The organism is Paenibacillus sp. FSL R5-0749 (genome assembly GCF_038595085.1).
GTDB lineage: Bacteria > Bacillota > Bacilli > Paenibacillales > Paenibacillaceae > Paenibacillus.
Map to the genome: position 1 here is coordinate 6,571,260 of NZ_CP152005.1, position 57,671 is coordinate 6,628,930.

Sequence of the window (57,671 nt, forward strand, 5' to 3'; positions counted from 1 at the left end):
TAGACGCACTTGCTGAATTGAAAGACTTGGGACGGCTGTATATCAGCAACAATTCCATTTCATCCATAGAGGTTGTACGTGGGTTCAACCGATTACATACGTTCCACGCCAGCGGTAACCAGATTGCCAGTCTTGCAGCCCTCTCCGATACGGATGCACTGAAATGGCTTGAGATTTCAAACAATTCCATTAGTGATCTGACGCCGCTCATGGGTAAGAAACGGCTCCAACAACTCAATGTTGCAAACAACCAGATTCAGACACTGGAACTACTGGCTGAATTGCCAAATACCCTGCGGAATCTGAATGTAGCAGGCAATCACATTACGGACCTGACACCACTGGAGCACCTGACACGTCTTCGGACACTTGATATCTCTGGTAACCAAGTACAACACCTCAAGGGGCTTGAGGGACTGACTGGTCTGAAGGAACTGAATGCAGAATCCAATCAGATCTATGATCTGGAACCTCTTCGGCAACTATCAAGTTTGGACGTATTAAAATTATCCAACAACCGGGTGTGGGATCTGACACCGATTGCAGGTTTTACGTTTACCCGTGATCAGTCTGCGACGAACGCCATTCAGGATATCTCAGCGTCGACCTTGTTATCCTCAGGTATTCAGACATCTGTCCCAGAGGTTGAGCCTGCGGGGCTTACCGTGCAGAACAATTATCTGGATGTCACAAGTGGCAGTCAGACAATGCAGATTCTGAACCGGATGAATGTGCGGGAGCAGAAACGGACGCCGCAAGGCGGCCTCCAGCGGCTGATGGAAGGGTCTACCACTGCCTATGTAGGAGATCGTGCTTATGCACTGGATGCTGCACCTTTTATCGATGAAGGGCGGACCTATGTACCTCTGCGCTTTGTCTCGGAGCAATTAAACGCCAGTGTGAACTGGAACAGCGGTACGCGCGAAGCCGTGATCACACAGAATGACAAAACGATACGCTGGAGCGTGGGCAACAAGCAGGTTATCGTGGACGATACACTTGCGATCAATGATGCTCCTCTAATGATGAGGAATGGCAAAGCTTTTGTTCCTGTTCGCTTTATTTCAGAGCAATTCAATGCCTCTGTTGGTTACATCGGTAGCAGTAAAACGATTCTGATTTTTGAAAATAAACAGCTCGGTGATCGTGTACAGCCTTAAGTCGTATCTCACGTTCAGTTTCAGCCATAAGAGAATATGAGAAACATAGCAAAGTCCCCGCCTTGAACGATCAGCGGGGATTTTTCATGTGTTATGACAATAGTGCTACGACATTGGATAGTGGTATATGGATAGAATCAATCATAAGTAAATGCACCCGTATCAACTGTCTGTACGAGCATGAACTTGTAACGCTCTATCTCGGATTAGGGCAAATTTTACACGGTTTAGCATATCTTCTTTTGCCGCGAGTGTTGTTATACTGAACGTAATATAGATGACAGCTGGAGTCCACGCGAGGAGGAAAATTATATGACATTTACGTTCACTGGTTATTCAACAACCCAAGATAGTCCATGGAAAGAGTTATCTTTTGCGTCGACAAATGAAAGCGCTAACTTAAAACTCACGGGTGAGCAGCATCAGCTTGTGGAAGGATTCGGCGGATGTTTCAACGAGCTTGGTTATATGGCTCTGTCTCACTTGAGCGAGGAGCAGCGCCATGAGGTATTTCATTCCCTCTTCCATCCGGAGGGTGAGCACAAGTTTAACATCTGCCGCCTGCCCATCGGCGCAAGTGATTATGCAGAGCAGTGGTATAGCCACAACGAGGTGGACGGTGACGTGGCCATGGAACATTTTTCGATCGAACGTGATTTCAAATATCTGATTCCCTACATCAAAGAAGCTCTGAGTTATAACCCGAACCTGCAATTCTTCGCCTCCCCTTGGAGCCCGCCAACATGGATGAAGTCGCCCAAAGCCTATAACTACGGCACACTTCGTTGGGAGAAAGATATTCTGGAGGCCTACGCCCTGTATTTCGTAAAATTCGTACAGGCTTATCGTGATGCAGGCATTACCATCCATCAGGTGCATGTGCAGAACGAAGTCATTGCAGATCAGAAATTCCCTTCTTGCATGTGGACAGGCGAGCAGCTTCGTGAGTTTATCGCCGATTATCTGGGGCCGGCTTTTGACAAACACGGTCTGGATACGGAGATCTGGCTGGGCACGATCAACGCCCCTGATCCATGGGAAGAATTGATCAAGAAAAAAACAAACGACTTCGACGAGTACGCCGGACTTGTCCTGAGTGATCCAAAGGCCTATTCCTATATCAAAGGTGTTGGGTATCAATGGGCTGGCAAAAATGCCATTCAACGTACCTCGGCAAGTTATCCGGAGCTACGTTATATGCAGACCGAGAACGAATGCGGCGATGGCAACAACTCTTGGAACTACGCCAAATACGTATATAACCTCTACCAGCATTACTTCAGCAACGGCGTGAACGCGTACATCTACTGGAACATGGTTCTGGAACCGAAAGGCCGCAGCACATGGGGCTGGGAGCAGAACTCCATGATGACCGTAGATCCGGACAATAAGGAGGTTACTCGAAACCCGGAGTATTATGTGATGAAACACTTCGCTCATCATGTGGTCCCTGGTGCTCGAAGAGTCGGCCTGTCTGGGGCCTGGAGCGGTAAATCTGTGGCTTTCCGCAACCCGGATAACAGTCTCGTCATTGTCATCAACAATCCATTCCAGGATCGTCGCGACTTGTATCTGGCATATGAAGGACACACCCTTCGTCTGGAGTTGGAAGCTGATTCCTTCAACAGCATGGTTATTCAACCGAAGTAACAAACCTCAGTTGAAACAAAGCATACTCACACCAATAGCGCCATATTCCCATGCTTAACATGTGGAACAGGCGCTATTTGGTGTTATATAATAACGAATTTCACAAGGGAAACTCAGACTCGTCAAAATGCACGCTTAAGGGTTGTTCGCCAGATAATTTCTCAACCATTGCAGCGCTGGACGTTCTGTACCGTTGCTATTAACCAGATGCGAACCGTTTACCCACGTTTGGTTCTGGTTGTAGCCCCACAGTGTTACGCCTTTAACAGCAGCATGCTTCCACAGTACAGGGAATTTCTGCTGATAGCGCTGCAACTGCGTATTATCATCGCCCGTCATATCCAGTTCGGATACATAGACCGGCAGACCTGTCGCAGCCAGCTTATTCAGTACTGTGTTCATCGTACTCACAGAGACGTTGTCCATATTAAAGTAATGTGCTTGGATACCAATACCATCCACTAGACCTCTGTTTTTCAGAAGGTTGATAATCTGGATATATTGGTCCGCTTTAGCCGGATCACCGATAATTCCGTATTCATTGATCAACAATTTGGCGTTAGGGAAGGCTTGTCTCGCCTGCTGGAATGACCAGATGACCCAATCCCAGCCAGTGGCCCCATCTCCACCAATCGCGTTGCGATATGAAGGCTTGGCATGAAGCGGCTCATTGACGACATCCACATATGCTGCCTTCGGATACCGCTGGCCTGCGGCGTTAATCCATTGTGTCACTTCAGCCTTCTGATCTGCGGCAGAGAGACTGTTAATCCAGTTTGGCTGCTGATTTCCCCATACGAGCGTATGGAATTTGAACGGAAAATTGTTGTTGACCGCATAGTTGTAGGCCATATCTGCCTGACCCCAGTTCATCACGTTGCGTGTACCTTCCACAGCATCCCACTTGGTGGAGTTCTCTGGAGTTACCTGGTTCCAATAAGGGCTAAAATTCGAAGGAACCTGGCTAGCGATAATATTGCCTAAAAATTTGCTACCTTTTGCCAAACCAGCGCTCACACTACCAGCTGCAACCGAAGCAGCGAGAACGCCTACCAATGCTAGTGAACCAACCGTCTTGAACCACTTGGACTTGAACAATGAAATTCCTCCTTAATCATTATTTAGAATTGTTAAGCGCTTACAAAAACCATTTTACTGGATAATTTTGGTCTTTAACACCTGCAAATTATACTATTTTCAAAAATCGTAAATTAATAGTTAGCTATATTTATAGATTTCTCTCTTAAATCCAACATAACGCTTACATTGGAGTTTACATTTACCACATGTTTATCTAGTATAAAATGACACATATCTTTACATACACTAGATAACAAGGGAGATTACAACATGCGCAAAATTTCAACAAAACGTTTCGCCGGATGGCCTTTATCGTTCCTTTTATGTGCCTCCATTTTGTTCGCCCCTTTTGCTTCTACTCCAGCTCAGGCTGCTGAGGCAGACAAGGAAACCAAGATCACGTTGCTGGGTACATCGGATATTCATGGCCGATTTATGCCATGGGACTATGCTCTGGACGGTCCAAACCCAACCGGCAGCATGACGCAGCTCTATACCATTGTGAAAAAAGTGCGTGCCGAGAATCCCAATACGATTCTGCTGGATGCAGGGGACATGATTCAGGATAACTCCGCTGAGTTATTCAATGATCAACCTCAATCTCCCATGATGGTTGCGATGAATGAAATGAAATATGACGCATGGGTTATGGGTAACCATGAGTTTAACTTTGGACTGGACGTACTGGAGAAGATCTCTTCCCAATTCAATGGACAGCCTCTCGTAGGTAACATTTTCAAAGAAAACGGCGACCGCTACATGCCTGCCTATACGATTATTGAGAAAGACGGCATCAAAGTGGGTGTCATCGGAATGAACACACCGATGATTACCGAGTTCGAGAAAGGTACAGATCACCTGGACGGTATCATCGTCAAAGATCCTGTAGAAGAGACCAAGAAGGCCATTGCCGAGCTGAAAGGCAAAGTCGATGTTATGGTTGGACTTATGCATATGGGATTGGATAACGAGAACGGAAATCCGGGAACCGGAGTGACGGATATCGCCAACGCCAACCCGGAGCTGGCTGCTATTTTTGCCGGACACATGCATACCCTGATTGAATCCCAAACGGTTAACGGTGTATTGATCTCCGAACCGAATAAATATGGCTCACATATTTCGCGAATTGACCTGACATTTGCCAAAGACGGCGACAAAGTTGTGCTGAAAAGCAAAGAAGCTCAAGCACTCGCTGTAAAAGCAGCCGACGGAACATACGAAGTCTCCGATCCTGCACTGGAAGAGACCTTGCACCCGTTCCACGAGTTCGCTCGTGCCGATGCCAACATTGAAGTGGCTGAACTGAAAGGTACGAACCTGGTGCCTGCCGATGAGATTAAGGGTATCCCTGCTGTGCAGATCCAGGAAACACCTTTGTCTGACTTCTTCACCGAAGTGATGTTGCATTACAGTGATGCCGATGTGGTCGCGCACCAGATTGATAACGACAAGGCCAAGCTGGATGTAGGCCCGATCAAGAAAAAGGATATTGCGTTCAACTACCAATATACCTTTGGTGAAGTAACTGTGTATGAAGTAACCGGACGGGATCTGATGGATTATATGGAGTGGTCTGCAGGGTACTTCAACTCTACACGCCCGGGTGACGTTACCGTTAGCTTTGATCCGAAACGGCGTGCTTCCAAATACAGCACCGATGATTTCTTCGGCGGCGTAACGTATGAGATAGACCTGACCAAGCCATACGGCAGTCGGATTACGAATCTTAAGTACAGCAACGGTGTAGCCGTCAAAGAAGACGATACGTTGAAGCTGGGCATGAATGCCTACCGAATGGAAGCCCTGATTGCCAAAGGCGGCGCCATGGAAGGACGTAAGTTCAAGCAGCTCTGGTCCTCCAAGGATGCTTCTGCATTTGGTGAGATCCAAGGCACGATTCGCAACCTGTCCATAGCTTATTTGAAAGATGTCATGAAAGGTGTCTACGAACCGAAGATTCAGCACAACTGGAAAATCACCGGCGTAGACCTGACTGCACCAGAACGTGCAGATGTGGTGGAGTTGATTAACGATGGCATCATGTCTGTGCCAACAACGGAAGATGGCAAGTACACCAACATTGCCTCCATTAACATTTTGGATGCGGTGACGCAAGAAGAGATTGATGCACTATCCGCCAAAGCCGATGTGAGTGCAGCACAATTCGCAGGTGTGAAAACCAAGGGAGCGTTCTATCAACAGCTGAACAAAGCTCGCAAGGCAGCAGGTGGCGATGGAGGTACGACCACACCTACACCTGAGAAACCGACAACACCAACCGTACCTAAACCAACACCGACTCCAGGCACGTCGAAACCTGGTAAACCCTCAACACCAAACACGGGTAAACCGGGTACCGTTACCAAAGGTAAACAAGCCAAGGTTACAGCGGCTTACCTGAACGTACGTGCTGGTGCTTCATCCAAAGCCAAGGTCATTGCTGCCGTACCGAAAGGCACCCTGCTTGAGGTGATTAGTACAGACAAGTATGGCTGGGTAAAAGTGAAAATCGATGGACGTGTAGCATTCGTATACGGGAAATATGTGAGCATTTTGAAATAGCAATCGTTACGCACCACGCTTAACGAAAAAAGGGCGATTCTCCCATGGAACTCATGGTCAGGATCGCCCTTTGCTATGTCAACCAATGTTTATGCGTATTGCCTCTCCTCTACTGCTCTGTGGGAATGAAGACATTTAGCCTGATGGCAAGTTCTTAATTTTATCCATGAAAGAGTCCAGCTGTATGCCATTTGTTTTTTCCGTAAAATCACGTAATTCCTCCGACTCCCCCTCGTAGGCGGCAAGTACGTAGTCACCATCGACAATATAATACGTGCCGTAGCGGGTGAACGAATATCCATCCACCTGTTTCCCGGTCGTCCCCTTTTTGACTACAGCGATAATCTCCATACCTGGTTTAAGTTCAGGCTCCACACCTGCGAAGTCAGCGTTGTAAAATAAAAAAGTATCCTTCGGTACATCAGCTCCTGTTACTACTTCATGTACCTTCACTTCATAGGAAATGAATTTAGGTTGGTATGGTGTCATTCCATTAGCTTTATCCTTATCAGCCATCATTCTTTCAGGTGTGCCCGGTTCAGTACTCAGCTCCACACTAAAGCTCGGCAAAATTTTCATTACCTCTGCCACAACAACGCTATCCCCATATGTCATGACCTCTCGAAAGCTTACTTCTCTCATGGATATCGTCGCGGGGGTGTTCGTAGATAGTGGATATTCCTCACGTAGTTCCTTCATTCGCTCTTGGGAGAGCACGTTCTCCGCACGATCACTTGAATTGACAAACAGTGTTGTACATCCCATTAGACTAACCAGCAATGCAATACTTGTTAGCCAACATATCATTCGGAATCGTGCCATACATCCACCCCTTACCTGATATGGTTGATATATACCTTCAAGCTCAGCCCCTCTTCACATCCCAGTTTGCGAGCATGCCTCTCGCCATCTCCATGTCCGACTCCTTGCCTGTAATTAGTGCAAACTTGGCAACAATCGCAGGATAGGCTGCCCATTGCTCTCGAATATGCTCCAGCATCCGGGGCCATGTTCTTCCTCCTGCCTTCTCATAACGTCTCAACAGGTCACGCAGTCCTTCCTCCTGAAAGAGTGCATAGTAAATGACGAAATCCTTACCCGGGTCAGCAATCTCCGCTTCCGTCCAGTCAATAATTCCAGTTACGCGTTGTTCCTTATCGACAATAATATGCGGCGGATGCAGATCACCATGGATGAACGCCGAGTGCTGCGGCCAATAGCTACTTACAGACAGCCATATCGTCCAACGTTCAACCAGTTCGGTTGGCACCGTAAAATTCTGCTTAACCTCTTCTATATTGGCTGCAAATTCCTTGCGAGCTTCCATAGGTGTTTTGATCCGTACTCCACCTTTCTTCGCCTCGTGTGGATCGATGTTATGCAGCGCGACGAGGTTCACAGCCAAGGAATCGAGAAACGTATCAGATAAACTTTCCTGGGGGAATTTCCAGACATAACCTCCCCCTGCAGGATCGACAACTGCAATCGGATCACCATCCAGTAAAGGATAAGCGATCAACTCTGGCGTACAGATCCGCCAATCGGGTACTTGTGCGGGTATACTGCCTCGGACCACATCCAGCACCCTGCGCTCATTCTCGGCTCGCTCCCATACGTCTTCACGTCGCGGCTGGCGCAAAACCCATCTGCGGTCTTCTTCGTCCGAGGCGAATGCTACACGAAAATCCATACCCGACTCGTTAATCTCCAAGGACTCCTTATCCATAATTAGTCCGTTCTGTTCGGCTAAAGATAATAGTTTATTTTGAATTGCCAAATGTTCATTCGAGTTCGATTTTGTCATATCAGGCACTCCCCTTTTCCTGGATAAACTAAAAAACACAGACATGTTCGCCTGTGCAGTTCATTTTGGATATTGGCATACCCGAATGCTCACAAAAAAATAGTAGTACATCAAAGAACCCCTTCACAGAGTGATTCTTTCATGACTAGCGGCATACGTGTACAATGGCAAACCAATCCCGATGAGCTGCACATAGGCAGAAAACAGCAAGCGAAACAAACATCTCGCCAAACTATCTCAATCGGGAAAAATTTAGCACACGTATCCCTCCGTTCAATAAGTTACCCATATGCTAACATATTCCATATCCCAGTTCCAGACCGAATGGAATATTTTTGGTTCTTTTTATTGATATACAGGAACTTGTGCGTCTCAGGTAACGTCCATAGTTTATAGGTCTAATCAGAAAGGATGAGAGGTGAACAACTCGATGTCCATTGTACGAAGGTTTTCCTTATTGCCAGTTATCTTACTTCTGCTAACGCTCGGATGCGCAGAGAAATCCGAGGAACAGGGGGAAGAGAAGCCACATGTGCGAGGAATGATTACGGATTTTGAGGAAGAAAGAGGTCAGGTACTCATCGAGAATAAAGAAGATGGAGGTGTTGAATCAGGACCGATTTGGATCTCGCTCAACACGGATGCTGAACTCATCATCGAAGGAGAGACTTTCACCGTCTCTTTGGATGAGACACTCGTTGGTCGAAGTGCAGACGTATGGATTGGTGGAATAATCGCTCAATCTTACCCTCCCCAAACCCAGGCTGTGAAAATGGTCATTCATTAACAAACAGCAAAATCCACCGATACATTTCGTTTCACGTGGAACGTTATGATACACCTACGAACAGCAACCCCTTTACTCCTCATATCGGAATGGATGAAAACAATTTAATCACTTGATGCATTTACTCCGTTAGCCTGCCTGCATATAGAGTATAATGAAAAGGTATACGATAAATGTACGGTGCAATAATTGTACAAAAACTAACGCAAAAGAGGTAAACGATGAGCGAGCAACAATTTAAAGATTATGGACTTGGTGAAGAGATCGTAAAAGCACTGGACAGTCTGGGCTATGAGACACCAACCGAGGTGCAAACTAAAGTTATACCGGTAGCACTGGAGAATCAGGATCTTGTGGTGAAATCACAGACGGGTAGCGGTAAAACAGCTGCTTACGGCATTCCGCTCTGCGAGCTGGTAGATTGGAATGAAAATAAGCCACAGGCTTTGATTCTTACGCCAACCCGGGAACTGGCTTTGCAGGTTAACGAAGATATTACAAATATCGGCCGCTTTAAGCGTATTAAAGCAACCGCACTATACGGACAGTCCCCTTTTCATATCCAAAAAGCCGAGTTAAAACAAAGAACACATGTCGCTGTAGGTACGCCAGGTCGGGTACTGGATCATATCGAACGCGGCACGCTGCCACTCGATCGGATCGCCTATCTCGTTATTGACGAGGCCGATGAGATGTTGAATATGGGCTTTATCGAGACGGTACAAGCGATCATTCAGAAACTGCCGCAGGAGCGAGTGACGATGTTGTTCTCCGCTACGTTCCCTGAAGATGTAGCCAAGCTGTCACGCAAATACATGAACAAGCCAGTGGAAATCGAGATCAAAGCAAGTGGACTGACAACAGCCACGATTGAACATGCTGTGATTAACGTGCCAGAGGTGAACAAAACCGCGCTGCTTCAGGACTTGTTCATTGTGGAAAATCCGGATAGCTGCATCGTGTTCTGCCGTACGCAGGAGAATGTAGATAAACTGTTCCGGGTCATGGCTGACTTGGATTATCCAGCAGATCGTATCCATGGTGGCATGGAGCAGGATGAGCGGATCGAAGTCATGAACGCCTTCAGACGGGGACAATTCCGTTATCTAATCGCGACGGACGTAGCCGCACGTGGTATTGATATCACGAATATTACTCATGTCATCAATTACGATATTCCTTTGGAAAAAGAGGGATATGTTCACCGCACAGGCCGTACGGGACGCGCAGGCAAAACAGGTAAAGCCATTACGTTGATTACACCGAAAGATGGCCGACGTCTGGCCGAGATTGAATCCTATATCGGTTTCGAAATTCCTGTTGTGAAAGCTCCTTCCGAGGAAGCTGTGGATCGCCGCAGAGAAGATTTTGAGAAGCGATTGAAGATCGTGCCTGAACGTAAAAAGGACAAGCGCGAACAGTTGAACCAACAGATCATGAAGCTGAACTTCAACGGAGGCAAGAAAAAGAAACTTCGTGCCGTAGACTTTGTAGGTACCATCGCCAAGCTTGAAGGCGTTGCTGCAGACGATATTGGGATCATTACCATTCAAGACAATGTAACAGATGTGGAGATTCTGAATGGCAAAGGACCACTCGTACTGGAGCTTATGCAGAATACAACGATCAAAAAGATGCAGCTCAAGGTTCGTAAAGGTCATAAATAGCAGAATTACATCGGAAATTCGATTCAAGGGTAGCGGACCGTGCAGCTACCATACAAAGAGAACTACGCAAATGCAACAAAAAGATAGAAAATCATACCAAGCAACAGATCTACCTCATCCGGTTACAAAACAAGGGATAACAGGCCTTTAGCAGGTCGTTATCCCTTGTTTGCTCTTTTGTTGAGAATCATTGCCTCCTTATCCTGTCAGTTCATGTGATACATGATATGGAGCAGCATTACGCGGAGCCCATCACACTGCAAGCAATGTTAGAGATGTGATCCCCCACTGGCATCGAGACATTGTCCGGTAACCCAGCGGCTGTCTGCTGACGCAAGAAATGCAGCTACATCTGCGACATCTTCAGGCTCTCCCCAGCGATTAAGAACAGACAAACCTGTTGCATATGCCTGTCCTTGCGGGTTCGTGAGTGTGGCTGCATTCATCTCGGTATTAATAATGCCTGGCTGGATCGCGTTGACCGTAATCTGGCGACTTCCCAGCTCTTTGGCCAGTAGCTTGGTGAGGATATCCACCGCCCCCTTCGTCATGCTATAGGCGAACACGCCCGGGGAAGCCACTCGTGTAACAAAAGAAGAAATATTAATGATTCGCCCGCCATCCCGCAGACGCGGAACGGCCTGCTGGCTGACAAACAGGGGGGCTTTGACATTTATGTTCATCACTTCGTCGAAGGAAGCTTCTGTCGTCTCCTCCAGACCAAGAATCTGCCCGATGCCTGCATTATTTACCAGAATATCCAGACTGCCATCTCGTCCATGCTTCCGAACAGCATCATCGACCTGCGCAAATAATGCATGAATTCCATCCAGCGTGCGCAAATCCGCTCCAATGGCTTGCGCCTGTCCACCATGTTCTGTAATATGCCGCACAACCTGCTCCGCTTCGTCTTGTCGTGTCCCGAAGTGCACAAGCACATGTGCACCCTCCTGTGCCAGACGCATTGCAATACTGCGACCGATGCCTCTGCTTGCTCCTGTTACCAAGGCCATCTGCCCTTCAAGTCTTCTGCATATCTCGTTCATAACGTCATCCCCCTACTTAATAAGTAGCACCCGTCACGGGCACAAGACAGTTATATCACGAGACGACATACAAAATGTTGCTCTCCTATTCGGTAAGGACACTCCGTTCAGCGATAGCCATCATATCCGTATATCCTCCGAGCGTAGCCGAAGCTCCAGCAGGTTCGCTGGCTAGCCCTCCTTATGACACCAGGCAGTTTCATTTTCATTCTGCATTCGTGCCCTCGCTCTTGCTGCTCTTGCCCTCTGCCTGCTGCTGAGTTCATCTCTCATTGAAATGTTCACTTGCCAAAGATTGTAAATCAACTACAATATAAATGAAAACGCTTTTATATTTCTATTATCTGTGGAGGTGTATGTAATGGGTAACAGGAAAGCGGTCTGGTTACTGGTCTTTGCACTCACGTTCACCCTGTTTGGACTTCATCCTGAACGAACAAGCGCAGCAAGTGTCACGATAACCAACGGTACCGATTGGCTCGACACCGCAGGCAATCCCATCCATGCGAACAGCGGCAACATTCTACAGGTAGGTTCGATGTATTATCTGTACGGTGAACATGCGGTGAGCGGCAGATTCGACAGCGTGAACGTCTACACCTCCACCGATCTGAAGAACTGGACTTTCAGCAACGCCATCCTGACGAAAGATTCCGCAACCGAGCTGGCCTCCAGCAAGATTGAACGCCCCAAAGTCATCTATAATGCATCAACCAACCAGTATGTGCTCTGGGCACACTATGAGAATGGCACAGACTACAACCTCGGGCGTGTAGCGGTGGCAACAAGTAATACCCCAAATGGCAAATTCACCTATGAGGGCAGCTTCCGCCCACTCAATTATGAATCCCGTGACATGACCGTCTTTGTTGATACAGATGGCACAGGTTATCTGGTTACTGCTTCACGCAAAAATGGCGGTGCCAATGATTCGATGGCTATTTTCAAAATGAATGCAAGTTACACCGGAATACAATCCTTCGAAGGCTGGCTGTTCGAGAATGCCTACCGCGAAGCGCCTGCCGTTGTGAAAAAAGGAAACCGTTACTACCTCTTCACCTCCCAAGCCGCTGGCTGGTATCCGAATCAGGGGGCATATGCTACAGCAACTTCCATGGCGGGCCCGTGGACTGCAATTACACCATATGGCAATCCATCTGCCTTCGGTTCGCAGATTCATGATATTGCCACGATTACAGGCAGCAGCACCACATCCTACATCTACATGGCAGACCGCTGGAACCCCATGAGTATTGGAGAGCACAAACATATCTGGCTACCGCTAACCTTGAATGATTCGAATGGAACAGCATCACTGGAGTGGTATACAACGTGGAATATCGACGCAGCGACAGGCATCGTAACCCCACCTGCGCTCGTCAACCATGCACAAGGCAAAACAGCTACCGCCATCTCCACAGCCTCCGGCTCATCCGCATCCAACGTCAATGACGGGAACTACCAGACGTCTTGGGTAGCTTCCTCCAATAGCTGGCCTGCATGGTGGCAGGTGGACTTCGGCGCACCGAAGACGATCACGGAGATCGATACGTCCTGGTTTATGTATAAAGGTTCCGAGGGGTACTACAAATATAAAATCGAAATTAGCAACGACGGTATCAATTACTCCACATTGGATCGCACCAACAATCTGACCTATGGTTTCACCACGGACGCTGTGCATTTCACCGCACGTTATGTCCGAATTAATATGGTGAACGCCGTCTTGTGGAATAATCCGGGGAACTGGTACACCCCAACCCTGCACGAGGTCAAAATGTTGGGTCCAGCCACACCGGAAGCTACAGGGTACAGCCGCTTCAGTTCACACAACGTTCCGGATCGATACATCCGTCATGCCAACTACATCGCACGGATTGACGCTAATGTCTCTCCTGCGCTGGATTCCCAGTTCCGCGTCGTACCGGGTCTAGCGAGTTCCACAGGAATATCACTGGAGTCCATTAACTTCCCAGGCTACTTTCTGAAGCGCAACACCAGCAACAAAATTGTACTTGAAGCCTACGCTGATACCGCTGCCTACAAGGGAGATGCCACGTTCTTGAGCAGCCCTGGTTGGGCTGACAGCACCAAAGTATCCCTTCAATCATACAGTCAGCCAGGATATTACATCCGGCATTATGATTATGTACTGCAGTTGGATGCTGTCAATGCAACTAGCAGCGCAACAGTGAAGGGTGATGCCACGTTTGGGCGGACTAATTACTAGGCCAAAAATGGAAGAGAGAATTTAGGTTTAGCCACCTTCATCTACAATTAAAATTTCGGGGAAAGGCCGTTTTTTCAGGAGTTAAAACTGAAGAAGCGGTACTTTCTGCTGCACCATTTCAGATAGAGATTACATCTATCTCAGACTGAGAACGCTGGTGCAAACCCAGCGTAATCTCCAGCCAAACTGGCTAGTGGCTGCTAGCTCTCGGTCGCTATTTTATAATGACCGGCATATGCCGCTGCATCGACCCATAGGGGTGTGCATAACGTACCGGATACACAACCACTTCATGAACTATAGAGAACTATTAATGATGTCTGCGAATGCATCCCTATTGTACGTATCATCCTGTATGCGCCATTCTCCCTTATCCTGCAAAAAGGTGATATCGCCCGATAGCGGAATAGAATTGATCTCCTTTCCGTTCTCGTCTGTGAATTTCAGATCGAGCGTGTACTCCACCAGAATCCAGTCGCTCTTGCTGTCTTTGATCTTGGTTTCAATATTTTCAGGATGCAAGTTCGCTTGTTCGATGTGTGCAACCTGAAGAGGTAAGACAATATATCGATTAGCCATGTAAGCCTCATAATTTCTGGAGGTTAGGAATGGCTTCATAGTCTCTCCTTTGGCCAATAACCCTTCCATCTCTAACGTATCCTCATAGTCCTTGCCATCCACGGTGAGTTCTGTTGTCTTATACTCCAGCGACATTTCGAGCGCTTGTTGCTGCTCCTCCGCCGTCGCCTTCTGATCACTCATATCACTCGGTTGTTCCGTTGTTGGTGGAGTGACAGGTTCAGTGGTTTCTGCTGGTTCAGATGGTGTACACCCCATTAACATGGCGGCGGAAAGAAATAATGTACCCATCACATAAACGAACTTACGCATGGTTAACCCCTCCCTTTCTCGTCTGTATTACTCTCAATTATCCCTTTAATAGGATATAATGTCCAGTTATTGGACACATCCGAACAAACACATGCCCCTTTCGTAATAGATTATGTTATAGTCATCGAGAAGTGATTTGGAGGCGATAATGATGATGATGATTAAAATTACAAATGGACCAACTCTCGAAGGATAGCGCCTGCGGGTCCAATAACTGCGTGTTTCCTTCAACAATGAAGGTGTGAAAGCTATGTCAATTTATCAAATCGTACCCATGGTCTATGACTCCAAGGAACAGATTGATGCTATTATTTTGCTCGAACAACAATGTAAACTGCTCGATTCCATTCATCTGAAAGCAGATCTTGACCATATCAGCCAAAAAGACGGAGACCACGCGCTCCTTTGTTATTGTGAAGATGAATTGGTAGGACTCCTCAGTTGGTATAATTCTGACAGCGTAACCGGGAATATTAATGCCATCGTACATCCGCATTATCGTCGCCAAGGTGTATTCAGCCGCCTACTGAAACAAGCCATCCTGGACATGAAACCACAGGGGATTAATCAACTCAGTTATCGCGTTCCTCAGGGCTTATCCTCGGGTGTTCTTACTGCCCAGTCCCTTGGAGCCATTTATGATCGTGCGGAGTATTCGATGCAACTTGTGAATCAAGTCGTTGGGGTTGTGGAATCGCCTGAACTAACGTTGTCCGTGGCAGAAGCCAAGGATATGGAGTTTATGGTCACTTGCACATCCCAGGCTTTTGGAGATTCGGAGGACTGGACACGCAATTACTTTATGCAAACGAATGAACCCACCCGAGTTACCTATATTGCATGGCAGGATCAACAGCCTGTTGGACTGGTACGGGTCAACTCCATTAATGCAACAACTGCATTTATTCATAACTTCTGTATTTTACCCGCTTATCAGGGTCGAAAAATAGGACGCACTGCGCTTCATATTCTGGTGAATCTCCTAAGGAAACAACACTATACAGATATTCGCCTATCCGTTGTTACCGAGAACGAACGCGCTTTGAATCTGTACCGTAGTGTAGGTTTTGAGGTGAATTCAGAGTATCACTATTTCAGCGGTAAACTATAGGAGGAAGTACAGAGAGGGAGAGACGTTCCCGCAAGGAGGACGTTCTCTCTCTTTTCTTTTATTAGACCAGTAAATTTAGTTCAGAGATGATTGGAGAATTGGAAAATTAATTTATAGCCGTCGAACGTTTGCCCATACATTTCCCGATAGTGACCTTCGGTATAATTAGCCACCGTTTTCCGCCAGAAAGACTGGCCGATCTTATTGTTCTCCGATGGATTGGTGAACAACTCCCATCTTCCTCTAAACATTCCGAAGATTGTCGACGCTGCGTGTTCAGCCACGCCTACCCCTCGAAACGGCTGCATCAGAAAGAAATCATGTACGAAGAAGTCTATTCCTTGTGAGCAATGAGGAGGCGTGGCTACGAATGCAAACCCTGCTGGAATGCCATCCACAATCATCAGAAACGGATAAAGACACTCCGGTTGTTCCCACCAGATGTTCTGTACATCATACTGATCCTGTAACGTTTTATACTCAGGACTTGGTTCGAAAATGCCGTGTTCATTCGGGGTATGCTCTCCACCTAGACCGTAATGACCGGATAGATCATGAAGATATAGCGGGTACATATTTTTAATCACATACGCCTCGTCCTTATTCGTTAATTTCACTTCTATATTCATATTCACCAACCCTGTCAGATAATTTGAATACGTATTTCAAGAACTCCCTCACGCATCCTTGCACCGTCATATGAATTGTACGCAATATCACCAGCCCCGAATATATAAAGAATCCTTCATAACCATTCTTTATTCTTCTTTACAAGAAAAAAGCCACATTCGATGGCTCGAACGTAGCTTCTATAGTTTCATGCCTTTTTGCAATATACAATTTTCTTGATGCTATCCACGGATAAACAGAATTGCTCTGCAAGCTGATCAATGGTCGCTCCCGCAGCAAAAAGCTGGCAGATTTCAACGTTCCGTTCCCGAATAACCCTTCGGCCACCCGAGTTCTCGCCCCACTTCTTGTGGGCATCCTTGGGCCTCGGAATATAGATCAGGCCTCCGGGGATATGACGCTGTATTTCTCGGAGCAATTCTTCCGGGAAGATGGTATCCGCATTAATATATTTCATGTTGCTCCACTCCTTAAAAGTTAAAATCTTTAAGGCAGCAGAGTCTTACGATGAACACATTGAAATGCACTACAATGGTATGGCGGAAATGAATTTCAGGCTCTATGCAAACAACCGCCGTTGTTCATCACATGGACTCTGCATAGAGCGGGTCGTGAAACTTCTTATGAATCGAATCATGGTAGCCCCCCCATTCATATTCGTGCTGAAGAACTTCAACTATCTATACCATAATAAGGAATAATTATCTTAATGGCAAAATCTACACGTCAAATCGGTAATAAACCCCTGTTAATTCTTCCGAAACGCTCCATAGCTTGTTTGAAATGTCGGCATTATATAATTTTTTGATAACCTTGGCGGTCTTGGGATAGCCCTTAGTACCACCAATACCGCCAGGAGCAATATACTCTCCTCCCGTAATCGTTGGATCTGTTGCAGCGTACAAGGTAGGTAATGCCCCCATGTGAGCAGGTTGACTAATGATTTTCAGAAGACTCCGCATGAATATATTCGCCGGTTTCCCCGAACCGAAGGAGAACAGATTGGTATTCGAAATTCCTGGATGAGCCGCGATACTCATAGAATCCATATGGGCGGAATTAAACTTATTCTGCAGTTCTCTTGCAAACATCAGATTGGCCAGCTTGCTTTGACTGTAGAACTTCATGGGAGCATATCCTTTGGAGCCATCCAAATTATTAAAATCAATTGCACCATTACCCGCTGCCAAACTGCTTAGAGTAACCACTCTCGATTTTGGAGTAGAAATCAATCGGGGCAATAGCAGGCCCGTAAGCGCAAAATGCCCTAGATGATTGCTACCAAACTGCAACTCAAAGCCATCCTTCGTCAACTGGAATGGAGGATTCATAATGCCTGCATTATTAACGAGAATGGACAAGGAATCGTATTGCTCAAGAAACGCGGCTGCGAACTTACGGATACTGGCTAAATCACTAAGGTCAAGGTGCATAACGATGACCTCTCCAGCTACACGTACAGACGACTTTATCTGGTTAGCTGCCTTTTCACCTTTTTCCACATTACGGACAGCAAGGATAACTTTCGCACCTTTTTCAGCTAACGCTAATGCCGTTTCATACCCCAACCCACCGTTCGAACCTGTCACAATCACCACTTTATTGGATACAGTCGGGATGATGTCTTTAGTCCACATTGTGCTCATATCTCTACACACCTCTCTTATCTTTTTCTTACTACCCAAATATCGAGCGTATATAGCTTTTTATCCCCTGCCATACTGACTTATGCTCCGTTCGAGTAACTCTCTAACCTGTTGTTTCAATTCAGGGGGCGAGATCACTTTCACTTCCGGGCCATAGGAGAGTAACTTTCGTGCTGTAAAAGAAAACTCCTCGGGCGGAACCATTCCACGCCACTCGTTGCCTTCAACCGACTTGAACAACACATCTGAAGCGGCCATCCTTGCTCCAAATTCCGTGAATTGCAGCACCGCTTCTACGCTTGCTCTGTCTTCTTTGGCATCTAGCCACGCCTTCAGGCTTGGAACAGATTCATCAACCGATTCCATTACAACCAACTGCTGCATGCGATCCACCCGATACAACAACACGCGATCCTTATTTCGTGCTGGCATGTACCAATACCCCTGCCCATAGTAGATGCCATAGGGAAAGACCCGGACTTTTTTATGACCATTGCGGGCATGATACATAAACTGGATTTCTCTCTTTTCCACCGCTGCACCCAATATCTCGGTTGTTAAAGGTTCGGCATGCTCACCGGGATACTGGACAAAAGTGATATGCTCTCTCATCCGCATAATGAGGTCCTGTACATCCTGAGGCAAAGTGGAGAAATACTGTTCAGCCAGATGTTCACGCATGGAACCGTACGGAAAATCCGGGACTTGCTGTAGATACTCCAGCATCATAAATAGTCCTAATGCCTCCTGCTGTGTCAGTTGAAGAGGTGGCAAGATCCGATTGGGCAACACCCGATATCCCCCGTTAACACCAACTTCGGTGTACAAAGGAAAACCCAGTGCCTGCAATGCATCCAGATCTCGCTGGATCGTACGTACAGATACGTCAAATCGCTCTGCCAGTTCCCGGGCTGTAAACTTCTGTCTGGAATCCATCAGTCGCATGATGGCCAGTTTCCGATTATTCATATATTCAACTTCCTAACTACGTCAACTTTTGTCATAGTTAAAGTGTAACATACATTGTAGAAGGGAGCGATTACTATGAACAACAACAAAACCATTTTGTACATTGCTATGAGTTTGGATGGATATATCGCAAGACCGGACGGTTCGGTAGATTGGTTATTTGATGTGGAGGGTGATGGTGGAGACAACGGGTATGCGGCGTTTTATCAAACGATCGGTAGCGTTGTTATGGGACGTTATACGTATGAAGAGGTGCTTACACTTTCTGAAGATTTTCTCTATGCGGATCGCCCAACGTATGTGCTTTCCCGCTCGGAACAACCTCCCGCTCCGCATGTACAGTTTACAACCGAGACGGTAGATACGCTCATTCCCCGATTAAAGCAGGATTCTGACGGAGACGTATGGATTGTGGGTGGCGGAATACTGGTTGAAGCTGTGTTAGCCCAAAAATTACTGGATGAGATTGAAGTCGCCATTATTCCCAAAGTTCTTGGTGATGGCATCCCTTTATTCCCGACAGGCACTGTGCCAAGTCAATTCAAAATGATCCGAACTCAGACGCTCGGACAGATCATCTCGATTCGTTATGAGGTACAGAACAGCGATGCAGTGGACACGCCCTCAAATGTCTAGATAAGAAGAAAAGAAAAAGACCATTCTTATGATGAAGGAACCCCATGAAGCGAGACACATCTAACCCTTGGGGTACAATTCATGAAAGAGTGGTCTTTTCATTCCCATGTTTCAAGCTATCCTAACATGCCTCGCACATATTCTGCTAATACCTCTGCCGTCCTACGATGAGATAACTCGCCTGGATGGGTGCGCGCGCCTACCGTCTCTTCGGTTGTATCGGGAAGCTGGATAATCGTAACCTTGCGATCTCCTGTCTTTTTCGTATACGCATTAACCGCACGGTAGATGGCAGGCATCATCGGGAAACCAAGCATGCCATAAGCCCATACGAGATGTGCCGCCGGATTGTTTTTCCGAAGCTTGAACAAGAACTGTTCTACCGCTTTCTCAAAAGCAGCCAGATCTTCTTCATGATACGTACCGTCTTCGTTTAGCCGCTGCTTGGACACCTTGCCGGTGTCAGGGTCTTTCCACTCAGGTGACTGAAACGCACCTCCATCATTGCTACCCAGGTTCACAACCACCACATCCGGCTGCCACGAACCAAAATCATGCGGATCTCCTGCGCCCAACGCTTCGTTACGTTCACCAGTAAGCAGGCCACAGACCTGATCGTAAACATCGGGGATGTTCCCCTTCGGATTGTTATCCCAACTTGTCAGCACACCCCAGCCACTTTGCGAGATGACCCGATATTCTGCATTCAATGCCTCTGCTGTCATATACGTATAGTTATGTATGGCACTAAACCACATCGGAATCCAATCTTCCTCCGCTTTAGCCCCAATCGCACCTTCGCCAGATGTAATGCTGTCACCGATAAATTCTATCTTGTATGGTTTTTCCTGCACAGGCAGGAACGCTCCATCGGATTTCACCGCATGAATCTGCAAGGAACACCCCGGATCACCACTCATCGCTTGAACATCTTTAACGATCCGAACATTCTTCACCACATTCGCGTTCATGCCCCGGAATACACAGACCCAGTACCTTCCCGCCGTTAACATCTGTCTGCTCACCGGAACACCGTTGATTACAATGCTGATCCATGATTCATACATGTCGTATTCGGACTCCACCTCAACCCATAGTTCGGAGCCCTGTACATTAAGTTCAACCGCACTTCCAGTCCAAAATAAAGTCAGCGGCGACAACTCACCAGTTGTTCTGCCATGCACCTTGAGATTTCCGATCTCAGGCAGAGCCGTTACCTTTACATTCTCATTAGATATCACTATGCAAACCTCCTACGTTTGACTCAGATTATAAGCAGGTTCTTGCTGTTATACCCTTCGAAATCTCCCACAATAGCAAGCTTAACATGATCGTTCACGTATTTCTGCACAATCTCGCAGTTCTATAATAAGCAAGAATTATAGACTGTAATTTCTATGATACAATGGGGTTATTTCCTAACCAAACTAACTCTCGTGACATGCGAAGAAAAGAGGAGTCCATGGACACAAAGTGGCTGGAATGGGCCAAACAGATTCAAGCTATCTCACAAACAGGTTTAACCTATGCCAAGAATGTTTATGATATTGAGCGTTATGAGGAATTGAAACGTATTAGTATGGATATCTTAAGCAACTATACCTCTGTTAGCAAAGAGAAAATCTCACTTACATTTGCTAGTGATTCAGGTTACGCAACCCCTAAAGTCGATATACGCGGTGTTGTTTTCAGGGAAGACAAAGTACTTTTGGTTCAAGAGAAAATAGATGGGGCCTGGGCATTACCCGGGGGATGGAGTGACATCGGCTTATCACCATCAGAAGTAGCTGTGAAAGAAATTAAGGAAGAAGCCGGTTTTGATGTTGTACCGATGCGGTTGTTAGCCGTATTGGACAAAAAATTCCACGGACACCCACCTGAGCCATATCACGTATATAAAATGTTTATCCGATGTGACATTATAGGAGGGCATGCGGAAACAGGGGTAGAAACCAGCGCAGTTGATTTTTTTGCTATCGACGCTTTACCTGAATTATCATTGGAACGAAATACGATGGAACAAATTAAAATCATGTTTGAATTTCTTGAACAACCAGATAAAGAAGTAATTCTGGATTAAAATAATAACCCCTTCAGCTTCCCGACCTTAGTCCATCAATTCCTGATGTCTATAGTACATGGTCTGCCATAAGGGGTTATCACTTTGACTTTGATAGACTATAAAACCTTGCCCAAAAACGCCTTGGTCCGCTCATGTTGGGTATTCTGAAAAAGCTCTACAGGCGTGCCTTCTTCTACAATATATCCGCCATCCATAAAGATCACTCGGTCCGCCACCTCGCGGGCGAAGCCCATCTCATGCGTAACAACAATCATCGTAATCCCCTCGTGAGCGAGGTCTTTCATCACTTGCAGTACTTCTCCAACCATCTCCGGGTCCAGTGCAGACGTAGGTTCATCGAACAGCATCACACTTGGGTTCATGGCGAGTGCACGCGCGATGGCTACACGCTGTTGTTGTCCACCAGACAACTGCTCGGGGTAAGCATCCCTCTTCTGAGATAGTCCGACCTTGCTGAGCAGTTCCATTGATTTTTTCTCATTCTCGGCCTTATTCAGTTTCTTGATATGCTTCGGCGCGAGCATGATATTCTCCAGTACGGTCAGATGTGGGAAGAGGTTGAACTGTTGAAACACCATGCCCACATTGGTTCGCAACTGATCGATATCCGTCTTGGGTGAAGTGACCTCGACACCGCCGATTGTCACTTTGCCAGACGTCACACCCTCCAGCAGATTGAGACAGCGTAAGAACGTACTTTTACCAGACCCGGAAGGCCCGATGACACATACGACTTCTTTCTCCTGAATCGTTGTCGAGATATCCTTCAATACCTCATTGGCACCAAACTGCTTTTTCAGATTCTCTACGGTGATCATCGGATTGCATACCTCCTCTCAATGAACCGGGAAGCCCGGGACAATAACACAATAATGATCAGATAGAATATGCCTACAACACCCCAAATTTCGAATGCCCGGAAGTTGGAGGAAATAATAATCTCCCCGCTCTGCGTTAATTCTGCGATACCGATCGCCGACAACAGCGATGTATCCTTAATCGTAATAATGAACTGGTTCACAAAGGTAGGAATCATGCGCCGGGTTGCTTGAGGCAACACGACCAGTCGCATCGTCTGAAAACGAGTTAAACCCAGGGATCGCGCTGCTTCATGCTGCCCATTGCTAATCGAATTGATCCCCGCTCGGAAAATCTCCGAGATGTACGCTCCGGCATTCAGACTAATCGCAATAATACCCGCGGTCATCGCCGGAATGCGCATATCCAGGAACACCGGCAGCCCGAAGTAGATGAAATATACTTGCACCAGAAGGGGTGTACCACGGATGATATCCACGTAAAGTGTAGCTACCAGCCGCAACAATCGATTCAAGGAAGTACTCATCAGACCTGAGATCAATCCAATTACCATCGCAATGATGAGCGAGATCACGACCAGTTTCAACGTAACAACTGTACCCTCTAACAGAAGAGGTAGAGCGTCTATGATGACTTGCAAGGAGGAGTCCATCCGTACCACATTCCCTTCTATTTAGCCGCTGTTCCTAGGTACTTGCCAACAATCTCGTCGTACTTTCCGTTTTCCTGCAATTTCTTCAATCCGTCATTAATCTTCTTCTGCAACTCTGTGTCACCTTTGGCAACAGCAATGCCGTAGAAGTCACCGTTCAATCGATCTCCAACGATTTTGAGCTTGGCGTTCGGGTCAATGGCAATCTTATAGGAGATGACCGGGAAATCCTCCAGCGTAGCATCTGCGTTTTTGTTCGCGACCTCCTGATACATCGATGGGCTGTCATCAAAATATTTCACGGTTGCCCCATAGGTTTTTGCATATTCATCTGCAAGATTGGCACCTGAGGTTCCTTTTTTAATTGCAATCGTTTTTCCTTTTAAACCTTCAGGACTTTGGATGTCCGCGTTATCTTCATTTACGATTAAGGACAGACCGGCCTGATAATACGGGTCCGAGAAGTCCACCACTTTTTTACGTTCGTCGGTAATGCTAATGCCTGCAATGGCTCCGTCCAGTTGATTCGCCGTAATGGCTGGAATAATGCCTTTGAAGTCCATCGGTTTGATCTCAACCTCAAAGCCCTCTTCTTCCGCAATCGCGTTCATGAGGTCAATATCGATTCCTACATATTTGCCATCCTTCTGGAACTCAAAGGGGGGATACGTTGCATCGGTACCAAATGTGTATTTCTCAACAGCTGAACCACTTGCCGACTGGGCACTATTCTCTTCACCTGATTTCGCTGCACCGCAGGCACTAAGTGTTAGAGCAAGAACGGACGCCATTACAATGGATGCTACCTTTTTCATAGAAAAACCCCTTTTCCGAATTAGATTGGGATCGACCGAATCGACCATTTGTATTTATGTACGTATTGTAGTTTGCTCCCTACGCGAACTTACATGATCCTACATAAAATAATTACAATTCATGAAATTTAAATTAACATAAAATGTTTTTTTGATAGTGAAACGCGAAAAAGTGCTAATAAAAGATCTTATTCCAGCATTCAATGTAAGGTTATATAACAATATTGAGCGTTAAAAACAAAAAACCGAACATCCGTGAAGTGTTACCTCCGGGAATTCGGCTTTTGGATATGAGATAAAATATCTCAATCAGTTATTCATCTTTTCAATCGTCTCCATATAGAACACATGCAGGAACTTTTTGATATTTACCTTACCTTTGTCGGCTGCCTGATCTTCTTCCATGGCTCTCATCTTCACTCGAACATCCTGGAAGTCAAAGTAGAGGGGCGCATAATGCTCAAACTTGTGGTTGCTATAGTCGGTGAGTCCAATCGAGGCCATATTCGTCAGTGCGGCAATCACCGTTCTGCGAATACGTTGTTCCATCGCCTTACTCTCTTTCTCCACATCTTTGGGCGTAGACTTGTACGTCTGGGCCACTGCTTCGTATGACTCCTTCAGCGGCGGCCACTCCCCGGCACGCTTCTGATCAATTGCATATTCCATAAGGGCCACTATATCCTTGCTGCCACTTTCTCCGATGATCCCCAGATCCATCAGAATGCTCCTAGCCGCATCTCGCACCGAACGACCTTGGGCAGGGGCTGGCACCTCCACCAGATTTAATCGGGCCATTGACTGCTTGATCTCCAGGACGTAGCGTTCATACTTCCACTGTTCATTCACTTTGCTGAGCACATGCTCCACTTCTACCCGATTAATCGGTTTATGAATGAAGAATTCAATTCCGTTCTGGTAGGCAGCCCCTACCATCTCCTTGTTCTCCACCTGAGAGATCATAATGAATTTGCCGGTATACCCGCTGTGCTTCAGTTTCGCAACCGTCTCAATTCCGTCCTGATCCGGCATCAGCAGATCAATCAGCACCACATCGGGACGCAGATCCATGATCATCCGCGCTCCTTCTATGCCGCCCTCTGCCATGCCTGCAAGCTCGCCGATTCCACAGGATTCAATGATATCATGCAGCATGCTTCGGCTGACCACATCATCATCCACGATCATGATAGAAAGTGTCATCGACATCGCCCCCCTTGATTAGATTCATTTTGGGAATAGCTATAGCAAATGTAGTCCCTTTCCCTTCCGGAAGTCCCGATTCTACCTTAATATGCCCCTCCAAAGACTGAACGATATCACGTACATGAGACAGACCAATGCCTGTTGCAGCAATGCCGACTTCATTGAACTTCGTTGTATAGCCCGGTTCGAAGATCACATCCCGTTTGGATTCAGGTACGCCTTTTCCAGTATCCATCACGACCAAGTGCACGTCATCTCCCTGCTCATACACACGAATTCGGATCGTCCCGTCATGCTCAATCGCCTCTACCGCATTGGCAATCAGGTTGTTCATTACCGTTAGAAGAGGAATGTAATACGGAGACTCACAATCATACTGTTGCTCGATGTCGATCTCCACCTGCTTATGCAGCATCTCACTATATTTTCGGTTTGCTTTGCTGGCAAAGTTCAGCACTTCGGACAAGCTCATGTTGACCGCTTTTTCGTTATCATACAATTTCAGCAGACCCGCAAGAATGCGTTGTGAGTCCTTCTTCACTTCATGAATCTGCTGAGCAATGCCCAGCGTACGCTGACTGTATTGGTTCATCTCCTGCTCTCGAAGATCTCGATATAGATCATAGCTGTCTGCCGTAATGCCTTCGATCGTATTCATTGCTTTTTTCAAGTAAAATACCTCGCCATACAGACCTGAGTTTACACTCAGCATCTGCTCCATCCGTTTCTCCTGCTCTGCATGCAAAAGCCGCATCTGTCTCACCGCAAAGCTGTTGTACAGCCCAATTATAAAATAACTTCGCAGACCGCCCACCACAAGCAGATACAACCATTCCTTCATATAAAAGATATTGGTCCCACTTAACATGCCGCGAAGCAGCAGCTCAACAAGGTTAGAGGAAAAGTCGATACAGGTAATCAGGCCGCCGAGCAGAAGAGGCTGCATTTCATGGAATCGATGCCTGAGCTTGCTAAGACCATAGGCAAAGACCACATAATACACGCCTGCCCCCAGATTGTCCCGCATGCTTTCCAGAATGGATACGGTCTGTACATGATTGATGAGATCTGCCGACTGAAACAGAAAACTTGCCATACCTGTCAGGATTCCTGTCTTCACATAAGACAAATGTGGCATAATCATCAGCAGAAATAAAAAGATGCTAACCCCCAGGCCGATTCGGAAGTAATCTTCCCGGAACGGATTTATCTTGAATTGCGCCCCTACCGCTGTGGCAAAGGCAATGGCCGTCATCTGCACATTCTCGTTTTTGACCCAATTGCGCATCGATCTCTTCACCCACTATAACAACGTTTAGCGCCCAATGCCGGATTCCGCGCTTCTAATGTTAAATATACTAACATATGAATGATGCATTAGAAATAATTAAAATTAGGGAATGAATAAGAGCGCAACACAAAAAGGCCGGAAGTTTTCACTTCTACGGCCTTTTCCTTATACTTCGTCCGGAATATCAAAGGATACCATCGTCCCCTCACCCGGCTCACTCACGATCGATAATCCCTGACCATACCGTTGCAACAATCTGCGGTTCGTATTCACAATGCCTATTCCGCCTTTTCCACCTGGCGTAGCATGTAGCAGCTCTGCAACCTTCTCCGGTTCCATGCCTTTGCCATTATCCTTCACCTCAATACGGGTATAACCCTCATGGCGAGTAATGGATAGGCATACTGTCCCACCCACATTTCGGCTTAATAACCCGTGTCTTACGGCATTTTCAATCAAGGGCTGAATCGACAGCGGCGGGAGAAGTAGAGGAAGATCCGACTCTACGTTTAGTACCACCGACAATCGATCTTCAAATCGCGTTTTCTCAATAAAAAGATAGGCTTCCACGAGTTCCAGCTCGTATGATAATTTCACCAGTTCCCCTGTATTGAGATAGTTGAAGCTAATTCGTAAATAGGATGAAAAAGCTTCACCAAGCTTCCGCATATGCTCTGTATCAATATCACTTAGGACCATAAGTGAATTCAGCGTATTGAACAGGAAATGGGGCTGGATCTGAGCCTGCAAATAAGCAGCCTCCATGCGTAAGCGCTCCTGGATGGACTGATTTAACATGGTCAATGCACGTATCCGATATTTTAGCTCCAGCGCATCTACAGGCTTCGTGACATAATCATTGGCTCCCGATGCAAAACCGGTATATATATCTGGTGGCTGGCTTCGTGCAGTTAACAATAACACCGGAAGTTCTGACATGGAGAATTGTTCACGCACCTTCTGGGTTAATTCATATCCGGACATATGGGGCATCATCACATCCGTTATGAGCAGATCCCACTGGCGTGTGCCCAGCAGTTCCATCGCTTCCTGGCCCGACCGGGCCGTAGTTATGGTGTAGGGTTCATTCGACAGAATGCTGACCAGCACATCCAGATTCACCGGATCATCATCTACAGCCAGAATGGTGGCTTTCCCCTCTTTTAACAACGGAGCCATTTCTGCTGTCGCCATGACTTCTTCGTCCCCCATACCTGAGCGGGGTAACAGGAATCCGCTAGGTGCATCTTGCATCATCTCCGCGGCCTGTTCCCATATCGGAGGAAGCTGTGACTGAGTCTGATAGGTGGTTTCATTCGCGAGCGACAGGTCAAAGCTGAATATTGAGCCCTTTCCGAGTTCCGAGTGAACCGTTAGTGCCCCGCCGTGCAATTCAACGAGCTCTTTACAAATGTTCAGTCCAAGCCCGATGCCTTGTCCATCGCTTATTCCATATGACCCTTGTTCATACGGAAGGAAAATGCGCATCCGCGTGTCCTCATCCATGCCAATGCCGGTATCCGTCACATGAATCAGAGCCTGTCCTTCACGAATTTCGGCACTCACCGATATCGTTCCTTCCTCGGTATGTTTAAGCGCGTTATGCAGCAGATTATACAAAATCTGAACGAGTCTTTCTTCATCAGCCATGACCGGCGGGAACGATTCCGGAATCTTCATATGAAGGTGGACCGGTTTGCGTTCTGCCATGAATTGAAGCATGGCGATAATACCTGGCACAACCGACTGTATGGAAAGAGGAGCCTGACGTAATACAATACGATGTTCCTTCAGCCGGACTACATCCAGTAGATCACCGAGGAGATGGGACATCCGCCGACCGATCGTAATCAGCAGTTCCATATCCTCCAGGCTCCGTCCATCCAACTTGTCCTTCTCTCGGGTGACTACATTGTGAGCGATGTTAATGATCCCGTGCAGCGGAGTCCTCAGTTCATGTGATGTATTCGCCAAGAACTGATCTTTAATTTTGTCACCCTTCTGCAGTTCTGTATTCAGCTTGATGTTCTCCTTGGCATTTCTGAAGTATTTCTTGAACCAATAGGCGGAGAAGCCGGTAATGGCAAAGATGATGTCAATGGGATAATAGACTGTTGTCACATCTTTCGATGTCTCACTTGTACTCCACAACATATTGGATATGATGCCTCCGGCTGTCAATAGTAGGAAAACCATATCTCGATCAGCCTGTTTCCTAAAGAGCATGACACCTACAATGTACAGGAACCAGAGAGAAGAGACGAGAAAGAATAAGTCGATGAAAGCGTAATGAACCATGGCATAGACAATTTGAATGGGCACAGCCAAAATAACAGCAATATAAGCCAATGTCGTGACAATGCCTAATTGAAGGATCTTTGTTGGGATATGTACCACGGTCAATCTCTGGAACAACAGCAGAATACAGGCATTTTGCAGCAGCAGACCAATCAGACGAAGCTTGATCCCCCACGTATAGTTAATAGGGAGCCATAACATCAGAATGTTATCATGACCAGCCATAACCACGATGCCCACAGCTAAGGTTAATATAGCTGCAACAAGTAAGGCCCGCTCCTGGGGGTTGAACACAAACAGAATACAGGCATACATGCCATGAAGGAGTAAAACGAGAAAAATGGCCAGTTGAAAACCGATGGAATACCAACGTGCGTAATCAACCGCCGCCTGGGAACCGAAGCGAACGGGTTTACCGATCCCTCCTATGTACGGGCTATCATAATTGGCTACACGAATGAGTAATTCGATCTCGGTGGTTCCATCATGTTCATAGGTCGCCGTATACGAGTTACTTCTCGGTACATATGTATCTGCATCCTCCGATATCCTCCCCATTCCACCTGTGATATCCCCATTGAGTTCAATCTCGGATGAACTTCGAATGTTTTTGAACCAGAAGGCCACAGGTGTTTGGAGGGGATCCGTCAAAATGCGTAATCGGTATGTGGCATAGCCAATTGCACTCTCCAGATCCCGATTCTTCTCGACATTTTCCCAATTGCCCGGAACTTGAACTACACCTGCCGCAGCTCCTCCCCTACCTGAAATATCCTTACTGGTCAGTAATTCATTCGAATATAGTTCCCATTCTCCATTCAGATACATGATCGGCGTTCGCTCCAGATCAACACCTCGTAAGTCAAGTACACCATTCACAGCGTGATGCTCATCCAACGCAGGGAAGAACTGCGACCAGACCCAACGCATGCCAACCAATGCCACTAACATAATCGACAGGATCAGAACATATTTGAAACGGCTTGCGGACTTTGGTTGTCGTAACCTCATTGGATACGCTGTCCTGACTTGATCAGTCCCAGCTTCCAGTCCCTGTACCATTCGCGGACCTCTTCACTAATCGGTATCTCCAAATCTTGCTCCATTCTGGTAGTTAAGAGACGATACTGCTCCTCCACACCGAGATCGTTGTGCATTTCATCATATAACTTCATTAGAATAAAATAACTTTCTTCTTCATCCGGAAGCATATGCTGGATGCGTCGTGTACTCTCAATCACTTTATCCGCCAGTCCATGCTGCTGGTAATACAGACTTAGTTGTCTCATATGATACAGCCACAGATAGCGTAATCTTTCCCGCTCAGGTTCAGCCCACATGTATTCATAATTACCAAGATAGGTACCCTTATATAGATGAAGCGCTTGCTCATAGGCATGAACGGTACTTGCGTCTACGGCCCTCCATTGCCTGATTTCCCGTTCCCACTGCTCACTATCCAACTGAGCCTCACCCAATTCAAGTCGATAACCTGCCTCCAGGTGTCCACTTTGAATCTTAATCATATCCATATTGCAAGTTTTCAGGGTTTGGCGGACATGATACATCGTAGTGTAGAGTTGGTGTGCCGTCTTCTCCTCTTCCATTCCCGGCCACAGAAGCTCCAGCAGAACACTGCGATGAATAACCTGGTTCCGATGGTGAAGCAGGTATGCAAACAGCTCCTGCGCCTTGCTTGTGCGCCATTTGGCAACCTGAATATCCTTGCCCGGAAGCTTAAACTGAATCTGATTAAAACAGCAAATCAAAGGTACGTTTGTATCCTTTGAACGTTGCTCGCGTTTTACACTCAGTTTCTCTCTTACACGACTCACCGTCTGCTTCAATCGATCTTTTTGGATAGGCTTCATGACATAGTCCAAGGCCTGAAGTTCGAAAGCATGTACCGCATATTGATCGTAACTGGTTACAAATATAATCTCGGTGCCGGATGATACCGCCTGAATCTGTCTTCCCAGATCCATCCCATCCATCTCTGGCATATGGATATCCAGAAATACAACATCAGGTCTGTGCTCCACAATGCCTGCGATAGCCTCTGTTGGATTCATATATGTAGCAATAATTTCGATGTCGCTTACTTCTTTTTCTAGTGATTTTTGAAGGCCTATCAACGCTAGACGTTCGTCGTCAACCAATATCACTTTCACAGGAGCTTCCTCCTCGACCCTGAGGTCTTGAGATTTATTTTCACTATTATATCATAGGCATTTTAAGTATTATGGTTCTCATTTCCCAATTTCAATTTCTAGCAATTTAATTGTATAATATTAAATAGAAGACAGGTTAACAATCCGGTCTGGAAGAAAGGAAGGTTTCATATGTCAGATGCGAATCAAAGCTTCGGGCAAGCCCTTGTTAAATCATTAGTGGGGGAACGCGGTCATATCCGCATCGCCCGTGCTCTACCCGATATCGATGTCACACTTGCTGCTCGAACGCACGAAGCCATGCCATACACGATCTATCAGTTGGTGAAGCATATGCATTATTGGCAGCAATTCATGCTCGAACACTTGGAAGGACGCAAGCCACAGCCCCCTGCTAACGCGAGTGAGAGCTGGCCTGAGGAGAAAGGCCCTCAGGACGAAGCAACCTGGAAGGCAGATATTCAGGCATTCCTGGCTGGGGTTGATCAAGCCGTAGCCATTGCAGAAACAGCGCAATTAGATGAGTCACTCCTTTATTTCCCCGGGGAAACCAAAGCAGGACTTCTGCGCAATATCGCCTCCCATAACTCGTACCATCTGGGCGAAATTGTTCTGCTTCGTCGTTTCTACGGTGCATGGCCACCACCAGGTGGCGGATATCCGGCGTAAACCATAGTTACATCAGATTTATTGGACGAATATACAGACACATCTAAGCTGTGAAAGGAGCGATTGTTCCTTTTACAGCTTCTTGTGGTTGTAGGCAAGTAACAAGTAACATCCGTAAAAGTACAAATTATATAACGCTCATATCCTGCTCCAGGCTCATATATTACTTCAAAGTACGTATATGACCTTAAGGTGCGTACTTCTCATCCTTCTTTTTCTGAACCACAATATGTACAGAAGAAGAGAGGAGCATGTCCATTGAAATCCGAAGAATTGGTTACCCATTATACCGCACTTGTTATCGGTGCTGGAGGCGTCATTGGAAGAAACCTTATGGATTATCTGACAACACTTCCCGAGTGGAATGTCATTGGTGTATCTCGCCGCGGAGGGGAGGATGCCCCCAGATTACGTTATATATCAGCTGATTTACTGAACGAAGCAGACACACAAGATAAACTAAGTCATTTAACGACCGTTACGCATATTTTCTACGCCGCGTATCAGGATCGCCCAACCTGGGCCGAATTGGTATAGCCCAACTTGGCCATGCTCGTCAATGTGGTGAATACCATCGAGCCGATCGCTCCAAATCTCCAACATATTAGCCTAATGCAAGGTTATAAAGTGTACGGTGCACATCTGGGCCCATTCAAAACACCTGCCAAAGAAACGGACGCAACTCATATGCCCCCTGAATTCAATGTCGATCAGCAACAATTTCTCGAGGATCGGCAACCCGGAAGCAGCTGGACTTGGTCAGCCCTGCGCCCATCTGTTGTGTGTGGATTTGCCCTGGGTAATCCAATGAACCTTGCCATGGTTATTGGCGTATATGCGGCTATTTCCAGGGAACTTGGCTTGCCACTTCGATTCCCTGGGAAACCAGGAGCGTATCATTCGCTGCTTGAAATGACGGATGCCACATTGCTCGCTCATGCAACCATATGGGCAGCAACCGATCCGCGTTGTGCCAATCAGGCATTTAATATCACCAATGGCGATCTGTTTCGCTGGAACGAATTATGGCCCAGAATTGCTGCATTTTTTGAATTGGAAACCGCACCTCCACTCCCTCTCTCACTTACAACAGTGATGGCAGATAAAGAAGATTTATGGAATTCCATGATTGAAAAGTATGGTTTGGTGAACACCCCTTATGATGATGTCTCTTCCTGGGCATTTGGTGACTTTGTCTTCTCGTGGGATTATGACTTCTTCGCAGATGGTTCCAAAGCTCGCCGCTTCGGATTTCATGATTTCATTGACACTGAGGCTATGTTTATGGATATTTTCAGAAATCTACGTGATCGCAAGATCCTTCCGTAACATCAATAAAATGCAGAATAAGCCGATTCCTGATTTCCAGAATCGGCTTATATAAATCCCTCAACGGTCCGTAGTTGTTGGCGGCTTAAACAGAATTTGTCCTCGATCACCATAAACATTCTCCACATGTATATCGCCCCACTTACACATCAGATGAAGAATCTCTTTAAGCGTCCACCCATACGCTGTTAACTCATACTCCACTTTAGGCGGTACCTGGTGATGGGAGATTCGGACAATGACCCCCGCCTCCGTCAGTTCACCAAGTTGCTGAGTCAACACTTTCTGGGTGATCGCAGGGATCAGTTTCATGAGCTCACCATTACGTTTCTTGCCAAACGTAAGATGGAATAGAATAACAGGCTTCCACTTTCCCCCGATCACTTCAAGAAAGGCTTCAACTGCGGTGTTATATACTTTGAGCGGCTCCTCCATATCACCTTCGGTCTCCCTTCCAGTCATTGCTCAATCTTCCCGATTCATCTTCTCAAAAATATGGACTAGTTGCGCTCGATCCTCTTCGTTTAATTTCTGGAATAAACTCTTACGTAGCTGCTGGCCCTCCAATATGGCTCTTCCGAGGACTTCGGTCCCTTTATCCGTAATGTTCAAATAAATAATGCGACGGTCCGCTTCATCAACCATTCTAACGACTAGTTCCTTAGCTACCATCTTGTCCGATAAATAACTGAGTGTAGGCGGCGTGAATCCTAATTTTTTTGCAATATCCGAAGGTCGGCTTTTTCCATTCTGATGGAGATGACTGAGTACAAGCACATGAGAGACACCAAGGTCCTCATTAAATGCTTTGTTCCATTGTATAATCAACTTGTTGGTGAAATTATCCATATTGTGTATAAGCTCAAAAATGTTCTGTTCTTCCATTAGATCCTCCTTGAAAAATAAAACAACAGCCCTCATTTAACTTAAGGGCTGTCATCATTTTACACGCTATTGGGCTGAGTAGCCACCATCGATCACCAGTTCAGATCCTGTAATGTACGAAGAATCATCCGACGCCAGGAACAACGTGGCTTTGGCAATATCGATAGCCTGGCCCAGACGCTGCAAAGGCGTTGCCTGAATTAACCGTTCAAGCAGTTCTTTCGATGTGTTCAAGGATTGGGTCATTGGTGTTTCGATGATCCCAGGAAAAAGTGCATTCACCCGAATGCCTTGACGACCAAAGGTGGTCGCAGCGGCTTTGGATAATGCACGTACCGCGCCTTTGGATGCCGAGTAATGGTTAAAGCCTTGTCCAATCATAGCCGTGTATGATGAGATATTGACGATGGAACCTTTTTTCTGGGCTGCCATATAGGGAGTGACATGTTTCATGCCAGCGAATGGGCCGTAACCGTTAATGGAGAGCATTTTCTCCCAATCCTGTGCGTTGATTTCCTCAAAAGGCTTCTCTGAAGAAATGCCTGCATTGTTGACCAGAATGTCAATTTTCCCAAATCGTTCATTCACTACTTTCGCCAGTGCCTGCCAATCTTCATCCGAAGATACATTCAACTTCATTCCGTACACATTCTCTTTTTGGCTTACTCTCTCCAGTGCTTCCTCATTAATATCTGCTGCAATGACGATGGCGCCTTCCTGTGCAAAAAGATCTACCATGCCCTCTCCGATTCCCGAGGCACCGCCAGTAATAATAGCTACTTTATGCTCTAATTTTCCCATGTGGATCACTCCTAACGTATTATCATTCATGCTTACCATGATGCTTAAGCTCCTTTCGTGAAGAAACCAAGCTATTTAGACTTATTATATTTAGACATCTAACTATTGCATGTTTAAATATTATCAGAGTCACTTCCTATATGCAACGAGCATACCCGTATATCCTTATTTTGGATTTGTATAACAGATCTCATTCATCTATTTTCATTCTTTGACATATGCATAGCTCGGCAACATCGCCGTGTATACCACCAACCGGACAGCAAAAAGACTGCTCCCTTCGCTAGGGTGCAGCCTTTTCAATTTCAACGATTTGTATAAAGAGGAACTCCAGCTCTTCCTTACAGTACACCTTGAAGGTTTGCAGGGTGATTTTCTTCATTCACCAGACCTTGAATAAAGGTCTCAAAATTGGGCGCAAGCCAAGTGATCTTGTAGTTTTCATTTTTGTCCACATGAACAACCTCGGGCTCACCAGCATTGCCGGATTCACGATAATCCAGCATCACGATCTCCGAATCGGAAGGGCACTCACATAACACAACACCAATCTCGGGGTACCCTCCCTGCTCGATGATGTACCGACTACCCGATTGACCACCTAACGAATGTGCTTTCTCACGTCCAATACCCAGTATTCCCTTGACCTCAACGCGAATTTTCTTTGCAGCCTCTGCTTGGCTAACAGGATAATACCGATAGTGGGGAACACCACCATTATGTAATTTCATCATGTTTATATAGGATGTTGGCAGCTTGAACACCAACTGCTCCTCCATTGACTCGATCTGTCCATCGGTAGGTGGGGCCAACACATATTGATCCACGGCTTCAGCACTGTCATTCCAAAAACCCGTTGGTTCCAGATGGCTAACACTAAAAGGTGCGGTTGAGATCTCAGAGACAGATGGGTCGGGACTCACCGATTCATCTACTGATTCATCTAGGGATTCCTCTAAGAGTTCCTCTGAGGATCCCTCCTCCATTTTGCTTCGAATCCATTCCAGAAACTCCAGCGTATCTTCATCCTCAGGGTCCAATTGATCCGCTCTTTCGAACGCTTGCAGCGCATGCGCATATTGCTCCAGATAGTAATAAGCCAGTCCAATCCGATAATGCCAGAGTGGGTCACCTGTGCCCTCTTTGGTAACCGTCAGGAATTGTTCAACCGCTTCATCGTACCGTTCCAGGTTATTCAGCGCTCGGCCCAGATGGTTAACCAGCTCATAATCCCTTTCTTCCACAGGAATCGCTTGAATTGCATCTACAATTTCCTGAAATTCATCTTCTTCATGCCACTCTTGCAATTGAACCAACAGATCGTCTCTCATTCCTTTGGCCTCCCCGTTCATTCACTCATGATTACGTATTGAAAATTATACCACTATTCAGATCACCTTCTCCAGCCAAGCCAGATCCTTGAGCCTGTCACGAATCAATTTCTACTCATTCGCAGTGCAAAGAATAAAAAGGTAACCTGGACCCAGTTAAGAAAACCAGGCAGGCTACCTCCTATATTCCGCTCCATTACATTGAATTCTTAACTCAATTCAGCAACTCCACACAATCGTAAACCCATCCTGCACTTAACCAGTTCCCCAAATCACTGGAACCACTGATCGGTGTAATGGTGATCGTATTGGAACCATTCACGAAGTAAGATGCTGGGACATTCCAGCTAAACGTTGTGTTGTTGCCACGGTAGGTACCAATCGTGAAGCTACGAGAATTGGGCTGTGAAGACGCGGCAGGGTTGGTTAATGCATGTCCATTAACCATTACGCTAGGTCTGCCATTATTGTAGGCTGCGGTAATCCCGATGTTGAGCATATGGGAAGATGCCGCTTGAGATGCATTCAAGTTAAACGTTATTGTGGTTGGTGAATTCTGACCACGGAATTGGATGGCCGGGAATCGATTGGTCGCGCTGCCCGTAGCATAGGTGACAGGCCCCCAGCTTGGATTACGACTATCGGACGGATGACGGATCGGAATGGTCTGTCCATTCAAGAACTCCCGTGGTGTACCATCCCAGTTACCGATTCGCCAGATGCTGGAGGCTTGACTCGGATCATTGTTGATCGTACGGGTATTCAGCGTCGTCGTTTGGCCTGCCGTGACATTAACCGTTTCATTATATACCGCCAGTTCTCCCTTATAGGCTGTCATGGTGTATGTTCCTGGGATCATGCTGTATTTGGCGGCTGCCCCACTTGAAGAGGTACCTACCCAATACTGAGCATTACTATTGGCGAACCCAATCGTGTACGCGTACCCCGTATCCATCCCGGAGAGACCATTAAGCACCACGTTCCCCCGACTGGATACCCAACCCTGCAAGTTCAGACCAGACATCCAGCTGAAATCGGGTACACTTGGCGTACCACCTGTGGTGAAGATCAAAGCGTATGGTCCGTGCAGACCCAGGCGCCAATTTTCCGTCTGTGCATGTCCCGAGTTCATATAATTATAGACTTCCGTCTCTGTTCCACTTTGGAACTGGATGTCACGGAAGAATGGGCCGCCAGAGCTTTTTTCCCGATTGCCGTAGGCCATAAATACACCAACGCCATTACCCGTCACTCCACGAACCGATAAGTCTTTGGCCTGATCATTACCATAATATTTGGAGGCAGACTGTCCATTGGCAAACCCGAACACATCCTGACTTTCAATTGCTCCAGTGTTACCCCTATTGTTAGAATTCGCCGGAACACCTGTCAACACACTCCCATTACCGCGGAAAATGTACCGTAACTCTCCAATCGAAGGTTGAGCCGTGATATGCGTTGCCATGTATATGATGTTCTCGCCACCACGCGAAGCATAATAGTGAGTCAATGTGTTGGTGGAAACGGTAATTAACACCGTTGAACCCGAAGGTGATTTATTCCACGTTACATTTGCAGAAGATCCCAACCCCGAGCCAATATGTGATCCCCTATTGCTGTTCAGCTCCGTGCCGTTCATTTTGGCCGATATGATATCACCATTCGTTTTGTTCACTACATAGACTAATCCCGAACCGGTGTTCACTTCAATTCTGGAGCCGTTGTCTGTGACTTGGATGGTGGCTGCATGGCTTGTGGAGGCAGGGAAAACCAGAATCGTGGAAAACATGACGATGAGTAAAAGCATACCTATTCCCTTTTTAACGAAACGTTGAGTCACGCAAATACTCCTCCTGTCAGATCAATTTGTGAAGCGCTTACAATATGGTGTATAACAACTTAATTCCGTCTCATATCGATATGTCTGCATATGTGGGCATGTCCATAATCCATGGAATGTTATATCCGCTTGCGTATAGGTCACCACTTCATTTCAATTTAAGCTCGCCCCCTTCTTAAAACACATTGCTGAATAAAAGAAATCTTACAATTTCAATAAAATAATACCATTATATTACATATAATCGCAATGAAAACGACGAATTGATCCGTTAGTAATTCTGAAAACGAAAAACGCAGCTTCAAAAGCTGCGTTCGCGGATACCCATCTAGAGAAGATATCATCTCTTCCGAACAGGTATCCAAATCTCGCTTTTATATTGCTCAACAGTAACATCCTTGTGCTCATTCCATAACATTTCAGGACCCTCACTCAGCTCATAGTCCGATGAAGGAAACCACTCTGCGTAGATCCGGCCCCAGACCTCCTGAAGCGTGTCAGGGAAAGGACCCACGACCGTAAATACGGCCCACGTCGAAGCAGGAACCTCAAGCTGTGTCAGACCTTCAGGCGTTTCTTTGGTCGTAGCTGCGCCAATGTAATGATCCAGTTCTCCCTGTTCCGTCATACGCCCCTCACTGAAATGGGCAGAAGCACTAATTAAGCCCAGAGGCTGGACGTTCGATGCCCCCTTAATTGTATCAATTAAATCCGGTGTAAGCTGCTGGTACATCGCAGCGATCTCCAGATTCACCCCATTGAATACGATCGGCACCCTTTTACGAATACCCACGATTCGAAAAGCCTCTTTGTCTTCAATACGGTAGTTCATTTCGTTTCCTCCTTGAATGGTCAGTTGAAATGTCATCCGCGGGAAGGCTTTAAGAGATGGGCCATGGTTCCGCGCTTCGGAGGGCGTAGTGCCATGCAAGCTTTGAAATGCCCTAGTGAAAGAATCGGGCGATGTATACCCGTATTTCAGCGCAATATCAATAATTTTGCTGTCACTTTGACTTAACTCCATAGCCGCAAGTGTCAAGCGGCGACGCCGAATATATTCCGAGAGCGTTACACCACTAAGAAAAGAGAACATACGTGTAAAATGATACTCCGAGCAGCAGGCGATTCGGGAAATCTCCTTCATATCCAGCACATCCATCAGATGCTCCTCGATGTAATTCAAAGCTTCATTTAACTGTCTCAACGTATCCATATCATCCCTCCCACGTTAATTCAAGCTTATCAAAGTCATTCTCTCTGCATCCGACATTACCTGCACCTTTCTGTAGGCTCTGTGCACCCATACCAGAAAAAAAGAGCAGCATCAGCTACTCTTTTAATGTTGATACACACATATCGCGGTTTCAAGTCAAACAGTCAGGCAAGATACTCCGCCATAATCTGCTCAATATCATACGGCGTCACGCCTTCATCGACCGCATAGATGGTATCGGCCTGATCCTTCGTATCCACCAGCTCACCTCTCGCCTTGGCGTGCAGCATGAACAAATCATACAGGTCAGGTTTGCGTAATGTGGTCATTGCTTTGCCCATCAGCACAATGCCCTTCTGATTTCCCTCGACATTATTGTGGTAGTCCGGATATCTGGTCAGTGCCAGATCCGTCCAGATGATTGTTCGCTCAACCAGATCGAGAATTACAGGAATGGCTAGCTGGGTGTCCGCTGTGATATCGATTTTATTCTGGACAGTAGTTGGTTCATAGATCTCACCCGAGCCCGGCTTCTTGCGCATCATCCAGCCTGCAAAACATTCCGGCAAATTACAGTACGGATGGCTGGTGAAGGAGTGCAATGTCGTCACCACATAGCGTCCGCCATAATCCACGATGGAGGGGATATGCAGATCAATGAATTCACTTGCACCATGTGGTGCAGTCACAATATCCCCACTATGAGCCGCTTTGTATTTGACGGATCGCAGATTGGTATAGGAGATATGTTCAACGTAATTCCATTTCTCGTCATACATGACCGCCGACAAGTCAATATCTACACGCCCCGTAGGTGTGCCGTCCACTTCGCCCTCTTTCCACCAGCTGAAGAAACGTATCGTGTTTCCTTCACCCATCGGGATGCGGCTTCCACGCACAATGGTTCGCAGAGCTTTGCTCGCGGATCGTTGTGAAAAAGGAACCAGATAATGCTGGAGACGTTCATCTATATACGTTTTTCCGAGTGATGGGAAGTCAGAGAACCGTGTAATCAAGGCCTGCTCGCACAATTCCACGACTTCCTGACAGACCGCCTCGTCAAGCTCCGGCAGCTCATTCGGGATGCCAAAAGCCTTTGCTACATTGCCTTTCGGAAAAAAGACCCGCAAATCCGAGGCTTCATTCCGCTGTGCGAAATGCTGTCTCACCTGCAATAACACGGGTGTGGATACCTGTGCAGCCACTTCACCAAAGGCCAGCAGTACATACGCTTCATCTTCAGTTATCCGCAGCATGTGATCCAGTTTTCTCGCAAATTCACCTGGACGCTGCGACAACAGATCGATTAGACTCCATACATTTCGATATTGGAAGGCAAGCTCCACACTTCCGTTGAAGGTCGAATAAGGCTTATTATTACGCAAAATATCAAAGGCTTCATCGCATCGTGGATACCGAAGCTTATATTCCGAAGGATGCAGAATTTCGCCAAGGCGAATCCAGCGATCCTTATATCGCAGCATATCCTCCGTGATGGAGCCACATTGCTCCAATAATCCGAGCAAAAGGCGTCTCTCACGGCGTTTGAATTTTCGGAAGGGAGAAGCCGCAGCGAGACTGACATCACCATTCGACCAGGCAACAGCCAGACGCAGGACATCGCTTGCCGTTTTGAAATACATGCCGATTCGGTCGATGTTCGCCTTTTCATGCTTCAACAGCGAGGAGAACACGAAGCCTACATTTTCTTTGAACGGAATCTCGGCGGGCAGAATCGCATCCACTTCACTTGGATCTGCATGCTCCAACACGGTATCGATATCTTTCTTGTCTGTTTCCGAGATGGAACCTTTCGCTTCAATGATCTGACGAATGAGTGTCTGGAAGGCTTGTTTGTTTCCCAAACCAATGACTTTCAAGTCCGTCTTCTCCAGCAAAGGCATTCTCTCCACAGATGGTTGATCCGGGTAGACCACAGTCAGATTGGTCAGATAATGAATAATCGCATTGAGATATAACTCCGCTTCATCCGCTTGCATCACCTGCATCGGGAATCCTGCATACATCGGTGTGTACTTCACATGTGCGCCGACCATGACTCTCAGATCAGCCACAAGTTGAATATATACGGTTTCAAATTGTTCCTTGGACAGCTGCCGCATCGCCTGCATTAACTCATCCGAGAAGGTGTATCCGAGCGTTTCAATATTCTTGAGGGCAGTCGCCAGGTGTGTCTTCGGCAACTGTTGCTTCCCTTCGTTGGGTTCAATGATGAGTTTGTTCGCTCTGCGCAAATAGATCGTATTGTTCATGATAAAAGAGTCCAGGAAAGCCACATCCCTATATAACATGAAAGGTTAGGGTTAGAAGGAAGGAATGTGATAGCCTGGACGCCTCCTCTCTGATAATGAAATCTTCAGGAGAGCTGCGACCCTATGATCTCCAATGATTGTAGAAGGAAGGATCGCAATAGCCTGAAGGCCAGCGATTCGAAGTTCGTCACCCGAATCTCTGGTGAACCCATCATCTCAGATTCCACGATATGCCAACAGGGTGAAAGTATTACGACACACCATTGAAATTCTTTTTTATATCCACCAAAAGATATATGTGGTTTATGATCTTTCCCAAATCCAGGGGGAGTGCTCAAAATTGTGTCGAATATAACAAAGAAGAACCCTAGAGAATGATGCAGAAACGAGGTTAGGACGATGGAACTTCAAAAATTATATTCTGATTATATACGGCTCAAATTCAATTGTGGAGTTAAGCCTGAGCCTTCGTGCACAGATTATATGGAGTATGGTTTGTATGAGGATAATAGTGCCGAACTGTTTATGGTATCCCACCCAGATGAGACATTTACAAACTGGATGTCGAGACTGCGTCCGAAAGATCCCTATTATGGATCAAGGCCAGACTGGAAGCCGACTCTCTCAGAACCATTTGAACAGCTCGATGTTTATGACGAAATGATTATGTATTATCTGTTATTTACCATCAACACCACGCTGTCGATCAACACGTATAACACCTACAGTGCCATGAATGAATTTATGAAAAGCTATAGCTTCTTCCAATTGTCTCAGCTAAGCGAAATTCCCCAGTTCAGCGAGGAACAAAAGCATCTGTTACGTGACTTTTTCTTCTTTTTTTACCTCTATGCACACCCGGTTAATGAAGATACATTATATGCCTGCTCATTCAGCGAACAACACCTTGTACATACGAAGACCGACATTTCATTGGAGGATTATTTTTCGGCATACCATGATCACTACACCTTACTTCGAAATGAATACAGGGAACAAATCGTAATCACTGCTGAAGAGATCCAAGCCTGCAAACGCCTGACGCTGGAACTGCTATATACCATTGAAGGCCGATCTCCCAAGTTAAACATGCCTTCAGAGGAAGGTTTGGAACCAATCATCATGTTAATTAACAACGTGAGTCAGATGTTACAGTTGTATACAGAGGAACCGGAGGCATTATTCCAGATCATGCGGGATTTCCTTATTCAAGCTGAAGGTCACTCCAGTACATACGCTAACCACTGTTTCAAGACACTGCTTCAGAACTATGCTTCATATATCCTGTTTTTCCGATTTGATGAGGTTCAATTGCTGGTAGATGCTTTCAGGCATACCCCGGCTTGGTGCGAAATAATTGTTAGTAAACTGTTCAACGACTCCATCTTCCTTGAAAAGATCATGAGACTACAGCAGATCAATCTTGACGCTTATCCAGACGTCACTATGTTCTTTAATGAAGAGGCACGAAAGATGATTTTGTAGCAACGATCTGGCCCTACAAAAAAATGCCTAAAAAAGCCTTTGCCGACCCCCAATGTCAGCAAAGGCTTTTCATTTTAAATTGTTTATTGATCAATCAAGTTGGTTACTTTCAACATTCTTGCAATCAATGCAGTGACCTCAGCACGGGTCATTGTGGTCTTCGGACTCAGAACTTCCGGTCCGTTCCCTTGGATGATTCCCGCTGCAATCAACTGGGCTACATCTTCTTTCGCCCAATTCGATACATCCGCTGCATCACTGTAACGTTCCAGTTCAGAGTTCATCTGATTCGGGCTGATTGCCGCATCCGGTTCAATCAGACGATAAGCACGAGCCACCATGGCAAATCCCTGCTCACGTGTGATTTCCTGATTACCGTAGAAGTTTCCATTATCGTAACCGCGAACGATACCGAATTCATTCGCAAGGGATACCGCATTGCGGAACCATGCCGAATTGTTAACGTCAGGGAATAGATTCTGTGGTGCATCCTGACGCATTAAGCCCAGTCCAAGTACTACAATCTCGGCAAACTCAGAACGAGTAACCTGACGGTTCGGGGAGAACGTGTTATCTCCGTTACCTTTCAGATCTAATCTCGCAGCGATGTTGTTCACATCAATTTTGCCCCAATGGGATCTGGCATCTTCAAAATCCTGCGGATTCCAGATAACTGAATAACTTCCGCTACTGCGCAAGTCATTAATGAGTGCATAGTAACGACTATCGATCTTGGTGACAACCGTTGGTACATGGAAGATGCTACCGTCCGGGTTGATGATTACGCCTGTTGTAATCCGGTTCGGATCGATCCCTTCCGGAAGTGCAATATACTTCGGTGCATAGCCGTTCAGCTGACCGGATCGAACCGTTTGTCCATCTTTTGAGAAGGTGAGATCCAGATCAACCGGTGTGACAAGTAGCTCGTATCCTTGGGATGCGGCTCTCGTTTCGGCGCTGTCAATCAACGTATCCGATGAACGTGCGATATCGATATGGACATCAATATCATTCAATGCTGCATTACCAAGCTGTCCAGATACACCATTCAAGTCCATTTTACCGCCAGGTACCGGATAGATTGCCAGCGGATTGCTGATGTTTAGTTTGGAACCTTGATCTACTAATTGTTTCAGTGTTTCAAGGGTTAATCCATCCACCTTCATATCCCCATCATTCGGCGAATGAATGGCGAATTGCTGACCTGTGCCTTGTGACATAGCATCTTTCAGCTTGGCTGGATCAACTTGAACCATTGTTTCTTTGTTGTCAGATGGTTTGGATGTAGCAAATGGTTGATGACTGCCATCCCGGGTTGTTTCCAGATTATCCTTCACGGGTGCCGGAGTTGGCGTTGGTACTGGCGCAGGTGTAGGTGCTGGCGTACTTCCACTGTTGCCGCCCGTATTACCACCACCGCCATTATTGCCTCCACCATTGTTACCATTGTCACTGGATGCTCTGTTTACGTTGATTTTGTACTCCGTAACATGACCAAGTGAATCTGTGACTTTAACAACAATGCTATTTACGCCAACTTGAAGCGGTAAATTCTCACTGGCACTACCACTTGTAACCTCGTTCCATTCTCCATCTCCAACCGCTATTTCAATCTTCGCAAGTGGATCAAGTGCCGTTGGCGTTAACTGGAATTGATATACACTATTCGGCACAGAGATGGTGTACGTGTCTTTAGCCGGATCAAAAGCCGGTGACAAGCTTCCTGTGGATGGGATCAACGTTTGCAGCGTTGATGTGTCATTACCAATCACTTTGGTCAGACCCGTTCTCGCATCAGTTAGATCTTGAAGCGCCTGATCTATCTGTGCTTGGGTTGCCGTTGGATCATTCAACACTCGCTCTGCTTCGTTCATCGCATTATCGAGTGCTACCCAGCTGCCTGGCGTATAGGCTGACTCTTCCAGGTTTTCATCTGTAATTTCAATTACTTTCGCTTGCAAAGCTGATTTATCTACAACGGGTACAGATGTTGTAGGGATTAGGCCGTTTCTTGCATCAGTCAAGTCTTGAAGCGCCTGATCTACCTGCGTTTGGGTCGCTGTCGGATCATTCAATACTCGCTCTGCTTCGTTCATCGCATCATCGAGTGCTACCCAACTCTCTTCCGTATAGGCTGACTCTTCTAGGGTCTCACCGATAACATCATTATATTTGCTGTGTAAAACTGACTTATTCACCACAACGATGTCCCTTGCTACTGGTCCGACAGAGACGCCATTTTTAGTCGCCGTAACTTTCAATGTATAGTCTCCGCCAATCACTTGAGAAGAAGGTTTAAATTCCCAACTTCCATCCTCGTGAACAATTGCTTCGCCCACAATGGAATTAGTCGGATCCAGGTGGTTGACAAGTGTTACAACTACTGTTGCACCCACTGTAACTGTACCGCTTAATGTTGGCTGAGCACCTACAATATCCCCTTCATTAGGTTCACTAATGTCCAAGTTAACCGGCATTCGGTAAGTCAAGACAACCTTATTGGCCACATCATCATATGCAACCGCTGCCGTCGTATTGATATCAGATACAAAGAATGTGTAATCTTCTGCCACTGCTTGATACGGGGCCCGACCTATCGCAATGTCGACCACCGGATTCGTACTTTCATCAGGCATGATCTTGGCATACACGCCAACCTTCGATCCCAATTGCATAGGACCAACCAAGGTCAGATAAGCACTACCGGTAGCTGTCGTATTCTTCAGGTACACATTACGTTGGTTCCCATCGGTATTAAAATTATCGTAGACGTAGGCTGTTCCTCCGAAATCAAAACGAGCATCGGCGGCACTTCCCCGCATATACACAGCAACATTCCCTATTGTTTCACCTTCGCTTAATTCGGTTCCCAACAGCTTGTTGCCCGTTATCTTGCCTCCGGTCATCCTAAAGTTAGGACTTTGATATAGTCCTACCCCAATAATGACTCCATTTCCATCTGAAATTTCATTATCCGTAATCAGGCCATCCTCAATGACCAGAGAGCCTCCTGAACCAGCACTTAGTACCGAAGGAGGGTTCTCTTTTACATTTCCCGATACCTTGTTGTCATGAATGATGGTGCCCTCTTGGATGACAACCATCGAACTCCCCCCGCTAGTGGATATAACGGTTGCAGGCTGACTAGCGCTCGCTTTCACGATGTGATTTTTAATCTCAGCCTCTTTAAAATTCACTGTTCCGCCCGCACTACTGATTCCATATATCTGGCCGTTGGTGCTTACGTGATTGCCATCTATAATGATTTTCTCAAAAGTTACACTATTCGCTCTATTCCCACCACTGATCTGAATCAAGTTTCCATTAACAAAACTCTCACCACGTATAATGGAGTAAGTATGGCCCTCAGCAGAGGTTATTGTCATATTCTTCCCGGCAGAAGAGATCGCCAATGTGGACTCCTGAATGATGTTAGTTTGCAGGATTATCGTTCCTGTAGCATCGACCTTCTCAAGTGCCTTTTCTATTGTTGCCACCGGCGCTTCTTCCGTGCCCGTGCCATCGATATCGCTTCCTGTCGACGATACGTAGATATTTCCATCAGCTGCGCTTGCTACCGGAGCAAACAGCGACGATATGGTTGACAATAGGACCACAAAAGCCAAAAATGATATTTTTATAGCCTTAAATACTTTCAAGTTCACTTAACCTCCTATGTGATTCGAATATTTTGGTCATCTACTGGGCAAACATTAACGCAATTCTGCTTCTTCTACGTCCCAGCTGTTATCTGACACATATCGTTTTCATTCTACACATAGCCTCTTACCAAACTCTTACCAAACCTTTCTCTAACAAACACAACCAAAAAACAGCCCTGCACATGAAGCTGCAAGGCTGTTGATATTCAATTACATATTTGATTGTTTCCATTGCTGGTACCACAACTCCACTTCCAACCCAGGACGGAGGCCCGCCTCTTGTTCTAATGCAGTAACCAACTGATTGTATTGTGCGATCACGGGATCTTTATTACCTAATTGATCATAAGTCTTCATTAACGCCAGTCCAACTTGTTCCAATGATGGCTCGAATTGCTGTACCCGATGATATAACGTGAGTGCTTCCGTGTGCTGTCCCATCTCAATATAGTATTGTGCAAGCTGCATGGCGTGGTTACGCCAAAGTGCATGCAGCCGCTGACGCTCCAGCTCGGCCCATACGTAATCGTCCTCGCCATAATATTTGCCTTCATACTGATCTGAGGTCTGCCGATGTTCGACTACTGTGGAAGAAGATAATAAAGGCATTAGGTGCAGCCGATTCTCCCATTCTTCCGCATCAATTCTGAATTCTCCTGTCTCCAGAAGATAACCGAACTGCTGATAGCGAATAAAAATTTTGTCTTCTCCCATGAATTCGTTCATCATGCTGCGTAAGCGATGGATGCCACTATGCAGATTGGATATGCCTCTCCGCTCATCCAACTCGGGCCACAATAGCTCAAGTAGCGTATCCCGTTTAATCGGTTTGTTCCGATGGTGGAGCAAATAGGCAAATAACTCTCTGATCTTGGTTGTTCTGAACTTCATAAGTTTGGGCGGCTCGTTCGGGTGCAGTTGGACCTGAAGCATTCCCAGACAGCGGATGACCATGGATGGCCCTTCTGCTGTATTCAGAGTTGCGGGCACCATTCGGCGTTGATACATCTTCATCGTTTTTTCCAAACGGTCACGCGTTACAGGCTTCATGATATAGTCCAGCACTTCAAGCCCGTAGGCCGTCAATGCATGTTCGTTATAAGCTGTTGTAAAAATAACCTCTGTTCCAGGAGAAACCTCATGAATCCGTTCGGTCGCCTCAATCCCGTTCATCCCCGGCATCTGTACGTCCATGAAGACGATTTCCGGCAGATGAATTCCGATCTGATCGATAGCTTCTTGTGCCGTCAGAAAAGAGCCGATCACTTCGCAATCCTCTCTCTCTTTCAACAGTTTGTTCAACCTGCTCAGAGCGAGATATTCATCATCTACCAAAATCACTCTCATATGCACAACTCCTCTGGCTCACTGATCATCCTTTAATCTATAATTTTACCATAAATCCTGATGTGGTACCGCTATCATTTGAATATAGAATCTATGTTCTGTATTCAAAAAAAATGTTCTTCAATACCAAAGGGCATGCAGGATTTTGAAGTAAACTGTCGAAAACTAAAGTCTGCCATGAAACTTATAACCTATAAAAAGATACCCCGATATGTATTGCTGTCGATTCTATTTCTCACTATTTTGCTTGGCTTTCGCTGGATATGGTCCGAGTCTTTCGCTATACCCGAACATCCTGAACCCACCAAAGGCGTATTGGACCTCCGAGGCTGGGACATCGCCAACGCTTCACCCATATCCCTCGATGGAGAATGGGAATTTTACCCCCATGCGTTAATCTCTAATCGTGATATTAAAGTAGCAGACTACTCATCCGCACCCATACAAGTTCCCGGTGACTGGCGGAATGTGTTACCCCAATCCTCATCATCATTTGGATATGGAACATACCGTCTTCGCATACTTGTAGATCCATCCGTGAAGGAAGTCTCTCTCTGGGCTCAGAAAATCCAGACTTCATCCATTATCGAGATGAACGGGACCGTTGTTGCCGAATTTGGTCAACCTGCCACCCATGCCGAAGCCTACCGACCAGAAAGGACTGCATTTGCGACTTCCTATGCGCTTGACGGTTCTTCCGAAATCAATCTCCTGGTGCAGACAGCTAACTTTGATGACCCATATAGCGGAGGGATCACGCGCTCTCTCTATTTTGGCTCTCCAGAAGCCATTGGAAGTGAACGGGGATTATCTATCGATCTGCAAAAGATTACGTTTGCCATACTGGTCTTGCATAGCTTATACGCCTTTATTATGTTTCTGTTTATCCGCAAGGAACGAGCTCTGCTGACGTTCTCGATGCTAACACTAGTAGCTGCCCTAACGGTCACCTCTGACCATGACAATCTGTTATTGAGTTGGATTCCACTCAACTTCACTTGGATCGTTAAGGCCAAAGCGTTCTCCTATCCATTGTTCGCATTCTTTCTTGTACAGATGGCTCGAAGTTTCTCCCATAGTCTACAAGGCCGTAAACTATTTCGTATCTACGCCAGCGTGCTTGGTGTGTACTGTGTATTTTTGCTAATTGCACCGGTGACCTTGATCTACCATGTCCTTAAAATTGGACTATCTGATTTCCTGTACCTGTTTGCCATTGGCTGGTCTGTGTACCTGTTCTTCCGCATGGCAGCGGAGAAGCGAAGTGACGCAAGCTTTCTGCTCTTCGCGGCAACCAGCAGCTTATCCAGCGTATTGTGGGGAATCGTGAATTCGCGTAATGAAATTACCAACGTGTATTACCCCATTGATGTGATTGCAGCCATATTCGGCTTCTCTGCCTATTGGTTCCGAAAATACTTCCGTAATTCAAGCGAAATCGAGAAGTTGTACGAACAGCTCAAAGAGGAGGATCGACAGAAAGATCAGTTCCTTGTGAATACAGCTCATGAACTGCGTACACCGCTGCATGGCATCATCAATATTGCGGAAAGCATCGCGGTCCGTGAACGGCGTAAATCAGGCGGACAGCAAGCAGAAGACATGAAACTGTTGGTTACCATTGGCCGACGCATGTCCCAACTGGTTGATGATCTCCTTGACGTGATTCGCCTGAAGGAGAAGCGGATTACGCTTCAGAAGAAACCTTTGTCTCTTGCATCTGTCATTCCAGGCGTAATCGGCATGTTCCGATTCATGGCAGAGGGCAAGCCTGTCCATATGGAGGTGGACATTCCAGATAAACTGCCACTTATCCAGGCCGATGAGAGAAGACTTGTTCAGGTGCTCTACAATTTGTTGCATAATGCACTCAAATTCACCGATCAAGGTACGATTACCGTATCTGTCCGGGAACATGGAGAAAGCATTGTAATTCAAGTCCTGGATACAGGTGTGGGCATAAGTGAGGAGATACAACAGCGAATATTCGAGGCCTATGAACAGGGAACCCCGGAGGCTCGCTTAAGTGGAGGAATCGGCCTCGGTCTTAATATCAGCAGACAACTCATCGAACTCCATGGCGGCCAGCTCACCGTGCAATCTGTACCTGGACAAGGTTCAAGCTTCCAAATCTCACTTCCACGGGAAGATACCACATCGCAAACGGATCAGACTGAACAGCGATGGGAGGCTCACAGCTTTGACGAAATCGCGATTGCAGAGCCGCAGCAGCAGACCTTGTCCCATTCTCATGACAAGACTGTCGCCCGCATTCTTGCCGTTGATGATGATCCTGTAAACCTGCGAGTGCTAATCTCCATGCTGGCGAATGAGCCCTATCATATTCAACCTGCGGCCTCGGCCCTTGAAGCACTCCAATTGCTGGATCAGGAGCCGTGGGACTTACTGATTGCCGATGTCATGATGCCCCATATGTCGGGTTATGAACTGACAGAGAACGTACGCAAACGTTATTCGGTATCAGAGCTACCCATCCTGTTGTTGACGGCTCGTAACGAACCAGCGGATGTTTACGCCGGATTCATGTCTGGTGCAACGGACTATGTTACCAAACCCGTGGATGCCGTTGAGTTAAGGCATCGCATCGGATCACTAATCGTGCTGAAACAATCCATCGATGAGCGACTGCGTATGGAAGCTGCCTACTTACAGGCACAGATTCAGCCCCATTTTCTTTTTAATACGCTCAATTCCATCATGGTGCTTAGTGAGATAGACACGGAGCGAATGCAGAGATTGGGTGATACGTTTATCGAATATCTTCAGACCAGTTTTCATTTTGTCAATTCGGAGAAAATGGTTGAGGTCACGCACGAGTTGGATCTCTCCCGTGCCTATCTCTACATTGAGAAAGAACGTTTCATGGATCGGCTGAATGTCATCTGGGATATTCCAGATGATCTTGATCTTTCGCTGCCGCCACTCACCATTCAACCGCTCATTGAAAATGCAGTACGACATGGCGTTCTAAGCAAAGTTGAGGGTGGGACCGTGCATATCCGGATTATCAACCAAACAGCGTCCACCCTCATTGAGATTGAGGATGATGGTGTGGGGATGCAGCCCGAGCAGATTGAACGCGCACTTGCGTGGCCTAAGAGAGGATCTGGGGGAACTGGAGGGATCGGATTAACCAATACACATCGCCGGTTGACTCAGATGTACGGACAGGGCTTAAGCATCGTCAGCTCACCAGGCCAAGGTACGAAAGTATCCTTTGTCATCCCTTTGGATCGCAGCACAGGAGTCTGAATGATAAGATAGTTCTGTAACGCTACAACAGGCATTCTGCACAGTCCGTATCCGTATGCTTCATGTAATGTCTAAGGTGAACGCGATAGTGAAGGACATATTCATGTTCTGGTTCAATTCCAAATTCAGTCATATCAAATAAAACGAAAAAAGAGCTAAGCACGGGCTTCATCCCGGTTTAGCTCTTCTTTCGCTTGATTATTATATAACTCGATAAGCTAGATGTTATACATGCAGGGCTTGTTTTTCATCCGATAATCCCAGTGCCTTGGCAGTTGAAGAATGAACCTCTTTGAGAAGATCCAGATTCTCCACAAGGGAGATGCCATAGGATGGAATCATTTCCTTGATCTTCGGCTCCCATGCCTCCATATGCTGCGGGAAGCAACGCTGAAGAATCTCAAGCATGACCTGAACCGCAGTCGATGCACCCGGTGATGCACCCAGCAAAGCCGCGATTGTTCCATCTGCAGATGTGACTACTTCTGTACCGAATTGGAGCGTACCCTTGCCACCTTGAACGGTATCCTTGATGACCTGTACACGCTGCCCTGCCAGAACCATATCCCAATCCTCACTCTTCGCACCCGGAACAAAGTCACGCAATTCTGCCATGCGTTGTTCTTTGGATAACATGAGTTGTTGAATGAGATATTTGGTCAAAGAGATTTCTTTGACACCTGCTGCGAGCATCGTAAGCAGATTGTGCATCTTAACCGACGTGATTAAGTCGGCATTGGAACCTGTCTTCAGGAACTTCGGCGAGAATCCGGCAAACGGTCCAAATAGCAGCGACTTCTTATTGTCGATGAATCGAGTGTCCAGATGCGGAACGGACATTGGCGGAGCCCCTACCGAAGCCTTGCCATATACCTTGGCGTGATGCTGTTCCACGACTTTTGGATTTTTGCACACCATAAAGATACCACTGACCGGGAATCCGCCGATATGCTTACCTTCCGGAATGCCCGTCTTCTGGAGCAGATGCAGACTTCCGCCGCCTGCGCCAATAAATACGAATTTCGCCTTATGGCGTTCGACTGCACCGCTCTCCAGATTTTTCACAGTTAATTCCCATTGTCCATCATTGGTACGTTTCATATTCTTCACGCTATGTTGGTAGTGGATCGCCACGTTTTGTTCCTTCAGGTGTCCGATTAGCATACGCGTTAAAGCACCAAAGTTAACGTCCGTACCGGAGTCAATTTTGGTCGCCGCAACAGGTTCATTACTTGTACGATCTTTCATCATCAGCGGCATCCATTTCGCCAGCTCTTTCTTGTCATCCGAGAATTCCATGCCTGCGAACAGCGGGTGATTCGATAAGGAGTCATAACGTCTTTTTAGAAACTGGACGTTGCTCTCTCCGTGTACATAACTCAAATGAGGAATCGGCATAATGAAGTCCCGCGGATTACGAATCAGACGGCTATTGACGAGATAGGACCAAAATTGCTTTGAGATCTGAAATTGTTCATTCACTTTAATCGCTTTGCTAATATCTACGGTTCCGTCTGGTCGTTCAACGGTATAGTTAAGTTCGCACAATGCAGCATGCCCGGTTCCGGCATTATTCCATTCGTTGGAGCTTTCCTCTCCTGCAGTGGCTAGCTTTTCGAAAACCTTAATATTCCAGTCTGGTGCCAATTCTTTTAGCAAAGTTCCCAAAGTTGCACTCATAATTCCGGCACCAATCAAGATAACATCTGTACTCGTTTGTCCCTGGCTCATGTCTACCGTCCTTATATCCTATATTTGCCAAAAGGATGTAAGCGTTATCGATTTGGCATTTGCAGCAAGCCCATTCTTGAACGGGGTCGCACCTTCTCTGAATGATTATAACCTTGATCTAGTGTATCAATAATATAGAGCAATTTAAATATGCAATTTCAAGATATTTGCTATTCCATCAGTATACGCTAGTTTACATCGGAACGTTAGCCCGGTTATAGGCCTGAAAGATATATTTGTTCAAAACAAAGAAAGGAGCCCGGTTTTAGTGGGACTTGGCATATCAAATGTTGTATAGCCTTACTTAACTCGTGAAAAGGGATGCACCAAAAGCCGCTTACGAATCTTCGCATGGCGGCTTTATATTAAAGATTACCCCTTACCACCCCCGGCGTTTCCGGGAGTACTCAGAAAATCGAAATCAGTTCCTTTGTATACGGATGGCGTTCTTCAGCGAACAACGCATCTGCGCCAAAGCGGTCAACGATCTGGCCTTCCCGCATGACGATGATATGTTGGCTCATCCGATGTACCGCGGCCAAATCATGCGAGATGAACACATATGACAGACCAAGCGATGTCCGCAGGTCGGTGAGCAACTGCAGAACGGCACCTTGCGAGATCACGTCCAGGCTGGCGGTCGGTTCATCCAGAACGACAACGTCCGGCTCAATGCCAATGGCACGTGCGATCGTGACCCGCTGACGCTGTCCACCACTTAGCTCGTGCGGATAACGTCCAGCTACATCGCGAGGAAGCTGGACCGCTTCAAGCAGCTTTTGCACGTAAGCCTCCTTCGATGTGTAGGTAAAGTGGGACAGTTCTGCGTCCCGTCCAAGCTGTTCGTAAGGATCGATTAGCGAGTCGGATATCTTGAGCTTTGGATTCAGTGCAGCCATTGGGTTCTGAAATACAATCTGAATCTTTCGCCGATGAGGTCGCAACCGTCGGCCGCTCAGCCGCGCGATATCCTGTCCGCCCAGTGTAATCGAGCCAGTATCTGCATCTTCGATCCGCAGCAGACAGCGGGCGAGCGTACTCTTGCCACAGCCGCTCTCACCAACTAGGCCAAGACACTCGCCACGGTTCAGGGTGAAGGAAATATCATGCACAGCTGGTCGGTCTGCACCTGCATACGTTCGGCTGAGATGTTCCACCTGAAGCACGGGATGATTTAGGATGCTGGGAGAGGAAGCAGTCTTTGCAACGGCGTTATCTATAACGGTATCTGTATCCGCATGATCTGAATCTGTAGCATTTATGACTGCCTGATCTGTATCTATAGTATCTATGACCACATGGTCTGTAACTGCATTGTCTATCTCTGTATGGTTTGCGCCTTTAGCACGGTCATGAACTCTCACATTGGATTCGTCGGACTGGGCGACTCCATGGCTTTCTTCATTTGCAGTCGTCTTCATTCCGTTCCCACCTCCTTCAATCCAGACTTCAGCGAGCGACTCAGAACGGGAGCTGCCTCGATCAGTTGGCGTGTGTACTCATGCTGGGGATGGTCAAGAATGCGATGCTTGCCACCCGATTCGACGATCTGCCCTTCCTTCATAACAGCCAAACGGCTGGCATAGCGGCGTACATGGCGCCAGTCGTGCGTGATAAACAGAATTGCACAGCCCGTCTCTGCTTGCTTGCGTGCCAGCAACTCCAACACGCGATGCCCGGATACACTGTCCAGCGCCGTTGTCGCTTCATCTGCGATCAGCAGACGAGGAGAGAGCATTAGCGATGTGGCAATGGAGGCCCGCTGAAGCTGTCCACCGCTCAATTGGAATGGGTAGCGGCGCAGTAATTCAGCGCCAAGGCCAACCGATTCCAATGCTTCCTCCGCCCGTTTCTTACGTATGGCAGAAGACTTCTCCCCATGAACCTTCTGGTATTCATCGAAGTGTCCGCCAATGCTGCGAAATGGCGTAAACGCTCCTTGATAGTCTTGAAAAATATACGAGATGCGGCTTCCCCGCAGGGCGCGCATCTCCTTTGGCTTCCGTTCGAGCAGGTTGCTGCCTTCGAACATGACTCGCCCCGACGCATGCAGGTTGGGCGGTAGCAGACGACCAATCGCTTGTGAGAGCAAGCTTTTGCCGCTACCGCTCTGTCCAACGAGTGCCATGAATTCACCTTCGCGAACGGCCAGAGAGACTCGATCTACAATAGTCCGATCCCGGCTAGAGATGCTCAGTTCCTCAATGGAGAGAATCATGGCTGCACCTCCTTTTTCACATCAAAGCGGTCTCGCAGATAGTCGCCCAGCATGTTGGCAAGCAGGACTACCGAGACAATGGCAAGACCCGGGTAGATCATCAGCTCCGGCCGAGACTGGAAGTAAGGCCGTGAGTCATTCAGCATCGCTCCCCATTCAGGTGTTGGCGGTTGTGCACCTAGGCCAATGTAAGACAGTGATGAGATGAGCAGGATGATTTTGCCCAGATCAAGACTGGCCAGCACGAGCACATGCCCTGCGATATGTGGAAGCAGATGTTTTCTCATGATACGACCGTCCGAAAGTCCATTGGTGCGGGCGATGCGAATGTAATCCTTCTGGGACTCCGATAAAACCGTACTCCGAACGAGACGTGCATAACTAACCCACTTCACGATCACGATCGCCAACACCAGATTGCCGATTCCGGCCCCTAGCAGACCACTGAGCACAATCGCCACGATGGTATCGGGAAAGGCAAGAAAGGCATCCGCGATCCGCATGAACAGCTTATCGACCCAGCCGCGTTTGTAACCTGCGATCAAGCCAAACGGAATACCGATCAGCAGTGCAGCACCAAGTGCCAGTAAGCTATAACCCAGCGTTTGGCCGCCGCCAAGCAACAGACGTGTCATAACATCACGTCCCAGATGGTCGGTGCCGAACGGATGGAGAGCACTTGCCCCCTGCAATCGTCCACGCAGATCGGTTAACGTATGGTCATGTTTTAAGTATAAAAAGGCATATAAGGATGCCCCGATGACCAGCAGTGCAAATAACAGACCGATGATCGCCTGCCAGCTATGTTTTTTAGATTTTGTCGTTGGAATGGGCAGGGGTATGGTTTTCATCAGTGGGCCTCCTTTTCCTTGAGTTTCATTTCAGGATTCAAATAACGATAAGACAGGTCAACCGCCGTATTCACGAGGAATACCACGACAGCCATGATCAGGATATAACCCTGAATCAGTGGATAATCACGCTGGCGGATAGCGTCAACGACGAGCTTGCCGATCCCCGGATAAGCGAACAATACTTCAATCACGACAACTCCGCCAATTAGGCTGCCAAGACTGACGCCAAATACCGTAATCACAGGCGGCAGACTGTGCCGAAACGCGTGAAGCATGAAGATCCGACCTTCGGATACCCCTCTTGCCCGGGCGGACCGAACGAACTCCTGACTTAGTGAATCTAGCAGGCTGGAACGCAAAAGACGCACATAAACGCTGGAGATGGCAAGTCCCAGCGTCAGAGATGGCAGAATAAGCGATGTGAATCCATCCCGGCCCATGGTCGGCAGATTGCCAAAGCGTACGCCGAACATGTCGATCAGGATCAGACCCAGCCAGAAGCTCGGCACCGCCGCACCCACAATAGAGAGCATGCGGCTACCGCGGTCAATCCAACTGCCACGATGGAGCGCTGATAGCGAGCCGAGCGGGATAGCTATCACGAGCATGACCAGCAGCGCGCCAATCGTCAGTTCAGCCGTAGCTGGCAGTGCACGCATCAGAGTCTGCATGACGGGCTGGCCTGTCGAATACGACACGCCGAAGTCGAGACGAACAAAATCGAGCAACCAGTTGCCAAACTGGACAGGAAGGGAATCGTTGAAGCCCATCTCCTCACGTACAGCTTCGACCTGCTCCTGACTGACGGACAGTTCATCCACGTTCAGGATCGTCAGCACCGGATCACCCGGCGCCAAACGAATGAACAGAAAGCTCACAAACATAATGAACAACAGAAAAATAAATACCTCAAGGAACTTGCGAAGCAAAATGCGAAACATTACATCACATCCAGCTTATTGGTAATCATGTAATACTCACTGCGAGTGGTAACCCAGTTCTTGATCTTCTTGCCGTTATAGGCAACGATCGTACCCGGATGCAGCACGAAGGAATTCAGCACATTATCATGCACGTAGTTGGCTGCCTTCTCGGCAAGCTCTGCGCGCTTTTCCGGTGCAACCGTGAGATTCAGTTCGTCGATGATTTTGGTCAGTTCCGGGTCTTCCGATCCGCTGAAGTTAAGAGCACCCTTGGGATGGTACGTAGCATTCAGATAATAACCAGCATCCCCACGAGGAGCGGTCAAATTACTGTACGTTGCAATATCCCAGTCGCGGTTGGACGCCATGTAATCTTCCGGTGTGTCGATCTGGCGAATCTGTACATCGATACCAATTTTCTTCGCATCCGACTGGAACACTTGGGCGATCAGCGGCAGATCGGCACGAGACGAATACGTCAGCAAGGTTAGCTGCAACGGTTTACCGTCCTTTGTCATCACGCCGTTTTGCAGTGTATATCCCGCTTCGCCAAGAAATTTTACAGCGACATCAGCTCCGGATTCCGTTGTGGTATCCGTATAGGTTGGCGCGAACGGCAACGATGGCAGG

The 57,671-nt window shown here is 46.9% G+C and carries 45 protein-coding genes and 1 pseudogene (2 of these 46 cut by a window edge); 13 read left to right on the top strand and 33 right to left on the bottom strand.

Going from position 1 to position 57,671, the window contains the following annotated elements:
* Positions 1-1,160, top strand: the 3' portion of a protein-coding gene (locus MKY85_RS29295) for a leucine-rich repeat domain-containing protein (protein ID WP_342571440.1). The gene continues 358 nt to the left of window position 1, outside the view; 1,160 of the gene's 1,518 nt are visible here — the last part of the coding sequence; the start codon falls outside the window, past its left edge; the stop codon is at positions 1,158-1,160.
* 312 nt (positions 1,161-1,472) lie between these two features.
* Positions 1,473-2,810, top strand: a complete 1,338-nt coding sequence (locus tag MKY85_RS29300; protein ID WP_342571441.1) for a glycoside hydrolase family 30 protein — start codon at positions 1,473-1,475, stop codon at positions 2,808-2,810.
* A gap of 135 nt (positions 2,811-2,945) precedes the next feature.
* Here the strand turns inward: MKY85_RS29300 and MKY85_RS29305 are convergent, their stop codons facing one another.
* Positions 2,946-3,908 (bottom strand): endo-1,4-beta-xylanase, encoded by a 963-nt coding sequence (locus MKY85_RS29305; protein WP_342571442.1) that lies wholly within the window; start codon positions 3,906-3,908, stop codon positions 2,946-2,948.
* Positions 3,909-4,160: 252 nt separating this feature from the next.
* Between MKY85_RS29305 and MKY85_RS29310 the strand changes: the two genes are divergently transcribed.
* The gene (locus tag MKY85_RS29310; RefSeq protein ID WP_342571443.1) at positions 4,161-6,455 is read left to right on the top strand and encodes a 5'-nucleotidase C-terminal domain-containing protein; all 2,295 of its coding nucleotides are present in this window, start codon (positions 4,161-4,163) and stop codon (positions 6,453-6,455) included.
* A 135-nt stretch (positions 6,456-6,590) separates the two neighbouring features.
* Here the strand turns inward: MKY85_RS29310 and MKY85_RS29315 are convergent, their stop codons facing one another.
* Together MKY85_RS29315 and MKY85_RS29320 are read right to left on the bottom strand one after the other, a co-directional pair.
* Positions 6,591-7,277: a hypothetical protein gene (locus tag MKY85_RS29315; protein WP_339238772.1), complete on the bottom strand. Its 687-nt coding sequence runs from the start codon at positions 7,275-7,277 to the stop codon at positions 6,591-6,593.
* A 43-nt stretch (positions 7,278-7,320) separates the two neighbouring features.
* Positions 7,321-8,259 (bottom strand): macrolide 2'-phosphotransferase, encoded by a 939-nt coding sequence (locus MKY85_RS29320; protein ID WP_342571444.1) that lies wholly within the window; start codon positions 8,257-8,259, stop codon positions 7,321-7,323.
* 430 nt (positions 8,260-8,689) lie between these two features.
* Between MKY85_RS29320 and MKY85_RS29325 the strand changes: the two genes are divergently transcribed.
* Positions 8,690-9,046, top strand: coding sequence for a hypothetical protein (locus MKY85_RS29325; protein ID WP_342571445.1), 357 nt, complete (start codon positions 8,690-8,692; stop codon positions 9,044-9,046).
* 221 nt (positions 9,047-9,267) lie between these two features.
* Positions 9,268-10,713, top strand: a complete 1,446-nt coding sequence (locus tag MKY85_RS29330) for a DEAD/DEAH box helicase (RefSeq protein ID WP_339257983.1) — start codon at positions 9,268-9,270, stop codon at positions 10,711-10,713.
* Positions 10,714-10,982: 269 nt separating this feature from the next.
* On the opposite strand, the gene MKY85_RS29335 is transcribed toward MKY85_RS29330, so the two are convergent.
* Positions 10,983-11,759, bottom strand: a complete 777-nt coding sequence (locus MKY85_RS29335) for a glucose 1-dehydrogenase (RefSeq protein ID WP_342571446.1) — start codon at positions 11,757-11,759, stop codon at positions 10,983-10,985.
* A 361-nt stretch (positions 11,760-12,120) separates the two neighbouring features.
* Here MKY85_RS29335 and MKY85_RS29340 point away from each other — a divergent pair, with 361 nt between their 5' ends.
* Complete coding sequence (locus MKY85_RS29340) at positions 12,121-13,989, top strand: AbfB domain-containing protein (protein ID WP_342571447.1); 1,869 nt, start codon at positions 12,121-12,123, stop codon at positions 13,987-13,989.
* Between the two features lie 297 nt (positions 13,990-14,286).
* Here the strand turns inward: MKY85_RS29340 and MKY85_RS29345 are convergent, their stop codons facing one another.
* Positions 14,287-14,880: a hypothetical protein gene (locus tag MKY85_RS29345; RefSeq protein WP_342571448.1), complete on the bottom strand. Its 594-nt coding sequence runs from the start codon at positions 14,878-14,880 to the stop codon at positions 14,287-14,289.
* 250 nt (positions 14,881-15,130) lie between these two features.
* On the opposite strand from MKY85_RS29345, the gene MKY85_RS29350 reads away from it, so the two are divergent.
* Positions 15,131-15,991: a GNAT family N-acetyltransferase gene (locus MKY85_RS29350; RefSeq protein ID WP_342571449.1), complete on the top strand. Its 861-nt coding sequence runs from the start codon at positions 15,131-15,133 to the stop codon at positions 15,989-15,991.
* A gap of 80 nt (positions 15,992-16,071) precedes the next feature.
* Here MKY85_RS29350 and MKY85_RS29355 read toward each other — a convergent pair whose 3' ends face one another.
* The 4 genes from MKY85_RS29355 to MKY85_RS29370 form a co-directional block, all read right to left on the bottom strand.
* Positions 16,072-16,620 carry a hypothetical protein gene (locus tag MKY85_RS29355; protein ID WP_339238786.1) on the bottom strand — a complete coding sequence of 183 codons (549 nt, stop codon included), beginning with the start codon at positions 16,618-16,620 and terminating at the stop codon, positions 16,072-16,074.
* A 188-nt stretch (positions 16,621-16,808) separates the two neighbouring features.
* Complete coding sequence (locus MKY85_RS29360) at positions 16,809-17,078, bottom strand: CD3324 family protein (RefSeq protein WP_339238787.1); 270 nt, start codon at positions 17,076-17,078, stop codon at positions 16,809-16,811.
* A 262-nt stretch (positions 17,079-17,340) separates the two neighbouring features.
* Positions 17,341-18,267: an oxidoreductase gene (locus MKY85_RS29365; RefSeq protein WP_342571450.1), complete on the bottom strand. Its 927-nt coding sequence runs from the start codon at positions 18,265-18,267 to the stop codon at positions 17,341-17,343.
* Between the two features lie 60 nt (positions 18,268-18,327).
* Positions 18,328-19,236, bottom strand: a complete 909-nt coding sequence (locus tag MKY85_RS29370) for a YafY family protein (protein ID WP_342571451.1) — start codon at positions 19,234-19,236, stop codon at positions 18,328-18,330.
* 75 nt (positions 19,237-19,311) lie between these two features.
* Here MKY85_RS29370 and MKY85_RS29375 point away from each other — a divergent pair, with 75 nt between their 5' ends.
* Positions 19,312-19,872 carry a dihydrofolate reductase family protein gene (locus tag MKY85_RS29375; RefSeq protein ID WP_339238790.1) on the top strand — a complete coding sequence of 187 codons (561 nt, stop codon included), beginning with the start codon at positions 19,312-19,314 and terminating at the stop codon, positions 19,870-19,872.
* Between the two features lie 116 nt (positions 19,873-19,988).
* Here the strand turns inward: MKY85_RS29375 and MKY85_RS29380 are convergent, their stop codons facing one another.
* Positions 19,989-21,113 (bottom strand): SGNH/GDSL hydrolase family protein, encoded by a 1,125-nt coding sequence (locus MKY85_RS29380; protein WP_342571452.1) that lies wholly within the window; start codon positions 21,111-21,113, stop codon positions 19,989-19,991.
* A 23-nt stretch (positions 21,114-21,136) separates the two neighbouring features.
* Positions 21,137-21,223 carry a DUF4180 domain-containing protein gene (locus tag MKY85_RS29385; protein WP_339261566.1) on the bottom strand — a complete coding sequence of 29 codons (87 nt, stop codon included), beginning with the start codon at positions 21,221-21,223 and terminating at the stop codon, positions 21,137-21,139.
* A gap of 111 nt (positions 21,224-21,334) precedes the next feature.
* Between MKY85_RS29385 and MKY85_RS29390 the strand changes: the two genes are divergently transcribed.
* The gene (locus MKY85_RS29390; RefSeq protein WP_342571453.1) at positions 21,335-21,952 is read left to right on the top strand and encodes an NUDIX hydrolase; all 618 of its coding nucleotides are present in this window, start codon (positions 21,335-21,337) and stop codon (positions 21,950-21,952) included.
* A 98-nt stretch (positions 21,953-22,050) separates the two neighbouring features.
* Here MKY85_RS29390 and MKY85_RS29395 read toward each other — a convergent pair whose 3' ends face one another.
* The 7 genes from MKY85_RS29395 to MKY85_RS29425 form a co-directional block, all read right to left on the bottom strand.
* Entirely contained in the window at positions 22,051-22,773 is a 723-nt protein-coding gene (locus MKY85_RS29395) for an amino acid ABC transporter ATP-binding protein (protein ID WP_339238791.1), read from the bottom strand.
* Complete coding sequence (locus tag MKY85_RS29400; protein ID WP_074092820.1) at positions 22,770-23,426, bottom strand: amino acid ABC transporter permease; 657 nt, start codon at positions 23,424-23,426, stop codon at positions 22,770-22,772. The genes MKY85_RS29395 and MKY85_RS29400 overlap by 4 nt, the downstream gene beginning before the upstream one ends.
* Positions 23,427-23,443: 17 nt before the next feature.
* Positions 23,444-24,241 carry a transporter substrate-binding domain-containing protein gene (locus tag MKY85_RS29405; RefSeq protein WP_342571454.1) on the bottom strand — a complete coding sequence of 266 codons (798 nt, stop codon included), beginning with the start codon at positions 24,239-24,241 and terminating at the stop codon, positions 23,444-23,446.
* A 309-nt stretch (positions 24,242-24,550) separates the two neighbouring features.
* The gene (locus MKY85_RS29410; RefSeq protein ID WP_339238793.1) at positions 24,551-25,444 is read right to left on the bottom strand and encodes a response regulator; all 894 of its coding nucleotides are present in this window, start codon (positions 25,442-25,444) and stop codon (positions 24,551-24,553) included.
* On the bottom strand, positions 25,416-26,735 hold the full coding sequence (locus MKY85_RS29415; protein ID WP_342571455.1) for an ATP-binding protein: 1,320 nt from the start codon (positions 26,733-26,735) through the stop codon (positions 25,416-25,418). The genes MKY85_RS29410 and MKY85_RS29415 overlap by 29 nt, the downstream gene beginning before the upstream one ends.
* 168 nt (positions 26,736-26,903) lie before the next feature.
* Positions 26,904-30,047 carry an ATP-binding protein gene (locus tag MKY85_RS29420; RefSeq protein WP_342571456.1) on the bottom strand — a complete coding sequence of 1,048 codons (3,144 nt, stop codon included), beginning with the start codon at positions 30,045-30,047 and terminating at the stop codon, positions 26,904-26,906.
* Positions 30,044-31,207 carry a response regulator gene (locus tag MKY85_RS29425; RefSeq protein ID WP_342571457.1) on the bottom strand — a complete coding sequence of 388 codons (1,164 nt, stop codon included), beginning with the start codon at positions 31,205-31,207 and terminating at the stop codon, positions 30,044-30,046. The genes MKY85_RS29420 and MKY85_RS29425 overlap by 4 nt, the downstream gene beginning before the upstream one ends.
* Positions 31,208-31,378: 171 nt before the next feature.
* Here MKY85_RS29425 and MKY85_RS29430 point away from each other — a divergent pair, with 171 nt between their 5' ends.
* Both MKY85_RS29430 and MKY85_RS29435 read left to right on the top strand, forming a co-directional pair.
* The gene (locus MKY85_RS29430) at positions 31,379-31,876 is read left to right on the top strand and encodes a DinB family protein (RefSeq protein WP_342571458.1); all 498 of its coding nucleotides are present in this window, start codon (positions 31,379-31,381) and stop codon (positions 31,874-31,876) included.
* 258 nt (positions 31,877-32,134) lie between these two features.
* A pseudogene (locus MKY85_RS29435) lies at positions 32,135-33,205 on the top strand (SDR family oxidoreductase).
* 60 nt (positions 33,206-33,265) lie between these two features.
* Here MKY85_RS29435 and MKY85_RS29440 read toward each other — a convergent pair.
* The 7 genes from MKY85_RS29440 to MKY85_RS29470 form a co-directional block, all read right to left on the bottom strand.
* The gene (locus MKY85_RS29440; RefSeq protein WP_342573507.1) at positions 33,266-33,640 is read right to left on the bottom strand and encodes a helix-turn-helix domain-containing protein; all 375 of its coding nucleotides are present in this window, start codon (positions 33,638-33,640) and stop codon (positions 33,266-33,268) included.
* A 30-nt stretch (positions 33,641-33,670) separates the two neighbouring features.
* Complete coding sequence (locus MKY85_RS29445; RefSeq protein WP_342571459.1) at positions 33,671-34,090, bottom strand: MarR family transcriptional regulator; 420 nt, start codon at positions 34,088-34,090, stop codon at positions 33,671-33,673.
* A gap of 66 nt (positions 34,091-34,156) precedes the next feature.
* The gene (locus MKY85_RS29450; protein ID WP_342571460.1) at positions 34,157-34,891 is read right to left on the bottom strand and encodes an SDR family oxidoreductase; all 735 of its coding nucleotides are present in this window, start codon (positions 34,889-34,891) and stop codon (positions 34,157-34,159) included.
* A 341-nt stretch (positions 34,892-35,232) separates the two neighbouring features.
* Entirely contained in the window at positions 35,233-36,222 is a 990-nt protein-coding gene (locus MKY85_RS29455) for an SMI1/KNR4 family protein (RefSeq protein WP_342571461.1), read from the bottom strand.
* A gap of 214 nt (positions 36,223-36,436) precedes the next feature.
* On the bottom strand, positions 36,437-38,062 hold the full coding sequence (locus MKY85_RS29460; RefSeq protein WP_342571462.1) for a rhamnogalacturonan lyase B N-terminal domain-containing protein: 1,626 nt from the start codon (positions 38,060-38,062) through the stop codon (positions 36,437-36,439).
* 340 nt (positions 38,063-38,402) lie between these two features.
* Entirely contained in the window at positions 38,403-39,275 is an 873-nt protein-coding gene (locus MKY85_RS29465) for an AraC family transcriptional regulator (RefSeq protein WP_342571463.1), read from the bottom strand.
* A 164-nt stretch (positions 39,276-39,439) separates the two neighbouring features.
* Positions 39,440-41,548: a TerD family protein gene (locus tag MKY85_RS29470; protein ID WP_342571464.1), complete on the bottom strand. Its 2,109-nt coding sequence runs from the start codon at positions 41,546-41,548 to the stop codon at positions 39,440-39,442.
* 399 nt (positions 41,549-41,947) lie between these two features.
* Between MKY85_RS29470 and MKY85_RS29475 the strand changes: the two genes are divergently transcribed.
* Positions 41,948-43,033, top strand: coding sequence for a hypothetical protein (locus tag MKY85_RS29475; RefSeq protein ID WP_342571465.1), 1,086 nt, complete (start codon positions 41,948-41,950; stop codon positions 43,031-43,033).
* An 83-nt stretch (positions 43,034-43,116) separates the two neighbouring features.
* Here MKY85_RS29475 and MKY85_RS29480 read toward each other — a convergent pair whose 3' ends face one another.
* The gene (locus MKY85_RS29480; RefSeq protein WP_342571466.1) at positions 43,117-46,692 is read right to left on the bottom strand and encodes an S-layer homology domain-containing protein; all 3,576 of its coding nucleotides are present in this window, start codon (positions 46,690-46,692) and stop codon (positions 43,117-43,119) included.
* Positions 46,693-46,905: 213 nt separating this feature from the next.
* Complete coding sequence (locus MKY85_RS29485; RefSeq protein ID WP_339258021.1) at positions 46,906-48,042, bottom strand: response regulator; 1,137 nt, start codon at positions 48,040-48,042, stop codon at positions 46,906-46,908.
* Positions 48,043-48,219: 177 nt separating this feature from the next.
* Here MKY85_RS29485 and MKY85_RS29490 point away from each other — a divergent pair, with 177 nt between their 5' ends.
* A complete protein-coding gene (locus tag MKY85_RS29490; RefSeq protein WP_342571467.1) occupies positions 48,220-51,315 on the top strand; it encodes an ATP-binding protein in 3,096 nt (1,031 codons plus the stop codon).
* A gap of 225 nt (positions 51,316-51,540) precedes the next feature.
* On the opposite strand, the gene MKY85_RS29495 is transcribed toward MKY85_RS29490, so the two are convergent.
* From MKY85_RS29495 to nikA, 6 genes are all read right to left on the bottom strand, one after another.
* Positions 51,541-53,046, bottom strand: coding sequence for a malate:quinone oxidoreductase (locus tag MKY85_RS29495; RefSeq protein ID WP_339238815.1), 1,506 nt, complete (start codon positions 53,044-53,046; stop codon positions 51,541-51,543).
* A 407-nt stretch (positions 53,047-53,453) separates the two neighbouring features.
* Complete coding sequence (locus MKY85_RS29500) at positions 53,454-54,467, bottom strand: dipeptide/oligopeptide/nickel ABC transporter ATP-binding protein (protein ID WP_342571468.1); 1,014 nt, start codon at positions 54,465-54,467, stop codon at positions 53,454-53,456.
* Positions 54,464-55,264, bottom strand: coding sequence for an ABC transporter ATP-binding protein (locus MKY85_RS29505; protein ID WP_342571469.1), 801 nt, complete (start codon positions 55,262-55,264; stop codon positions 54,464-54,466). Before MKY85_RS29505 ends, MKY85_RS29500 begins: the two co-directional genes overlap by 4 nt.
* A complete protein-coding gene (nikC, locus tag MKY85_RS29510; RefSeq protein WP_339258027.1) occupies positions 55,261-56,115 on the bottom strand; it encodes a nickel transporter permease in 855 nt (284 codons plus the stop codon). Before nikC ends, MKY85_RS29505 begins: the two co-directional genes overlap by 4 nt.
* Complete coding sequence (gene nikB, locus MKY85_RS29515) at positions 56,115-57,059, bottom strand: nickel ABC transporter permease (RefSeq protein WP_342571470.1); 945 nt, start codon at positions 57,057-57,059, stop codon at positions 56,115-56,117. The genes nikC and nikB overlap by 1 nt, the downstream gene beginning before the upstream one ends.
* Positions 57,059-57,671, bottom strand: partial view of a nickel ABC transporter substrate-binding protein gene (gene nikA, locus MKY85_RS29520; protein ID WP_342571471.1) — the 3' portion only. It continues 938 nt past the right edge of the window; only the last 613 of its 1,551 coding nucleotides appear in the window; its start codon lies off the right edge, out of view — the gene reads right to left on this strand; its stop codon occupies positions 57,059-57,061. Before nikA ends, nikB begins: the two co-directional genes overlap by 1 nt.

Bases quoted from the DNA above. Each gene is read 5' to 3' on its own strand.
- MKY85_RS29335 (WP_342571446.1), bottom strand. From the start codon at position 11,759: ATGAACGAGATATGCAGAAGACTTGAAGGGCAGATGGCCTTGGTAACA.
- MKY85_RS29470 (WP_342571464.1), bottom strand. From the start codon at position 41,548: ATGAACAATACGATCTATTTGCGCAGAGCGAACAAACTCATCATTGAA.
- MKY85_RS29360 (WP_339238787.1), bottom strand. From the start codon at position 17,078: ATGAAATATATTAATGCGGATACCATCTTCCCGGAAGAATTGCTCCGA.
- MKY85_RS29375 (WP_339238790.1), top strand. From the start codon at position 19,312: ATGAACAACAACAAAACCATTTTGTACATTGCTATGAGTTTGGATGGA.
- MKY85_RS29365 (WP_342571450.1), bottom strand. From the start codon at position 18,267: ATGAGCACAATGTGGACTAAAGACATCATCCCGACTGTATCCAATAAA.
- MKY85_RS29400 (WP_074092820.1), bottom strand. From the start codon at position 23,426: ATGGACTCCTCCTTGCAAGTCATCATAGACGCTCTACCTCTTCTGTTA.
- MKY85_RS29330 (WP_339257983.1), top strand. From the start codon at position 9,268: ATGAGCGAGCAACAATTTAAAGATTATGGACTTGGTGAAGAGATCGTA.
- MKY85_RS29475 (WP_342571465.1), top strand. From the start codon at position 41,948: ATGGAACTTCAAAAATTATATTCTGATTATATACGGCTCAAATTCAAT.
- MKY85_RS29505 (WP_342571469.1), bottom strand. From the start codon at position 55,264: ATGATTCTCTCCATTGAGGAACTGAGCATCTCTAGCCGGGATCGGACT.
- MKY85_RS29485 (WP_339258021.1), bottom strand. From the start codon at position 48,042: ATGAGAGTGATTTTGGTAGATGATGAATATCTCGCTCTGAGCAGGTTG.
- MKY85_RS29490 (WP_342571467.1), top strand. From the start codon at position 48,220: ATGAAACTTATAACCTATAAAAAGATACCCCGATATGTATTGCTGTCG.
- MKY85_RS29310 (WP_342571443.1), top strand. From the start codon at position 4,161: ATGCGCAAAATTTCAACAAAACGTTTCGCCGGATGGCCTTTATCGTTC.
- MKY85_RS29345 (WP_342571448.1), bottom strand. From the start codon at position 14,880: ATGCGTAAGTTCGTTTATGTGATGGGTACATTATTTCTTTCCGCCGCC.
- nikC (WP_339258027.1), bottom strand. From the start codon at position 56,115: ATGAAAACCATACCCCTGCCCATTCCAACGACAAAATCTAAAAAACAT.
- MKY85_RS29410 (WP_339238793.1), bottom strand. From the start codon at position 25,444: ATGACACTTTCTATCATGATCGTGGATGATGATGTGGTCAGCCGAAGC.
- MKY85_RS29420 (WP_342571456.1), bottom strand. From the start codon at position 30,047: ATGAGGTTACGACAACCAAAGTCCGCAAGCCGTTTCAAATATGTTCTG.
- MKY85_RS29325 (WP_342571445.1), top strand. From the start codon at position 8,690: ATGTCCATTGTACGAAGGTTTTCCTTATTGCCAGTTATCTTACTTCTG.
- MKY85_RS29430 (WP_342571458.1), top strand. From the start codon at position 31,379: ATGTCAGATGCGAATCAAAGCTTCGGGCAAGCCCTTGTTAAATCATTA.
- MKY85_RS29500 (WP_342571468.1), bottom strand. From the start codon at position 54,467: ATGAAGACGACTGCAAATGAAGAAAGCCATGGAGTCGCCCAGTCCGAC.
- MKY85_RS29465 (WP_342571463.1), bottom strand. From the start codon at position 39,275: ATGGATACGTTGAGACAGTTAAATGAAGCTTTGAATTACATCGAGGAG.
- MKY85_RS29405 (WP_342571454.1), bottom strand. From the start codon at position 24,241: ATGAAAAAGGTAGCATCCATTGTAATGGCGTCCGTTCTTGCTCTAACA.
- MKY85_RS29320 (WP_342571444.1), bottom strand. From the start codon at position 8,259: ATGACAAAATCGAACTCGAATGAACATTTGGCAATTCAAAATAAACTA.
- MKY85_RS29445 (WP_342571459.1), bottom strand. From the start codon at position 34,090: ATGGAAGAACAGAACATTTTTGAGCTTATACACAATATGGATAATTTC.
- MKY85_RS29415 (WP_342571455.1), bottom strand. From the start codon at position 26,735: ATGCGCAATTGGGTCAAAAACGAGAATGTGCAGATGACGGCCATTGCC.
- MKY85_RS29300 (WP_342571441.1), top strand. From the start codon at position 1,473: ATGACATTTACGTTCACTGGTTATTCAACAACCCAAGATAGTCCATGG.
- MKY85_RS29440 (WP_342573507.1), bottom strand. From the start codon at position 33,640: ATGGAGGAGCCGCTCAAAGTATATAACACCGCAGTTGAAGCCTTTCTT.
- MKY85_RS29355 (WP_339238786.1), bottom strand. From the start codon at position 16,620: ATGAATATAGAAGTGAAATTAACGAATAAGGACGAGGCGTATGTGATT.
- MKY85_RS29340 (WP_342571447.1), top strand. From the start codon at position 12,121: ATGGGTAACAGGAAAGCGGTCTGGTTACTGGTCTTTGCACTCACGTTC.
- MKY85_RS29390 (WP_342571453.1), top strand. From the start codon at position 21,335: ATGGACACAAAGTGGCTGGAATGGGCCAAACAGATTCAAGCTATCTCA.
- MKY85_RS29315 (WP_339238772.1), bottom strand. From the start codon at position 7,277: ATGGCACGATTCCGAATGATATGTTGGCTAACAAGTATTGCATTGCTG.
- MKY85_RS29495 (WP_339238815.1), bottom strand. From the start codon at position 53,046: ATGAGCCAGGGACAAACGAGTACAGATGTTATCTTGATTGGTGCCGGA.
- MKY85_RS29395 (WP_339238791.1), bottom strand. From the start codon at position 22,773: ATGATCACCGTAGAGAATCTGAAAAAGCAGTTTGGTGCCAATGAGGTA.
- MKY85_RS29370 (WP_342571451.1), bottom strand. From the start codon at position 19,236: ATGAATAATCGGAAACTGGCCATCATGCGACTGATGGATTCCAGACAG.
- nikB (WP_342571470.1), bottom strand. From the start codon at position 57,059: ATGTTTCGCATTTTGCTTCGCAAGTTCCTTGAGGTATTTATTTTTCTG.
- MKY85_RS29450 (WP_342571460.1), bottom strand. From the start codon at position 34,891: ATGGGAAAATTAGAGCATAAAGTAGCTATTATTACTGGCGGTGCCTCG.
- MKY85_RS29350 (WP_342571449.1), top strand. From the start codon at position 15,131: ATGTCAATTTATCAAATCGTACCCATGGTCTATGACTCCAAGGAACAG.
- MKY85_RS29455 (WP_342571461.1), bottom strand. From the start codon at position 36,222: ATGAGAGACGATCTGTTGGTTCAATTGCAAGAGTGGCATGAAGAAGAT.